The sequence below is a fragment of the Methylophilus sp. TWE2 genome (assembly GCF_001183865.1).
Taxonomy (GTDB): domain Bacteria; phylum Pseudomonadota; class Gammaproteobacteria; order Burkholderiales; family Methylophilaceae; genus Methylophilus.
Window position 1 is genome coordinate 57,672 of record NZ_CP012020.1, and the last position, 57,671, is coordinate 115,342.

The following is a 57,671-nucleotide window of genomic DNA, read 5'->3' on the forward strand; positions in this document are numbered from 1 at the left end:
TGCCTATGGTGCGCGCGCCTTTCTGACCCGCCAATACGAAAAAGACCAGCAGCATGCATTGCATAGTGAGCGTTGGTTGCAATGGTTTCGCGCCAGCACCGGCTTTTGCGGCATTGCCTGGGGCTTGGCAGGCATTTTATTGTTTCCCCAGACCGATACCGCACACCAGGCCTTCCTGATTTTTGCGCTGGTGGGCGTGTCTGGCGCCGCGATTATCATTTATTCGATAGACACCCTCACCAGTAACCTGTTTAGTGGCGGCATTGTGTTGTTCATGATTCCGCGCTTCATTATGCATGGCAGCTCGGTGTCACTGGCGCTAGCGGTGTTGTTTATCGTCTATGTCATTTATGTCAGCATGGCTGGCCGCAGCCTTGCGCTGAGCCTGCGCGAAAATATTTCCTTGCGCATTGCATCCAACCTGGATAATCAGAAAGTCCACCAGCTGGCTTATTATGATTTCCTGACCGGTTTACCCAATCGGCGGCTACTGGCAGACCGCCTGAACCAGGCTTTCGCGCGCTGTGCGCGAAACCAAAGCTACGGCGCGGTGTTGTCACTGGACCTGAATAACTTTAAAGGCCTCAATGACAGCAAAGGCCACCAGGCCGGGGATGAGTTACTGCAGCAGGTAGCCATGCGGCTACAAGAGTGCTTACGAAAAAAAGACACCATTGCGCGTATGGGCGGCGATGAATTTATCGCCGTACTGGATGAGTTATCGACTGACAAGGCTGAGGCGGCTGCGGCGGCACAGGTCGCGGCTGCAAAAATGATGTCGGTGTTCTCGCAGCCGTTTCAGTTGCAAAACACCAGGTACCGCACTGCCCCCAGTATAGGGATCTGCCTGTTCCTGGGCGATCACTGCAGCCAGGCTGACGTGTTAATGCGCGCTGACATTGCCATGTACCAGGCCAAAAAATCCGATAACCTGAATAGCATACAGATGTATGACGAAGCCACACATCCGGCCATAGAAATGCGGGCCACGTTGGAAAATGAGTTGGCATTTGCCTTACAGGCCAACCAGTTCCTGCTGTATTACCAGGTGCAGGTAGATGCCCAGCAACAGCCCATTGGCGCGGAAGTGTTATTGCGCTGGCAACATCCGACGCTAGGCATGATCCCGCCTGACCAGTTTATCCCGATTGCCGAGGCGACCGGTGAAATTGTGGCGATTGGGCAATGGGTGCTGGCCCAGGCCTGCCAGCAACTCAAATACTGGTCACACGCTGCAGCGACAGCGTCATTGCAATTATCGGTCAATGTCAGTGCGATCCAGTTCAGCCAGCCAGATTTTGTGCAGATCGTGACAGAGACCGTGCAGGCCAGTGGCTGTGACCCCAGGCGCTTGTGCCTGGAATTGACCGAGAGCCTGATTGTCAAAAACCTGGATGAGGTGATAGAGAAAATTGATGCCTTAAAAGCACTGGGAATCAGTTTTTCTCTGGATGATTTTGGCATCGGCCAATCTTCGCTGTTGGTATTGAAGCGCCTGCCGCTAGACGAGTTAAAGATAGACCGCAGCTTTATCAAGGATATTGTGTATAACAGCTACGATGCATTTATTGTGCAGACCATTATCAATATGGGTAAGAATCTTGGACACAGCGTGATTGCCGAAGGCGTGGAAATGCAGCAGCAAGTGACACTGTTGCAAGACATGGGCTGCCATTGTTTCCAGGGTTATCTGTTCAGCCGGCCACTCCCTTTGCCAGCGTTTGAAGGCAGCCTGCTCTCCGCCACCCAAGCCCTGTCCAAACCTTCTGCCCTGCAGCAGACCCAGGCATTAACAGGACCTAGTTAATATCTTGGTATTGGGAATGTTCAAACCTTGACCCACTCTTCTGCCTGGCTCAGCCAGCGCTGTAAATGGGCAGCTACCGCCGCAGGGTCGCGTTGCAGTAATTGATCAGCCTTGGTTTTGGCGACTTGCAGCAAGTCGGCATCGCGTTCCAGGTCCGCGATTTTGAGCATGGGCACGCCGCTCTGACGTGTGCCTAGCAGTTCACCCGGGCCGCGGATATGCAAGTCTGCCTGGGCAATCTCGAAGCCATCGTTGCTTTCAAAAATCACCTTCAGGCGCTGGCGGCCAATCTGCGAACATTGCTGTTTGCTGTACAGCAAAATACAAGTGCTTTTGGCCGCGCCGCGGCCGACCCGCCCGCGTAACTGGTGCAACTGGCTGAGGCCCATGCGTTCGGCATGTTCAATGACCATTAAACTCGCATTCGGCACATCGACGCCGACTTCAATCACGGTGGTGGCCACCAGCAAATGCATTTCGTTGGCGGCAAACGCCTGCATCACGGCCTGCTTCTCGGCGGGCTTCATACGGCCATGTACCAACCCCACGCGCAATTCCGGGAACGCCTGTTGCATATAGGCATAGGTGTCATTGGCGGTTTGCAGTTGCAGGGCTTCCGACTCCTCGATCAGCGGGCATACCCAGTAGGCTTGGTGGCCTTGGGCACAGGCATCATGTACACGCTGCAAAATCTCATCCCGTCTGTCATCCGCCACCAGTTTGGTGATGACAGGGGTGCGGCCGGGAGGTAATTGGTCAATGACAGAGACATCAAGGTCGGCGTAATAACTCATGGATAAGGTGCGCGGAATCGGCGTCGCAGACATCATTAACTGGTGCGGTTCCCAACTCGATATGGTGTCTTTTTTTCCAGTCCCTTTTTTGCGCAGTGCCAGGCGTTGCCCCACGCCAAAGCGGTGTTGTTCATCGACAATCGCTAACCCCAGTTGCTTGAACTGCACATCGTCCTGGAACAGGGCGTGGGTGCCTACGGCCAGCATGGCGCTACCATTGGCGATGAGTGTGAGTGATTGCTCACGTTCTTTTTTAGGCTGGCTACCGGTGAGCCAAGCAACCGTGATCCCCAATGGCTGTAACCAGCTGCATAGCTTTTTGTAATGCTGCTCGGCCAGAATTTCTGTGGGAGCCATCATGGCCACTTGCCAGCCATGCTCAATCAGCTGTAAAGCCGCCACGCAGGCGACAATAGTTTTTCCGCTACCGACGTCACCCTGCAGCAAACGCTGCATGGGATGGGGCTGGGCCAGGTCTTGCTGGATTTCATGGACCACTTTTTGTTGTGCTGCTGTCAGGGCAAACGGCAGGCTGGCAAGCAGGCGGGAGACCAGCTGTTGTGAGCCGGGAATGGCGGGCGCCTGAGATTGTTTACGCCGCGCATAATGCTGACGCATGGACAGCTGTTGCGCGAGTAGTTCATCGTAGGCCAGGCGCTGCCAGGCCGGGTGCGTGCGGTCTTCCAGCGTGTTAAGGGCTGTCTCTGGACTCGGTTGGTGCAATAGCTGCAGGCTGCTGGCAAAATCTGGCAGGTGCATGGCTTGGTATACCCAGTCTGGCAGGGTTTCATACAAGTGCTCATTATGTAACACCAGCTTCACCGCTTTGCGGATGGCAGACTGGCTTAAGCCAGCTGTGGTTGGGTAGACCGGAGTCAGCGCACTGTTGACGGGCGTGTCCTCGTTCACTTTGCGCTGGGTGGGGTGCACCATTTCATAACCAAAAAAACCTGGACGGATTTCGCCAAAGGCGCGTAAGCGCTGGCCGGGCTGCATGGCTGAAACCTGGCTGGGGTAAAAATGTAAAAAGCGCAGGTTGATGACGCCGGTGTCGTCCTGTACCCGCACATTGAGCATTTTGCGGGGTTTGTAGCTGACCTCGTGATGGACCACCACGCCTTCAATCTGCGTCTGTTCGCCTAGCCGTAAATCGCGGATGGCAGTAATGCGTGTTTCGTCGAGGTAGCGCAGGGGTAAATGCAGCAGCAGGCTTTCCACACTGCGGATGCCCAGTTTATCCAGCTGGCTGCACAGGGCAGGCGTAAAACCTTTGATGTCGCTCAAGGGACGCATGCGGGCAGGACGGTTACTGGATGCGCTGTTCCAGCTGATTGCCTTTGACCCGGTTGATCCGTACGATTTGCTGGATCTTGCGCAGGTTGCGGATCAGGGTTGCCAGGTGCACACGGTTATGCACCTGCACGGTAAAGTTGACGTTGGAGTACTGGCTGCCATCGCTGGTTTCAACGCTAACGTTATCAATGTTGGCATCCGCATTGGAGATGGTGGCTGCAATCTTGGCCAGCATGCCGCGCTCGTCCACCACTGTGACGCGCAAGTTGACGCTGAACAGTTTCTTCGGATCGGCATCCCATTCCACATCTAGCCATTTTTCCGGATCCAGCTTGAATTTGCGGATGGCCGGGCAATCATGCGTATGAATGACCAGGCCTTTATCTTTATTGATAAAGCCCAGGATAGGATCGCCAGGAATCGGTCGGCAGCATTGGGCAAACTGGACGGCCATGCCTTCCGAACCGCGGATGGTGATGGTATCCAGCACTTTGGCAGATTTATCTTCCGCCTCCGCCGGATGGGCTACCAGCTGGTGCGCCACCATCAGGCTGTTGCGTTTACCCAGGCCAATATCGGTCAAAATAGCTTGCCGCGTTTTGACGCCGTAGTCATTCATGACTTTTTGCCATTGTTTGTCCGTCAGGGCCGCCGGTTCGATATGCATGGCGCGTAATGCCACATTCAGCATGCGCTCGCCCAATTGCGCCGATTCTTCCACCTTCACTGTTTTCAGGTAATGCCGGATATGCGAACGTGCCTTGCCTGTGACCACATAATTGAGCCAGGCCGGATTGGGTTTGGCCAATGGTGCGGTAATGATTTCCACATGGTCACCATTGCGCATTTCGGTACGCAAAGGCGCCAGTTCATTATTGATTTTGACAGCGACGCAGCTATTGCCGACATCTGAGTGCACGGCATAGGCAAAGTCAACCGCCGTTGAGCCCCGCGGTAAAGCCATGATATTGCCTTTGGGCGTGAACACGTAGACCTCATCGGGGAACAGGTCCACCTTGAAGTTTTCAAGGAATTCGTGGCTGTCATCACTTTCGGTCTGGATTTCCACCAGCCGTTGCAACCATTGGTGCGTTTGCTGCTGCAGCTTGGTCAGGTGCGCATCGGTGGTTTTGTATAACCAGTGCGCAGCCACGCCTGCATCGGCAATATTGTGCATTTCCTGGCTACGGATCTGCACTTCAATCGGCGTTCCAAACGGGCCGAACAGGGTCGTGTGCAAGGACTGGTAGCCGTTGGCCTTGGGAATGGCAATATAGTCTTTAAAACGACCAGGAATCGGTTTGTATAACGCGTGCAAGGCACCAAGTGCGAGGTAACATGCAGCAGTATCCTTTACAATCACTCTAAAGCCGTAAATGTCGCCAATTTGCGATAACTTCATCGCTTTTTCAGACATTTTCTTGTAAATGCTATACAAGTGCTTTTCGCGGCCTTCTACGTCATATTCAATCTGGTACTGGGTGAGCTGATTCTGGATGGCTTCCTGAATCTTGCTGACCACTTCCTTGCGGTGGCCGCGTGCCGTGCGGATGGCCTTGTCAATCACGCGGTAGCGGTTAGGGTACAGGTATTTGAAGCTAAGGTCTTCCAGCTCATGGTAAATCGGGTTCAGGCCAAGGCGGTTGGCAATCGGCGCGTAGATGTCCAGTGTTTCACGGGCGATGCGCTTTTGTTTTTCGCTCCGCATCGCATCCAGGGTCTGCATATTATGCAAACGGTCTGCCAGCTTGACCAGGATCACGCGCACGTCCTGGCTCATGGCCAGCAGCATTTTGCGGAAGTTTTCCGCCTGGGCCTGGGTGGCGGTTTGCAGTTCTACCTTGTCCAGTTTGGTCAGGCCGTCGACCAGGTCCGCGACCTGTTTGCCAAAGCGCTCAGTAATCGCTGCACTGTCCACTTCGGTATCTTCCACCACATCGTGCAGCAAGGCTGCCAAGAGGGTGGGTAAATCCAGGTGCAACCTGGCCAGGATGCAGGCTACGGAAATGGGGTGGGTGATATAGGGTTCGCCGGTTTTTCGGGTTTGGCCGGCATGCGCCTGGTCAGCGTAGCGGTACGCTTGCCAAACCAGTTGCACTTCTTCTTCATTAAGATACTTACGGATCAGCTGGGTAAGGGGGGAATCCTCACGGTCGGCTGGCAGCAAATCGACCTCCTCCATGGGAGGCCTGGACTTGCGGTGGGCAGAATCGCCTTGGGTGTGGGGCATAGCTGCTTATGCTTGGCCCTTTTTCTCTAGCAGCTCAACACCGATTTTGCCAGCGGCGATTTCGCGCAAGGCAAGCACGGTGGCTTTATCTTTTTGTGAGTAACCGCTTACCAACGGGTCAGAGCCATTAGCCAGCTGTCGTGCACGGTAAGCCGCGACCAGGGTCAATTGAAAACGGTTAGGGATGTTGTCCAAGCAATCATCGACAGTAATACGTGCCATAAAAACCTCTATCTGTTTGAACCATCAGCATGGCGAGTGCCAGCTTAGGTAAGTGATTGAATCAATGACGCGTGGCAGGCTACCTGGCGGTTTAACTGCAAGCGCTGGGCGCGAACAATCGCCATCAGATCCTGCAAGGCCACGTCAAAATTATCATTAATTGTAACATAATCAAACTCATGCACGTGACGCATCTCCTCGCGTGCAGCTGCCAGGCGTTGCGCGATGACGGCGTCACTGTCCTGGCCGCGGCTGTTCAGGCGGTGCGCCAGCGCCTCAATAGAGGGTGGCAAGATAAATATAGAGGTGACCTGTGGGAACAAGGTGCGAATCTGTTGCGCGCCTTGCCAGTCAATTTCGAGGATCACGTCGCGGCCTTCTGCCAGGGCATTTTCAACCTCACTTTGCGCCGTGCCATAGCGGGCACTATGCACATGCGCGCTTTCAAGAAAACCGCCATTGTCGAGGATGTCGAGAAATGCAGGCTCAGAGACAAAGTGGTAATGAATGCCATCTTCTTCACCGGGGCGGGGTGCCCGTGTGGTGTGTGAAACCGACAGTTTCAGGATCGGGTCTTGTGCCAGCATGGCACGCACCAGGCTGGTTTTGCCTGCGCCAGAGGCAGCAGAGATCACAAACAAATGGCCTTGGCTCATGAGGCACTCCATGCCGGGTTAGGCAGAGAAGAAAAAACGGCTTTCAACCCTTCCCCCCAGCCCTTGCGGATGCTGGCGTAATAAGGGTCATCTTCCATCAGGCGGTGCCGGCAATCGGCGCTTAAACTATCAGTGCGGTATATCATCAAATCAATCGGTAAAGCCACAGAAATATTGCTGCGAATCGTAGAGTCAAACGAAATCAGCACGCATTTTACCGCATCTGTGACACTGGTTTGATGTTTGATGACACGGTCTATGATGGGTTTGCCATATTTGGTCTCGCCAATTTGTAGATAAGGTGTGTCTGGCGTGGCCTCAATAAAGTTACCGGCTGCATAGACATTAAACAGGCGCGGTTTTTCGCCCTTGATTTGCCCCGCCACCAGGATACTGGCGCTAAAGTCTATGCTGTGTTCCTTGAGGGCTTTGCCGTCGCGCTGGTGTACGGTGCGCATGGCGGCGCCGACCACGCTGGCAGCTTCAAATAACGATTGCACATTATGCAGATGCGCATGCGGTTCGGTTGACTTGAGTTGTTCCCGGCAGAGGTTGACCACCGATTGAGTAATCGCCAGATTGCCAGCCGTGAGAAGCACGATCATGCGCTCACCCGGCACTTCAAACACATGCATCTTGGGCGCAATGGCTACCTGATCGACACCAGCATTGGTACGCGTGTCAGACGCCAGGACCAGGCCTTGTTCCAGTAAAATACCTACACAGTAAGTCATCACAATCCGCGGTTAAAAAATGAAATCGGAAAGGCCATCATAGCATGCAGCCGCCAGCTATTGCTGTGCACTTTGTGCCTGTTGCAGCAAGCGCGCCTGCTCTTGTGGATTGGCCTGACGGGCTTGCTGGTTCACACTTACCACACTGGCCATGCCTTCTATGCCGCCGCCTATGCGTGAGCCGGTGACCGGGCTGGCGCTGCGGTAGTCCAGTCCGTGCGCCAGCCGGACATGGGTCTCGTTGACCAATGTCCCATTTGAAACATCCAGGCCTAGCCAATGTCCTTGTTGCCAGATATCCACCCAGGCATGTGTCTGCATGAGGCTACCATCCACGGTAAACAAATAACCACTCACGTAACGCGCAGGCAGCCCCAGGCTACGGCAGCAGCCGATAAAAGCATGGGCATGGTCCTGGCAGACGCCCTTGCCAAGCCGGAAAGCTTGAGCTGCAGGGGTATCCACCTGCGTTGCGCCTTTAATGTATTGCATACGCTCACGCAAAGCGTGCATCAAGTCAGTTAAGGGTGCATTCGCAAACGGTCTGGCAAATTCGGCCATGGCGGCATCTGCTTGCGTCAATGGTGTATCCCGCAGATAAATTTCTGCTGGCAAAGCCTGCTCTGGCGGCTCTGTCTCAACGCCAGTTTCCACGGCGCCAGACACCGTAATCAAAAGGGCTTCATGAGGCTGGTCTATGACCAAAGTGTGGGATAGATTACCAAAGGCATCTTCAAAAGGCGTCAATTGGCCATTGACCTTGATCTGCCAGTGTTTGACCGCTTGCCTATATCCGTTGCGCGGCGTCAGGCGTAACTGCTGTATGGTGTATTGCACCATTTCACTGAAAACATATTGGGTCTGGTGTTCAATGTTGAGCAGCATGATGTGGTCTGGGTTAAAGTAAAAAAGCGCAGCGCTGTTTTATAACAGTCTGCGCACGAGGGGCTCATGGCAATCTATGGCGAAATCATGTGTACGCTTCTCGCATCACGCCGTCGCATTTAAAAAATTACGTTGTATTTCTTCACCCAGTCTGCGGTTGGCAAGAATAAAATCATCTAGAAAATGGTGTACCCCATCCCTGACGATATCCAGCATGCGGCCATAATGCAGTTTGGCGTGCATTTGCCCGGCTAAACGCTCAGCCTCGGTCTGGCGGCTTCCGGCCACCTGGCGCAAAATCGGCATGATTTCGGCATAACAGGCGTGTAGCGAGCGCGGCATGTCCTCGCGCAAGATCAGCAATTCAGACACTTTCATCGGCTCAATCGCATCACGGTATACCTTCTGGTAAGCCTGGAAGGCCGAGACTGAGCGCAACACGGCGCTCCATTCGTAGTAATCGACCGCGCCATCATTGGCTTCCTGCATGGGGATTAAAAATTCATATTTCACATCCAGCAGGCGTGCCGTATTATCGGCGCGCTCCATAAACGTGCCCAGTCGGACAAAACTGAAGGCTTCATCGCGCAACATGGTGCCAAAGCACACGCCGCGGAACAGGTGAGAACGGCTTTTCACCCACTCACAAAACTCACTGAGGCCGGTTTTTGTCAGGTCCTGCTTGATGTACTGGCCGAATTCCAGCCATAAGGTGTTCATGTTCTCCCAGGTTTCGGTGGTCATCGCGACGCGCACGGCGCGTGCATTTTCGCGCGCGCTACGCAGGGAGCTGTAAATGCTGGATGGGTTGTTGCTGTCCATGACCAGATGCTTGATCACATTGGTCGCGTTGAGCTCCTTATAGGTCGCGTCATAAATATCGCGGATACCGGCAATTTCGAGTACCGTATCCCATAGCTCTTCTTCATTGCTGCTGTCAGAAGGCAGCAAAGACATGTTGTAGGTGACATCCAGCACGCGCGCGACGTTTTCAGTGCGCTCGATATAGCGTGCCATCCAGTATAAGTGGTCTGCGGTACGGCTTAACATATGACGGCCTCTTGATTGATTTGTTGTGCAGCCATTTGCGGTTGCAGGGTTTCGGCACAGACATCATCCCGTTCCAGCACCCAGGTATCTTTGGTACCACCCCCTTGTGAGGAGTTGACAACGAGGGAGCCTTCCTTAAGTGCTACGCGTGACAGGCCGCCCGGTACCACACTGACGGTTTTGCCTGACAGTACAAATGGGCGCAGGTCCACATGGCGAGGGGCGATGCCCTGATCGACCAGCGTCGGGCAGGTCGACAGTGCCAACGTCGGCTGTGCAATGTAATTAGAAGGTTTAGAAACAATGCGCAAGCGGAATTCTTCAATTTCCTGCTTGCTGGCAGTGGGGCCAACCAGCATGCCGTAGCCGCCGGAGCCCTGTACTTCTTTCACGACCAGCTCGGGCAGATGATCCAGCACATAGGCCAGATCATCTTCCTTGCTGAGTTGATACGTAGGCACGTTCTGCAGGATAGGAGATTCACCCAGATAGAACTTGATCATCTCCGGCACGTAGATATACGTCGCCTTGTCATCGGCCACGCCGGTGCCTACAGCGTTAGCCAATGTGACGCCACCATTGCGGTAAACGGAGAGCAGACCTGGCACGCCCAACAGGGAATCGGGCTTGAACACCAGAGGGTCAAGGAAGTCGTCGTCGATGCGGCGGTAAATCACATCCACCCTTTGCGGGCCTTGTGTGGTGCGCATGTAGACGGCGTTATTACGAACAAACAAATCCTGGCCTTCCACCAGTTCTATGCCCATTTGCTGGGCGAGGAAGGCATGTTCAAAGTAGGCGCTGTTATAGGCCCCTGGTGAAAGGAGCACGACGGTTGGGTCGGTGACGCCGGTTTGTGCCACCGAGCGCAGGTTATTCAGCAACACATGTGGGTAATGCTCCACGGGCGCAATCGGGTATTTCTTAAACAAATCCGGGAACAATCGCATCATCATCTTGCGGTCTTCCAGCATGTAAGACACGCCGGACGGTGTGCGCAGGTTGTCTTCGAGCACATAAAACTGCGATTCACTGGTGCGGACCAGGTCAATGCCAGCTACATGCGCATACACCTGATTAGGCACATTCACACCCACCATCTCTGGCCGGTATTGCGCATTACTTAAAATGCTATTCGGCACGATACCGGCTTTGATGATTTCCTGATCATGGTAAATATCATGCAGGAACATATTAAGCGCGCGGACGCGTTGAACGGCGCCTTTGGACAGGTGCGCCCATTCACTGGCAGAAATCATGCGCGGAATGACATCAAACGGAATTAAACGCTCGGCGCCATCTTCTTCGCCATACACATTAAAGGTAATCCCCACACGGCGGAACAAAACCTCAGCTTCGGCACGCTTGGCGGCCAGTTGTTGCGTAGGCACATCACTTAACCAATGCTTGTATGCCTGGTAAATGGCCCGTACGTTGCCCCCATAGCCCTGCATTTCATCAAAAAACTGTTTTGCTGATTGCGTCATGATGCTGGACCTTTGCCTTGCTTGTAAAAATCAATTAAATAAGAGCAAGCCGTGTGCCAGCCTATTAAGTGTATTTAAATCAAGTAGTTATTGTCTTGTTGAGGGAGTTTGAAAAACAAAGCGCACCATTTAGGTGCGCTTTTGAATCACGGTTTTGGTGCAAACCGGGTTTTAAACAGGGTTATTCAATATTCTGAATTTGTTCGCGCATTTGCTCAATCAGCACTTTGAGCTGCATGGAAACCTGCGTGGTTTCAATCGCGACTGATTTGGAGCCTAGTGTATTAGCTTCGCGGTTCATTTCCTGCATCAGGAAATCCAGCTTTTTGCCCACGGCACCGCCTGCACTCAGGATGCGGTCCATTTCGGTAATATGGGAATTCAATCGCGCCAATTCTTCATCAACATCAATCCGTTGTGCATACAGTACAATTTCCTGGCGTACGCGGTCGTCATCTGCCTGCATGGCCTCGCGTAATTTGGTGGTCAGTTTTTCCTGATACTGGCTCACCAGCGCTGGCAGTAGCGGTTTGACGATGCTGATCTGCTCACGCACGCCTTGTAGACGGTCCAGCAGTACCTGCTTGAGTTTTTCGCCCTCACGCTGGCGGGCGGCAATCAGTTCGTCTATCGCTTGTGACAAACCACTCTGTACGCTTTGAGCCAAAGTTTCAGCATCGACCGCTTCGCTTTGCAACACCCCTGGCAGCTTGAACACCTCGACCAGGTTAACAGGTTGCGCCTGTGGGAAATGTTGCTGTAATTCGCCAAGCGTTTGCGCAATTTGCGCCACCATGGCCGGGTTTAATGCCAGGTTGGTCGCAGCGCTATCGCTTTTGAGGCTAATCCGGCACTCTACCTTGCCGCGACCAAGCCGGGTTTGCAACTGCTCGCGAATGTGCGCCTCATACTGGCGCAAGCTATCCTCAATTTTCACGTTGAGTTCGAGGTAGCGATGATTCACCGCGCGTAATTCGATGAGCAGCAGGCCGCCGGGGAAGCGTGACTCCGCTGCGGCAAAGCCGGTCATGCTTAAAATAGGTTGATCGTTGGCGGATTTTTTGGCTGTCATGTTCATCGTCTTGGGCTGGGAAGCAAACGGAGGGATTGTATCAAATGCGCTATCGATATGCGAAAATAGCAAAAAGATAAAAGAAAACCCGTGATTCAGGCCACACAATGCGGGCTTTCCCTTAATAAAAGCCATGATGGTGACGTTAAAGCGCTAGTGAAGCTCTCTAATAAATTTGATTTTGCCTTGCCGGTAGGCACTGCGCTGCATGACTACACCATTACCAAGGTGTTGAGTCTGGGCGGGTTCAGTTTCGTCTATCTGGCGCAAGATCCGCAAAAAAATACCGTCGCCATCAAGGAATATATGCCAGTGACGCTGGCTGAGCGCGACGAACATACGCATATCCGATCGAATGGTAAAAACGAGGCCGCCTACAAACATGGCATGAAATGCTTTTTTGAAGAAGGCCTGGCGCTGGCCAATATCGAGCACAAGAATATCGTCCGCGTGAAAAACTTCTTTCGTGCCAACAATACGGTGTATATGGTCATGAAATACGAACGCGGCAAATCGCTGCAAGACTACATCATGGCCTTGTCGCAGCCGGTACCAGAGAGCTTTCTCATCCGCATGTTTATTGAATTGCTCAATGGCTTGCGCGAAGTGCATACGCGCAAGTTGCTGCATCTCGATATCAAACCTGCCAACATTTATATCCGTCTCGATGGTTCGCCTATGCTGCTGGACTTCGGATCAGCGCGCCAGGCTTTGTCTGAAGTGACGCTGGCCCCAACCTACACACCGGGCTTTGCGCCGCCGGAACAGTATATAGACCGCAAGCACTTGGGGCCATGGAGCGATATTTACAGCATAGGCGCTAGTATGTATGCCTGTTTGCAGCGGGCGTCCCCGGTCTCGGCTAACCAGCGCCTGAAAGAAGATACACTGGTGCCGGCGGTCGAGCTCGGCAAACAGATATATTCCGAAAAATTGCTGGCCATCATTGATGAATGTATGCAACTCGACTATTTGTCGCGGCCGCAAAGCGTGTTCTCACTACAGAAAAAAATGATCGGCATCCACGTGGCAGCAGATCCACGGGCATCGCTGGTCGATAAAATCATCAAGGTACTGAACAAACCGCTATGAAATTCACCATTGCACAGGGCAGTCGCCAGGGGCCGCGGCCCTACAACCAGGACAGGCTGGCCTATTCTTACCATAGGCATGCCATCCTCATGGTATTGGCTGATGGCATGGGCGGTCACCAGCACGGTGATGTCGCAGCCGAGGTCGCAGTCAAAACCATGGTAGAAGCGTTTCAGCGCGAATCCAAACCATTAATTTCCCAGCCTGCGGAGTTTTTACGCACGCAGATTGTCCAGGCACATGAAGTGATTGAAAATGTGCGTTTGCAAAAACGCCTGATGGAGTCTCCACGTACCACCATCGTGGTCGCGCTGATTCAACATAACAAACTGTTTTGTGCCCATGTGGGTGATTCCCGCCTCTATCACTACCGTAACGGCCTGGTGGAGCACCAGACGGAAGACCACTCGGTGGTGCAGTCGCTATTGCGTGAAGGAAAAATCACCGCAGCTGAGGTAGATCATCATCCGCACCGCAATAAAATTTATAATTGCCTGGGTGGTGAGCGACCACCCAAGGTCGAGTTGACCCCGCCTATCCCGCTGCGCGAAGGCGATGTGATCATGCTTTGCTCTGATGGTGTATGGAACACAGTGCCTGAAATCCATATGGCACAGCATATGCTGGCTGCGGATATTAATGATGGCGTGAGTCGCCTGCTGGATGATGCCGATGCGGCAAGTATTACGGTGGGCGACAATATGAGCGCCATTGCCTTGCAGTGGGGGCAGCGTGTGGTGAGCCCGTTAACGATTTCAACGCTGGATTTACCGGTCGATGTCACCACTACCATGATGAATGAAATTCCAGCCTCGTCCAGCCCGTATGGACTGGACCTCACTGATGACGAAATTGAAAAAGCGATTGCCGAAATACAAGAAGCGCTGGGCAGAGCCCAGCAACATATTAAATAACGGAAAGTGTTAAACCATGAGCAGACCTAGCCAGCGCGCCAACGATCAGTTGCGTGCCATCGAAATCATCCGTCATTACACCAAGCACGCCGAAGGTTCTGTGCTGGTGAAGTTTGGCGATACTCACGTGATATGCACGGCCAGTGTAGAAGAAAAAGTGCCCGGCTTTTTAAAGGGCAAAGGCCAGGGCTGGGTGACGGCAGAATACGGCATGCTACCGCGTTCTACCGGTTCGCGCATGGACCGCGAAGCAGCTCGCGGCAAGCAAAGCGGGCGCACACAGGAAATCCAGCGCCTGATTGGCCGTAGCCTGCGCGCGGTGATCGACCTCGAAAAACTGGGTGAGCGCACCATCCATTTTGACTGTGACGTGATCCAGGCCGATGGCGGGACCCGCACCGCCAGCATTACAGGTGCCTATGTCGCCATGGTGGATGCAGTGTCTACCTTGCTGCAAAAAGGCCTGCTGACTGAAAGCCCGATCAAGGATTCCGTCGCTGCTATTTCTGTTGGTGTGTATCAAGGTACGCCAGTGTTGGACCTGGATTACATTGAAGACTCAGACTGCGATACCGACATGAACGTGGTCATGACCGGCAAAGGTGGGTTTGTGGAGATTCAGGGCACCGCCGAAGGCGAACCGTTTGCCCGCGAGACGATGGACCAAATGCTGGACCTGGCCGCCAAAGGCATTACTGAACTGGCGCAACTGCAAGCGCAAGCGCTGGCCAAATAATCACAGGGAACATGAGTATAGCCTTGCCGTTTGAAAAACTGGTCATTGCCTCGGGCAACCAGGGCAAAATCCGTGAAATTGCGCATTTGCTGGCACCGCTGAATATTGCTGCTGTGTCGCAATCCGAATTCAATGTGCCCGAATGTCCCGAGCCTTATCACACCTTTATTGAAAACGCTTTAGCCAAGGCACGCCATGCCAGCCAGCATACCGGCTTGCCCGCGCTGGCCGACGATTCAGGGTTGTGTGTTGACGCCTTGCAAGGCGCACCGGGCGTGATTTCGGCGCGTTACAGCGGGCCAAAACCGCCTAACAGCCTGCTCACGCAAGACGAACGCAACAACGATAAATTGCTCACCGCCATGGAACGCATTGCTGACCGCCGTGCCTATTTCTATAGCGTGGTTGTGCTGGTGCGCCATCCGCTAGACCCGCAGCCCTTGATTGCTGATGGCCTGTGGCGCGGCGAAATCCTGCGCGAGTTCCGCGGCACTGAAGGCTTTGGTTACGATCCGCTGTTTCTGGATACGCAGAGCGGCAAAACCGTGGCAGAATTACCGCTTGAGATCAAAAGTCAGCGCAGTCACCGCGGCCAGGCGATGGCCAAACTGCTGCAACAACTGAAAACATTAAGTGAGTAAATAAGTAGATGAGTAACGAATGGCCAAAATGGGTACGCGATGACGGTTCGGTGGTGTCCTGCACCGAAAAGGTCAAAGTCATGGCCGAAAATTTTGACGAACTCAAACAGATCGCCCAGGATGCGCTGGAAGATGGCTTGCTGATGGAAGTCAGCGAAGCGCAGATGCGTGAGGCCCTTCATAAGTTAGTCGACGAACTGATTAACCCCTACAACAAAGTCTAGTTTGCTTTCACATGGCAAACCAATCACCGCAACACATCCTCCAAACCGTCTTCGGCTACAACCAGTTCCGCCACCAGCAACAAGCCATCGTCGAGCATGTCATCAGCGGGCAAGATGCGCTGGTGCTCATGCCCACCGGCGGCGGAAAATCCCTGTGTTACCAGATTCCCGCACTCGCACGCGAAGGCCTGGCGATTGTCGTCTCGCCGCTGATTGCGCTGATGCAAGATCAGGTCGAAGCCTTGCAACAGCTGGGCGTCAACGCGGCCTTTTTAAATTCCAGCCTCAGTGCCGAAGATAACAACCGCATCACGCGGCAAGTGCTCGCTGGCGAAATCAAACTGTTATACGTCGCCCCCGAACGCTTGATGGTCGGCAGCTTTTTAAGCCTGCTCGACGAAGTGCAACAGCATGTCGGCCTCGCTCTGTTTGCTATTGATGAAGCGCATTGCGTGTCGCAATGGGGGCATGATTTCCGGCCTGAGTACCGCCAGCTCACGGTGCTACATAACCGCTTCCCCGAGGTGCCGCGCATCGCACTGACTGCCACCGCCGATGCACCCACTCGCGCCGAAATCATCAGCCAGCTCAACCTCGAAAACGCCCGCCAGTTTGTCTCCAGTTTTGACCGACCCAATATCCGCTACCACGTCGGCATTAAAAATAATGCCCGCCAGCAGCTACAAGCATTTTTAGAGCGCGAGCATCCGAACGACGCTGGCATCATCTATTGTTTATCCCGCAAAAAGGTGGAAGAAACCGCTGCCTGGCTGGTCGAAAAAGGCTGGTCAGCACTACCTTATCACGCCGGTTTATCCGCCCAATTGCGCGAACATCACCAGCGCCGCTTCCTGCGTGAAGAAGGCATCATCATGGTGGCGACCATTGCGTTCGGCATGGGCATAGACAAACCCAACGTGCGCTTTGTCGCGCATTTAGATTTACCCAAAAGCATGGAAGGCTATTACCAGGAAACCGGCCGCGCCGGGCGCGATGGCCTGCAAGCTAACGCCTGGATGTTCTACGGCATGGGCGATGTCGTCTCCATGCGGCAAATGCTAGATAGTGGCGAAGCCTCCGAAGAACGCAAACGGCTAGAGCGCTTAAAGTTAGACGCCTTGCTCGGCTACTGCGAATCCACCGCCTGCCGTCACCAAACCATCTTGCGCTATTTCGGCGAAAGCCATCCCGGTGCCTGCGATCAATGCGACAACTGCCTGCATCCGGTCGAAACCTGGCAAGCCACCCAGGTCGCGCAAATGGCGCTTTCCTGCGTATTCCGTACCGGGCAACGCTTCGGCGTCGGCCATTTAATAGATGTGCTCATGGGCAAAGCCACCCCACAAGTTGAGCGTTTTCATCACGATAAAGTCAGCACCTTTGGCATAGGCAAAGCTCTCAATCAAGCACAATGGAGCGGCGTGTATCGCCAACTGATCGCCGCTGGCATGCTGGAGGCCGACATGGCCGCCTACGGCGGTTTAAAACTCACCGAAGCCGCAAGGCCAGTACTCAAAGGCGAGCAAGAAGTTTGGTTACGCCGCGATGCCGAACCCGAAAAACGCATGAGCAAAGCCGAACGCAGCGCCCGCGCTAAAGAGGCTTTTGAAGGTGCCAATGACGATCCGTTGTGGCAAGCACTTAAAGCTAAACGGCTAGAACTGGCAAGAGAGCAGGGTGTGCCGCCATATGTGATTTTTCATGATAGTACGCTGCTGGAAATTCATAATAGAAAACCACAGACCTTGGATGAAATGGGGCAGATTAGCGGGATAGGGCAGGCGAAATTGCAGAAGTATGGAGATGCGTTTTTGCAGGTGCTGGAAGATATTTAGGCATGTAATTTCACTAAAGCTAGTAATAAGTAATCAGCAAATATAAATTAGAGGTTCATTTCAACGTGTTATCCAATATTTATGCGTAAATCTCTAGCTAATGTTTGTAAGCAATTTTCAAATAAACATACCTTAGTTGGCGAAGATCGCATAACTCGCGCGACTATCTCCGATATTCAGAAATATATGGAGCGTAATGCTCGCAATGTTAAAAAAACAACAAAGCTACATATTCAAGAAATTGCCACTGATATTGACCTGCAAATTATTTGCTTAACTTCATTAGCAATTACTTGTTTAGAGTCTTGGCAAGAGCAGAAAAAACGAAGAAAAATTGTTATGGAAGACTTTCCCGCTAATGATATGAATCTTGGAGGATGTTTACTAAATATCGCTAATACTGCAATGGCAATTAATAAACTTTGCTTAGAAGGGCTGGACACTCAAGCGCGTGTATTAGTTAGGACTTTAGATGAAAGACTGATGCAAACGCCGATTCTTTTTGCTAGTAAAGAAGACTACAAAGAATGGCATAAAGCTGAGTCGCCTGAAGACAGTAAATCTGCTCATTATAGGGTTTTTGCCAGGAAGAAAAGATTATATAAAAGGCATGCTGAGCTAGAGTCTATATGCCTTGGTACTGAAGTTTCTTCGGAGCTACATGCATGGAAACAAGAAAATGAAGACTTTTATTCAATGGCTGTACATGGCGCTTCTTCAGCTGTTCAGATTGGCTCTTGGGCTTTTGATTTTGGATCAGAAGGTATGCGGCCTAATTTATTTGGTACAGCATCGGCAGCATCCATTGGTACTCTAAAGCACACTCGCTTTCAGTTGTTTTGGTTCATGATTTTGTTTCCTGCCGTTTTAGAAAAATTTCATACCTGGAAGCCGGATGTTAAAGATCATTGGCAAAAAATGTATATGGTATCTAAGGAATGCATTTTTGGAAGCGCACATGAGTGGCTCGTCCCAAAAAATAATCTATATTTCCTACCAGAAATATGTACAAAGAGATATTAAATGAATTCTTTCGATGGTGATTTGGTAAGGCCACTAGGTTTGGTGACCTTATATTTTGGCTATGCTGAAGCTCAAGTAAATGTACTTGTTGAAATGTTAAATGAGTGTGGTCTCAATATTGAAATTTCGCCCTCTGCATCGCTAGGGCAAAGGGTGAAGGTCATTAAGACGGCACTAAAAAAGTTAAATTACAATGGCGTAGTAGATACTCTGGAAATCCTAAGTGAAGCGAAAGGATTACTAGAACAGCGCAACTTACTAACTCACGGTTGTGTATATGCTAAAGGGCGTGTTGTTCCAAATGACAAGGCTAAAGGTGAGTTTTATGTCACTCCAGAGTCATTAACACAGCTAGCGGATAAGGTATTTAATTGGAAGGAGAGGTTAAATTCAAAAATTCAACGTGAACTTTTACCTGCACTTCGTGATATTTGAAGAGAACCAAAGATTAATAACTATTTAGAATTTTTGATGAGCAAAGATTTTAAAGTCGGCCAAACATTTTCTAATATCCTCCTCTGCGCATTCACATTAGGATGCAAACCATCTTCAATCACTAAATCAGCATGTCCGCTGATTCCATCCAGAAAAAACGGGACAAAAGGTGTTTTGTATTTTTCCGATAAATCCAGAAAAGCCGCTTTAAAACCGTTGGTATATTTAGGGCCATAATTCGGCGGGATCAGCATGCCAAGCAACACGACCTGCGCATTCGATTGCTTGCTGGCTTGAATCATTTTTTCCAGGTTGTTTTTCATCACATCTACCGGCAAACCGCGAAGACCATCATTTGCGCCTAGTTCCAGGACGACGATACTGGGTTTAAAGTGTTTGAGGGCGGCGGGCAGGCGACTGAGGCCACCAGCGGTGGTTTCGCCGCTGACGCTGGCGTTGGCAACTTCGTAGGGTAATTGGTTGTCTTTTAAACGTTGTGCGACTAAATTGACCCAGCCTTGTTCTTTGGGGATGCCATAGGCGGCGGATAAGCTATCACCAAAGAACAAAATCGTTTGTTTGGGTGCGGCCTCTGCCATCGCTAAGCTGATGAACAATAGAGCAGGTAACACGATCAATAAATGAAGAAATCGGAACATCATTAATGCAAATCCCTTATGCCGTTGAAGCGGTGTCGTTAAGTAAATCGGTTGTCAGCAATGATACAACACTCCCCATTTTGACTGGTTTGAATCTGGCGGTGCCGCCGGGAGAGCGGCTGGCGATTATCGGCAGCTCGGGGTCGGGGAAATCTACATTGCTGGGCTTGTTAGCCGGATTGGACACGGCAACGAGCGGAAAAGTCCTGATTACGGGTGAAGATATCGGCCAGATGGATGAAGATGGCCGTGCCGCCATGCGTGCCAGAACCATGGGCTTTGTGTTTCAGTCGTTTCAATTGCTCGGTTCATTGACGGCGTTTGAAAACGTGATGCTGCCTTTGCAGTTGGCGGGCCGTGCGGATGCGCATGCTATCGCCATGGCGGCACTGGAGAGCGTAGGCCTGGCGACGCGTGCGACGCATTACCCTAAACAGTTATCGGGTGGGGAGCAGCAGCGGGTGGCAATTGCGCGGGCCTTTGCCGCCAAGCCTGCGATTCTGTTTGCCGATGAGCCGACGGGCAATCTCGATGTGACGACGGGTGAGGCCATCATCAAGTTGCTGTTTGATTTAAACGCACAGAGTGGTACGACGCTGGTATTGGTGACGCACGATATGCAGTTGGCAAAACGCTGCCAGCGCGTGTTGAGTTTGCAACATGGCGTCTTACACGAGATCAACCTGGCTGACCAGGCAGCGGGAGCGCATTAATGCTGGTGCTTACCATTGCCTGGCGCCAGTGCCGCAGTTTGTGGTCATCGGGTGAAATACGGGTGTTGCTGTTTGCCTTGATTCTGGCGGTGACGGCGACCACAGCGGTGAGTTTTTTCACCGACCGGCTGCATAGGAGCATGCAAACGCAAGGCAATGTGTTGCTGGGCGCTGACTTGGTGGTGAATGCCGACCATGTGCTCCCCTCTACTTACCGCGCAGAAGCGCAGCGCCTGCAATACCAGACTTCGCAAGCGCTGGAATTCTCCAGCATGGTGGTGAAAGGGGAGCGCAACGAGCTGGCCGAAATCAAGGCGGTGGAGCAGGGCTTTCCGCTACGAGGAAAACTAACGATTCGTGATGCTCAGACACCGCAAGCGCAAAAAACCGCCAATACTATTCCCGCCCGTGGCACAGTTTGGATGGAACCCAGCCTGGCGAAAAAGCTGGACCTCAAGTTAGGCGATGAAGTCAGCGTGGGGAATAGCCAGCTCAAGGTAGCCGCCTTGCTGCTGCAAGAGCCTTCACGTGGCGGTGATATGTTTAATATTGCGCCGCGCTTGTTGATGAATAGCGCGGATGTGGCGGCGACCGGCCTGATTCAGTTTGGTAGTCGGGTCAAATATCAGTTATTGGTGGCAAGTGCTGATACCCCTTCAATCGTCCAGTTTGCTGATTGGCTGAAGCCAAAATTGGCGAGGGGAGAGCGGGTGGATGATATCCGCAGTGCCCGCCCAGAGATGCGCAGTGCGCTGGATAAAGCGCAGCAGTTTCTCGGTATTGCTTCTATGGTCGGCGTGATTCTGGCCATGGTCGCCATGTTGCTGGCGAGTATCCCTTACGTGCAAAAAAGCCTGGATACCTACGCGCTCATGCGTTGTTTTGGCGCGACCAAAGCACTGATCACCAATATCCTGCTATATCAGACTTTGCTGCTGGCGTTGGTGGGCAGCGTGATCGGTTGCGTACTGGGATTTGCGGCACAACATGGCCTGGCAATACTCGCGGCACGACTGTTTTTAGAGACCTTGCCCAGCCCGGGCTGGACGCCGGTTTTGTTAGGCCTGGTCACTGGCTTTGCCACCTTGCTCACGGTGGTGTGGCCGCAACTGATGCGTTTGCGGGCCGTGCCCGCCTTGCGCATTTTGCGCCAGGATCTAGAAGGCAATGTGCGTGGCAGCGGCTTGTTGTTTGTACCTGCATTTCTGGTACTGGCTGGGCTGGTGTTCTGGCATTCCGGTGATGCCAAACTGGCAGCGATTGTATTGGCAGCACTGGCGGCATTGGTGATGGTGGCCGGTGTGCTCGCCTGGCTGGGCATACGGCTGCTACAGTCAACGTTTAAACAAACTGCAACTTTCGGCGTGATCCGGCTGGGGTTAATGGGCTTAAGGCGCCGCCCGGCCCTGACCGTCGCGCAGGTGGTGGGCGTGAGCATGGGCCTGATGGCGGTCTTGCTATTGGCCTTTGTGCGTAACGACCTGCTCAAGACCTGGCAAACCTCCTTGCCTGCCGATGCACCTAACCGGTTTGTGATTAATATCCAGGCCGATCAAATGCCTGGCATCAACGCTTTGCTTACTGCGCAGGGTATAGACCATGCCGAAATTTTGCCTATGGTGCGGGCACGACTGGTATCAGTGAACGGCAAACCGCTGAATGTGGCCGACTATGAAGATGAACGTGCCAAGCGACTGGCAGAACGCGAATTTAATTTATCCTGGGCGGCTGAGATGCAGTCCGACAACGAACTGGTGGCCGGGCAGTGGTGGCGAGCAGATGACGCAGGCAAGCCTTTGTTGTCGCTGGAGCAGGGCCTCGCAGATACTTTAAAACTCAAGCTCGGCGATCAGCTGACTTATGATGTGGCTGGTACACCGCTGACGCTGACCATCTCCAGCCTGCGCAAAGTGGATTGGAGCAGCATGCATGTGAATTTTTTTGCGGTGACACCGCCGAAAGTGCTGGATGGTTACGCGGCCAATTACCTCACCAGTTTCCACCTGCCTGCGGGGAAGGAAGATGCGCTAAACCAGCTCGTCAGAACATTCCCCAATTTAACCATCATCAATGTGGCGGCGGTGCTGGAACAGCTTCAGGGCCTGATCAGCAAAATGAGCTACGCCATTGAGTTTGTATTTGGCTTTAGCCTGCTGGCCGGGGTGGCCGTGTTATATGCTGCCTTGATGGCAACCCGCGAAGAGCGCGTGCGTGAAAGCACCCTGATGCGCGTGCTCGGCGCCTCAAGAAAGCAGGTCGTGCTAGCGATGCTGGTGGAATTTTTATGTGTAGGCCTGCTGGCCAGTGTGGTGGCAATGCTGTTTACCAATATCGCAGCCTATTACCTGGCGACGCTGGTGCTGCATATCGATTACCAGTTCAATCTCTGGTTGAGCGTGCAAGGCTTGCTGGCTGCCATATTGCTAGTGCCGTTTGCGGCGTGGCTGGTGGCGCGGCACCAGTTTAACCGGCCCCCCAGGGCGTTGTTACAAAGTGTTTAACCGCATGTGGTTTGGGCGAGTCAGGTAAAATACGTCCATGATTCCGATTTATCCTGCCAATAGCCTGAAAGATGCGCCCTTGCAAGGCGAGGTGACGCTGAGTGGTCTCACCAATCCACCGCCGCTGTCGCTGTATATCCATATCCCCTGGTGCGTGCGCAAATGCCCGTATTGTGACTTTAACTCGCACGAAGCGCGCCAGGAAATCCCCGAAGCGGCGTATGTGGATGCCTTAATCGCCGACCTTGAGCAAGCCACGCCATTGGTGTGGGGCCGCAAAATCCGTAGTGTATTTTTTGGCGGCGGCACGCCCAGCATTTTTTCTGCCGAAGCGATAGATAAGATACTTAGCCATGTGCGTATGCTGACGCCGCTAGAATACGGCGCTGAAGTGACGCTGGAAGCCAACCCAGGCACGGTGGATATTGCCAACTTCAAGGGCTACAAAGAAGCAGGCGTCAACCGTGTGTCGCTGGGTATTCAAAGTTTTCAGCCGCAATATCTGAAAGCCTTGGGCCGCATTCATGACCGTGACCAGGCCTTGGCCGCAGCCGAGCTGGCCATGAGTACCTTCGACAAGGTCAATCTGGACGTGATTTATGCCTTGCCAGAACAAAGTTTGGAAGATGCCTTAAAGGACGCCGAAACGGCATGCGCCATCAAACCCGCGCATTTATCGTTTTATCACCTGACGCTGGAACCCAACACGCCGTTTCACCGTACACCACCGAGCTTGCCGGATGACGACACCAGCGCCACCATGCAGGAAGAAATCGAGAAGATACTTGCTGCAAATGGTTACCAGCATTATGAAACCTCAGCATTTGCCCAGCATGGTCAGCAGTGTCAGCACAACCTGAATTACTGGACGTTTGGTGACTACTTGGGCATAGGTGCAGGCGCGCATTCCAAGCTGAGTTTTCATGACAAGATTATCCGCCAGAGCCGGCATAAACATCCCAAGCGGTATCTCGAAGCGGTCACTACCGGGCAGGTGGTGGATAGTGAATGGCAGATTGGGCGCGAGGACTTGGCGTTTGAGTTTATGATGAATGCGTTGCGGTTGGTGGATGGCGTTGAGGCTGGGTTGTTTCAGCAGCGGACGGGATTGCCATTAAGGACCATTCAGCCTACCTTGCAGGCTGCAGAGCAACAAGGGTTGTTGGCGGAGCAGAGTGGTGTGATTGCACCGACATTCAAAGGGCAGCGGTTTTTGAATGAGTTATTGGGGATGTTTTTGCCATAGTCAGAATTTTTATTGACTAATAAAGGTTCTTTTTCGCCTCTCGGCGAGTTACTTTCTGTTGCTTGCCCCACAGAAAGTAACCAAAGAAGAGGGCCCCCAGCCATCACGGCCTTACGGCTGCCTTGCGTTGCTCAACAAAGTAAGCGGTCACGAAACTCGCCCTGACAAGCCACACACTTCGTGGCTTGTTGCGGAGCTCAGACAGTCGTTCCCTTCTTCCTTACTTTGTTTCCGCTACTCAGCGTGATGGAATGGGATTTATCTCGTCAAAGTCACACTGTTGAAATTTGAACAGTTGCAATTAAAGACTACACTCCTGTGGCGCTCAGTGGGTTTTCGGGCCCCTATCTGCCGCGCCGAGTAGCGCAGGCAAAATAAGATGAAGCGAGCGGCTGTCCGAATCCCGCGGTGGCCTGAGATTTGTGCAGGCCGCTAGGATGAGTTTCGCGAGCGCTTATTTTGATGAGCAACGCAGGAAATAAGCGGAAGCTAGGGTGTCCTTTGCCTTCTTTCTTATGGACAAGCATTAGAAAGAACGGTCGCCTAAAGGCGAAATAAATAATTCACTAATCTACTGCATTAAGAGTGGCACTAATTTGGTTAGACTACAAAAAACTTACCGCTTATCCCGCCGTTCTTCCAAAATCCCCCAAACCAAACTCAATCCCAGCAATAACACCGCACTCACTACAATCACCAATACCTGAGGTGTTTGATAAAGCCTTTTCACCGGCGTCTTTGCGATTGCCTGCGCATTCGCCTGATAGGTCTCCACTAAATGTGCCTTTACGGCCGCAATACGGTCCACCAAATGCCCCGCAGAAAAAGAATAACCTTTTAAAGAAAGCCCTTCTGGCAAGTGCAGTGCAGGCAGCGTGAGCTTGGGCCAATGCCAGCCTGATTGTTGCGAATCCTGTGAGAGTTGCACGCTCATCACCAGGCCGGGTGTGACAAAGGTTTGCGGATCGACTTCATCGGCTTTTTTAATTCGGTGGGTGATGGTATGCAGGGTTTGCGCATTGGGCACGGCGATGAGTTGCGCGGATTTGGCCGCCTGGTCAGCCTTGAGCAGGATGCCGCGGCTGCGACTCAAGGTAAGTGATTGCTGCACAAAGCGTTGCTGCAGGACCGGGCTTTGCGGGTAGAGTTTGGCGGCGAGGCTGTTGACGCTTTCACCGGGGAGTAGCGGCCAGAGCATGGATTGTTCCTGCTTTGGGTTGGCGATGCCAAACGCGGCTTGTACGGGATGATTAAACAGCCGGATCCCTAAGCCGAGGACTATCATGAGGCCTGCCATCATCACCAAGGATGATCTGAGATTCCATTGGTGAGGATGGCGGGGAGTCATCAGAGCCCTAACTTTGCTCTGGCTTGTGCAATGGCGCGGCGCACTTGTTCGGGGGCGGTGCCGCCGGTGTGGTTGCGGCTGGCGACCGAGCCTTCCAGCGTGAGCACTTCAAATACGTCATCGGTAATGGTTGCGCTAAATGCTTGTAACTCGGCCAAGCTAAATTCGGCCAAGTCACGGCCAGATTCCACGCCTGCTTTCACGGCATGGGCGACGACTTCGTGTGCATCGCGGAACGGCATGCCTTTTTTCACCAGGTAGTCGGCGAGGTCAGTCGCTGTGGCAAAGCCTTCGAGCGCGGCCTGGCGCATATTGTCGGCCTTGACGGTGATGCCGCGCAGCATGTCAGCGTAAATCTGCAAGGTCACCAGCAAGGTGTCGGCCACGTCAAACAGCGGTTCTTTGTCTTCCTGGTTGTCTTTGTTATAGGCCAGTGGCTGGCCTTTCATCAAGGTCAGCAGGCCGATTAAATGGCCATACACGCGGCCGGTTTTGCCGCGCACCAGCTCGGGCACGTCCGGATTTTTCTTTTGCGGCATGATGGAGGAGCCGGTACAGAAACGGTCGGCGATATCAATAAAGCCGAATCTTGGGCTCATCCATAAAATCAGTTCTTCAGAGAAACGTGACAGGTGCATCATCAACAACGAGGCGGCTGCATTAAATTCGATGGCAAAGTCGCGGTCGGAGACGGCATCAAGCGAGTTTTGGCATACGCTGTCAAAACCTAGCAACTCGGCAACCAGTTCACGCTTGATTGGGTAGCTGGTGCCTGCCAGTGCGGCGGCGCCTAAGGGCAGGCGGTTGATACGCTTGCGTGCATCGGCAAAACGCTCTGCATCGCGGTTAAGCATTTCAAAATAGGCCATCAGGTGGTGGCCAAACGTGACGGGCTGAGCCACTTGTAGATGGGTAAAGCCAGGCATGATAGTGGCGGCGTGTTGCTCAGCCAAATCCAGTAGCGAGGTTTGCAGGACGCGGATACCGGCAATGCTGTCATCGACCACGCTACGCAGCCACAGGCGCACATCGGTCGCGACCTGGTCGTTACGTGAGCGGCCAGTATGCAGGCGTTTGCCGGCATCACCGATTTTCTCGGTCAGGCGTTTTTCAATATTCAGGTGTACATCTTCAAGGTCGAGCAGCCATTCAAATTGCCCGGCTTCAATTTCAGCCAGGATTTCACCCAGGCCGCGTTTGATCTCTTCCACATCTTGCGCAGAGATAATGCCCTGCTCACCCAGCATGGTGGCGTGGGCAATCGAACCCTGGATATCGAACTTGGCCAGGCGTTTATCGAAATCCACCGAGGCGGTATAACGCTTGACCAGTTCTGCCACCGGCTCATTAAAGCGGCCGGACCAGGCTTGGTCCTTTTGATGCAAAGAAGACTGGGTTGTCGATTTGGGTGCGGTCAAAACAAAATTCTTTCTGCCAAAAGGCTGGCTTGCGCGACAGGCGCTGAATACTTATCATGCTGGAGCCACATTATAAATGAACATCACGCTGTGCGTAAAACTAGCCGCATTCCCAATTTCCGCAATCTGGGCATACACTTACGTGTACTGTTGCTGCATCTTTGCCTGCTGGCGTTCTTGACGGTGTATGACGGCCAGTCTGGCTGGAATGTGTCTTTATGGCTCAACGACCTGGCTCAGATTGGCAGCCAGTGGGCGCCACCGCTGTTAATAGTGATGGGCGCACTCACGCTGGCTTACCCTTATCTTAGCCGCTGGCCTTACCGATGGGCGCTTGCGGGTATTTTCCTGCTGGCGATCAGCCTGACCGCTTTTTCCGCGTTAGCCTATCATCGCTGGATTACGCCATTAGCCACCTCGCAAGTTTGGCAATTGATGCTGCTATGTGTAGCAGACGTGCTGGTGTGTTTGTATTACCTGGATTTATTGCAACGCGCCTATTCCCCTGCGATTGCCGAGGCCCGGCTACAGGCCTTGCAGGCACGTATCCGACCACATTTCCTGTTTAATAGCCTCAATGCCGCGCTATCACTCATACGCAGCCAGCCACAGCGTGCCGAAAACGCGCTGGAGGATATGGCTGAACTGTTTCGTGTGCTCATGGCCGACAACCGAGACCTGGTGCCGTTGTCGCAGGAAATTGCCTTGTGCCAGCAATACCTAAATATCGAAAAACTGCGGCTGGATGAACGCCTGCAATATGACTGGCAGCTGTATGACGTTCCGACCGAGATGATGATCCCACCCCTGATTTTGCAGCCGTTGCTAGAAAACGCGGTCTATCATGGTATTGAGCCGCAATCACAAGGTGGCCTCATTAATATTGAAATCAGGCCCAGCGGCAAGAGTTTGCTGTTGCGCATCAGCAACCCGCTCTCTCCGCGCAGTGACAAATCTGGCGGCAATAAAATGGCGCTCAAAAATATCCGCGAGCGGTTGCGCCTGCATTACGACCTCGAGGCGCAGTTAAGGCAATATGAAGCCGACCAGCGGTATATTGTCGAAATCCTGATCCCGACACGGCCAATGTCTGAGGTGGTGCATGGCTAAGCAGCGTTTGCTGATTGTAGACGATGAGCCATTGGCCAGGCAGCGTTTGCGTGACCTGGTGAGCGATGTCGGCGGTTATGACGTGGCGGGCGAAGCTGCTAATGGTGTTGAAGCATTGGCGCTATTGCAGCAAGGCACTGTGGATATTGCGCTGGTGGATATCCGCATGCCCGTCATGGATGGCATCGAGTTCGCACAACATTTGCGCCAGTTGGCGCAGCCCCCCAATCTGATTTTTACCACGGCCTATGATCACTATGCTGTGCAGGCATTTGACCTCAATGCCATTGATTATTTGCTCAAACCCATACGCAGTGAGCGGCTGGCAGCGGCGTTAGCCAAAGCACGGCCTTTACAGCTCAAACAGTCACAGGTGTTGCAGTCGTTACAGCAAACGCATGACCATTTGAGCATACAAGAGCGCGGCAAAGTGCTGCTGATCCCGGTGGAGGACGTGCTTTATTTTCGTGCAGAGTTGAAATATGTGACTGTACGCACCCGCGAAAAAAGCTATTTGCTCGAAACCTCACTTACCCAGCTTGAGCACACCCATGCGGATAAATTTGTGCGTATACACCGTAACGCACTGGTGGCGCGTGATGCGATTCGCGGATTTGAAAAGCAAAGGGTTGCGGAAGGCGAGGATGCAGGTGATGCGGTGTGGGTGGTATTGATCAAGGATATCCCGGAGACGCTGGTGGTCAGTCGCCGTCATCAGTATATGATTAAGGCCACCTAGGTGGCCTTTTTTACTATTTACTTTTTCTTTTGCGCTTGATCAATCACCTTGGCTGCCCAGTCGCGCCCCCCGAGTCCAAAAGCAATCGCCAATGCCAAAAACACCGCACCAAACACAATCACAAACAGGGAGTGGATCAGCTGCATGCCTATGCCCAGTTGTTCCAGTGCAATGAAAATCGCCAATATCTGGATACAGTATTCGGCAGAAGTACTGATGATCAATGCCTGTTCAAACTTGATGCTATGCAACCAGGCAAATACTAGGCGGTTGATGAAACGGGCGAACAGGGTACCAAAAATCACTACCAGAATCGCCACAATAATGTGCGGCAGGTAGCTGGCCAGTTCTTTCAAGAGTGCTGCGACTTCGTTAAGGCCCAGGGAATTGGCGCAAGTGATGACGAACAGCAAAATTACCAGCCAATAGAGTACTTCACTGATAATACCGCTCAGTGTCACTTTGTAATTGGCGCTGCGCATAAACGCTTCGAGGCCGGAGCTTTTCGCAAAAGTATCAAAGTGCGTCAGTTCAAGAATACGCTTCACACCTAGCCTGACGGCTTTTGCCACCAGCCAGCCAAAAAACAGGATGACGATGGCAGCGAGTAATTTGGGCACAAAATGGACTAATTCGACCCAGAATTGATTCAGTGAAGAAAGGAAAATGTCGATTTGGTATTGCATGGATAGTTCCTCCATTTTTATCATTGAACAGTGACTTTTCTAGCCACTTCTGGATTGCTGTTTTTTGTCAGCATAACTCAAGATGACTGTTTTGGGGAGCAAAAGGTTCACCTTGGGAATGATCGCGGTGTGGCCATGTAACAGGCGCAGAAGTGGGGCGATGCCGTGTTAAAATGCCGTGCTAAATTCATCAAAGGTAAGACCGTTGTGAGTACATTTAACCCTCCAGCCAAGCTTGTAATTGCCTCTAGAGAAAGTGCGCTTGCCATGTGGCAGGCCAAGCACATCCAGGCACGGTTACAAGCCTTCTATCCACAATGTGACGTCAGCATTTTAGGCATGACGACCACAGGTGACCAGATCCTGGATTCCCCGTTGTCACGCATTGGCGGCAAAGGCCTGTTTGTTAAAGAGCTTGAGAGTGCACTGGCTGACGGCCGCGCCGACTTGGCTGTACACAGCATGAAAGATGTGCCCATGCATTTGCCGGAGGGATTCACGCTGGCCGCGACCGGGGAACGAGAGGATCCACGTGATGCATTTGTCTCCAATAGTTATACCAGCCTCGAAGAACTGCCCGAAGGCAGCGTGGTGGGCACCTCCAGCCTGCGCCGCCAAAGCCAGATTCAGGCCCGTTTTCCGCATTTAAAAATTGAATCCTTGCGCGGCAATGTGCAAACCCGGTTGCGCAAACTGGACGAAGGCCAATATGCGGCCATTATCCTGGCCGCGGCGGGGCTGATCCGTCTGGAGTTAGGTGACCGCATCAAAGGGTTTATCGACCCGGCAGACAGTATTCCAGCGGTGGGTCAGGGTGCGCTGGGCATTGAAATCAATGCCCGCCGCAATGACCTGATTCAGGTGTTGGCACCGCTCAATCATGTGGATACCCAATTGTGCGTGGAAGCTGAACGTGGCTTTAGCCGTGCATTGGCGGGCAGTTGCACGGTGCCGCTGGGGGCTTATGCCACCAAGCAGGGCGACACCATCACCATGCAAGGATTTGTCGCCAGCGTGGATGGCAAGCAGATGCTCAAGGAAACAGTGACTGGCAATGCGGTTGAGGCAGAAAAACTGGGCCAGCAATTGGCGCAGCAGCTTATCTCACGTGGAGCGGATAAGATTCTGGCTGAGCTGGACGGCGTGAAATGACCTCTTCTCCAACGGGGGGCCTGGCTGGCGTGCATATCGCCGTCACACGGCCACCCGAGCAGGCGAGCAGGCTGACAGCTGCTATTACGGCAGAGGGCGGACAAGTCATTTCATTTCCGTTACTGGATATTCAAGGCTTACAGGATTTGTCGGCCTTTCATGCCGCCATCGCGCCACTCAGCCAGTTTGACTGGGTGATCTTTATCAGTAGCAATGCTGTACAGCATGGCATGCCCTTGCTGCAACAAGCAGGCATTCCAGCGCAATTAAAATTTGCAGCCATCGGCCCGACCACTGCAGCCAGCCTGCAAGGATTTGGTGTTACAGAAATATTGACCCCTTCGGAGCGGTTTGACAGCGAGGCGTTGCTGGCGCTGCCAGCATTGCAACAGATGCAAGGCCAGCGTGTGTTGATTGTGCGCGGGGTAGGCGGGCGCGAAGTGCTGGCCGAGACCTTGAAACAACGAGGGGCCGATGTCGTGTTTGGCGAATGTTACCGCCGCGTCAATCCGCAAAGCAGTGCACAAGTGCTGGCGCAGGCTTATGATGAAGGCAAATTGCAGGCCATCGTCGTGACCAGTAGTGAGGCTTTGCGCTTTCTCCTAGATCTGGCTCAGGTTGCTGCATGGCTGAAAGCCACCCCTTTATTTGTCAATCATGCGCGGATTGCCGAGCAGGCCAAAGCCGCAAAGCTGACGGTGTATTGCAGTGGTGTTTCTGGAGATACCGCCATGCTGGAGTTATTAAAAAGCCATCTCCAGGCTTAAAGTGCTTTTCCGCGCTTGTGGATCAATACGTTTTTCGTCTGAAGGCCAGAAACCCCAAGCCTAGTAAAAGCATTGCGCTTGTGTTCGCCTCTGGGACGGATGAAACGCTGATTGAGTTGTTGAGAGTGATAGATCCAGTAGTGGTTAAATTTCCGATGCTAATACTCGCATTCGAAAATACAATCCCGTTAGTATTCATCACATAAATGCTTCCACCCCCTGTTGGAGGGTTCATCGCATTGCTATTGGTGCTCGGTGAGCTGATTTGAATATTACTACCCGGGCTGACGCCAAGGTTAAAACTGCTCCAGATGATATCTCGTTTAACCGGTTGCCAACCAATAAGCAATGGCTCACCCCTATTGGCCTGATTTTGGATAGACTGAATGTTCACAGTGCTCGCGACTTGAATCCCCCCTTGGATCGTCGAAATCGAAATCTCAGGCGCATTCAAATTAAGATTCTCAAGCAGCAAATCCCCGGCTGCGTGAATGAAGATGCTAGCGTCAGAGTCTATCCATCCGCCATTCAAGCTCAGGTTGCCCGCGCAACTGAGGGAAGCGCCCGACAGCGATGAGATAGACATCGCGCCACTGCAAGTGCTGCTGGCAAGGCTGATCATAGTAGTGTTGGCCTGGGCTGCCAAAGGCATGAAGGTCATCCATGAGATGAGCGCGGTGAGTCGTAACATTTGATATCCCTGATGATTTTGTTTGAGTTTTCACACAGTCTAGCGCTCAGTGTCTCCGGCAAAATGATGGTTTAATGAAACCCGGATTATGAATGGACTAAATATTTTTTAATGAATAAGGTGCTTGACAAAATAAACTAAATAACTAATTATTTAGTTATATGAAAACAATCATCCAAATTCCAGAGCCCTGGAGTCAAATTTCCGAGTTGTTCGTCGCGCTAGGTGATGCGCACCGGCAACGGATTCTGCTGTCTTTTGATAAGGACGAGCGGCTCACTATCCTGCAAATTGTTGAAGGTTCGCAGTTGAGCCGTACCGCAGTGACGCATCATTTAAAGGTGTTAGAGCGGGGCGGGGCCTTGCAAAGTGAAAAAATTGGCCGCGAAGTGTATTTTTGGGTGAATAAGCCATTCATGCAGCAGGCGCTACAAAATGTGATCAATTATATTAAAGAAGACATATAAAAAAGAGAGTTGAGACGGAGAGGAAACAATGCTGGTAAGTATATTAAGAGGATTATGCCGTTTACTGTTCCGCGTACGTGTCAGCGGACTGGAGAATGTTCCTGCTGAAGACAGGTTGCTGATTATTGCCAATCACGAGTCATTGCTGGACGGATTGTTGCTGGGGCTGTTTCTGCCCAAGCGAGCCACTTTTGTGGTGCACAATGAGGTGCTGGAAAATTTTTTCTTCCGCTGGATTCTGAAATTGACCCCCCATTTAGGCGTGGATCCGCGTAGTCCGTTGGCAATGAAAAAAGTCATTCAGCATCTTAATGCGGGTGAAAATGTCGTGATATTCCCCGAAGGACGCATCACATTAACCGGGGCCTTGATGAAGGTGTATGACGGACCTGGTTTTGTGGCCGCCAAAACCAATGTGAAAATCCTGCCTGTTCGCGTGGAAGGCGCGGCGCAATCCTATTTTGGCAGATTGTCTGAAGGTCATCCGCGCAAGTTATTGCCGCATGTCACGTTGACCGTGATGCCCACGACGGAAATCAATATTGAAGAGCCAGCAGACAGACCGCTCACTGCGAAGCAGAAGCGTCGTCTGGCGGGTGAAGCCATGCGCAACATCATGCAGCACATGCTGTTTAAAACTCAGCAGGGAAAAACCCTGTTTGAAGCTTTTCTCGATAGCCGCAATAAATTTGGTGCCAGCAGCCCAATCATTGAGGATATGAACGAAGTGGAAGACACTTATCAGGAGGTTTTAAAACGAAGCCTCGCGCTCGGACGTATTGCCTGCAAGGTCAGTCAGTCTGGTGAAGCAGTTGGTGTATTAATGCCGAATGTCACCAATACCCTGGCGTTGATTCTCGGGATGTCGGCGTTCAAACGCATTCCAGCCATGCTCAATTACACGTCGGGTACCGCAGGTATGCAGAATGCCTGTATTGCCGCGAACATTCGTACCGTCATTACCTCTCGCAAATTTCTTGAAACCGCCAAGCTGGTAGAGGTCGTCGCGCAGTTAAAAAACCTGAAGATCGTTTATCTGGAGGACTTGAGACAGCAGTTTGGCGTGGTTGATAAGCTCTGGTTGATGGCTTATGCATTACGCTTTCCGCGGTTGGTCATGAAGCCTGCCCAGTCTGAAGACACGTTGGTGATATTGTTCACCTCCGGATCAGAAGGAAAACCTAAAGGGGTGGTGCACAGCCATAAAAGCATCCTGTCGAATATACATCAGACCATCGCCATGCTGGACTTTAATCCAACAGACAAATTGCTGATGTCCTTGCCGCTGTTCCATGCGTTTGGCTATACCTGTTCCCTGCTCGCATTGCTGAATGGCGTGCATATCCTGCTGTTCCCTTCGCCATTGCAATACAAAGTGATTCCGGAAGTGATTTATGACCATGGTTGTACGATATTGATCTCCACCAGTACTTTCCTGGCCAGTTATGCCAGGTTTGCCCATCCGTATGATTTTTATAAGCTGCGCATGGTGGTGGCCGGTGCTGAAAAGCTGAATGAAGAGGTGCGCAAGGTGTACCAAGAGAAATTTGGCATTCGCATCCTGGAAGGCTATGGCGCTACCGAATGTGCCCCTGTGATTTCTGCCAATACACCGATGGCCAATAAAAACGGGACGGTGGGTCAGTTATTCCCTGGCATCGAATGCAAACTGGAACCCGTGCCGGGCATTGAGAATGGTGGCGTGTTGCATGTGAAAGGCGACAATATCATGCAAGGCTATTATTTATACGACCAGCCAGGCGTATTGGTGCCACCGGAGGGTGGCTGGTACAACACTGGTGATGTGGTCGACATTGATGAGGAAGGCTTTATTCATATTAAAGGCCGCGTAAAGCGTTTTGCCAAAGTGGCTGGAGAAATGGTTTCGTTAGAAACTGTTGAGAAGATTGCTAATACCGCGGCGCCAGACCATCAACATGCGGCGACCACACAAACCGATGCGAACCGTGGTGAAAACATCGTCTTGTTTACAACAGACTCAAAACTGAAACGGGATGATTTACAGGTGGTTGCCAAGAATTTTGGTGCGCCAGAAATTGCTATTGCCAGAAAACTGGTTCATGTGGAAGAAATTCCATTATTGGGGACGGGCAAAACCGATTATGTCACTTTGAAACAAATGGCGGAAAAAGCAGCATGAGCAATCCATTCAATCTTCTTCGCCAGCAAAGGTTTGCCCCTTTTTTCTGGACTCAAGGCCTGGGTGCCTTTAATGACAATGTGTTTAAAACCGCATTGATTACGCAAGTGGCTTTTAATACTGCCAGCCTGACGACGATGGATGGCGCTACCTTGGCGACCCTGCTGCCAGGTCTGTTTATTTTGCCGTTCTTCCTGTTTTCGGCCTCGGCCGGCCAGCTGGCAGATAAATATGAAAAATCGCAAATTATCCGCTTGGTGAAAATACTGGAGATTTGCATCATGCTGTTTGCCAGCATAGGCTTTTTAAGTCGCAGCCTGTTGATGCTGGCACTGGCGCTGTTTTTGATGGGCTTACACTCCACTTTGTTTGGCCCGGTGAAATATTCCTATTTGCCGCAGCACTTACAACCCGGTGAACTCACGGCAGGTAACGGCCTGGTGGAAATGGGCAGCTTTGTTGCCATTCTGCTGGGACAGGTGCTGGGTGCATGGCTAGGCAGTCTGGAGCAGCATGCCTTGTTCACCAGCCTGAGCGTGTTATTGATTGCTGTGTCAGGCTACCACTTGAGTCGAGGGATCCCGTTGTCTCCGGCACCAGTGCCGGAAATCAAGATTAACTGGAACCCCATCACTGAAACGATCAAGAATGTACGCACCTTCTGGGCGCAACAAACCTTGTGGGTAGCGATTGTGGCGATTTCATGGTTCTGGTTTTTTGGAGCTACATTGCTGGCGCAATTCCCTAATCTGGCCAAGCATGTGCTGCAAGGCAGCGAGCGTGACTTTATCAGCCTGCTCTCAATTTTTTCAGTGGGCGTGGGCGTGGGTTCGGTCTGGTGTGAAAAGCTCTCCAAGGGCAAGCAGGAGTTGGGGCTGGTCATGCTGGGAGCACTGGGCATGTCACTCTTCACTTGGGATTTTGCCAGCGTCACCCAAAATATCCAGCAACAGCTGCTTGCCAATCCAGCACTGACTTTACATACACTGGCTGGGCTGGATTATTGGCATATGTTGCTGGATGTGGCATGTCTGGGGATCAGTGGCGGCCTGTATATTGTGCCTCTGTATGTATTGCTGCAAAGCCGTGCTGAAACAGGTTATCAATCCCGTGTCATCGCAGCAAATAACATTATGAATGCCTTGTTTATGGTGCTTTCTGCCGGCTTTTCGGTGATGTTATTTGGCATGGGTGTCACTATCCCGCAATTATTTGCCATCACAGCTGCATCGAATCTGCTGGTGGCGATATATCTATGCTTGCGCCAGCCGGAATATTGGTACAGCGTGCGTGATTATCTGATGGGTTTTAGAGGCTAATGATGCGACGACTGTTTGGGGTTGGCCTCGGCCTGATTTCGTCGTTCGTAGAGGGCCAGCCAGCGGTGGATGCTTTGGGAATGTATCCGCAAGCGCAATTACAGACAGTAGAAGGTGTGTGCCCGCAATGCCAGACCTTGCCACAAACTTTATGGTATTTCCGCCATGAGACGTTTGCCGTGCCTAAACCAGGAGTGCCGGTTTCTAAAATAGAGTCCAGCAAGCGGGGTGCTGAAGATATCCAGGCCCTTAATCCGGAAGCGTTGCCTGAACTGGTATGGACAGGGTCCAGCCAATATTGGCCGCAGGTGACGCTCAATGCGGCAGCCACGGAAGTCACGACTGAGCAAGGTCAGCGTTTTAATCTCAAGCTGGTCCCCAAGATTGCCAGCAACCATGCATACTGGAACGCAGATACCAGCGAATTCCTCAGCCGATCTAAGGTTTCCATTCGCGGTGAATTAGAAGGTACAACCCTGGTTGCACGTACATTCTGGCCACACACCTTCAAGCTAGATTTGACTGATGGTCAGCAACCACTGCAACGCGGTGAAACCTTGCAATCACTGGTACAGTTTTCCAATGGCGGCGCCCGCAGCCCATACCAAAGCAGGTTGTTATGGGAGAGGTCACCCGGTGTGGGGCAACGCTCGGCAGGAAAAACCGCCTTAGGCATTTTGCTCAATGGCGCCCAGGGCGATGATGATGAAGCGCATGGGGGACACTTTGCCCTGGCTACTGGCGTGGTGGGTGCGCAGGGCGAGTACGGAACCTGGCTGGTGAATAATTACTACAACCTGGCCACAAATAGTGAAAAAGGCATTATTGCCGGGGTGACGCCTTTTGATAAATATATGGGGGACCTCAATAGCGGACAGGCTTTTTACCGGCCGTCTTATATGCTGGTGGCCGTGTTCAGCCAGCCTGATATCCCTAGACAAATCCAGGCGCTAAGTAATCGAGTCATGCAACATTTTCATCACAATGACCTGGTATACGACCATGCATTGGAAAATTGTGCCGGTATGAGTATAGACACCCTGCGGCAGCTAGGCTGGCAAGTGCCCGAGCGTGGGGTGGAAAGTGTCCTAAAGGCCAGTGCAGCTTACTGGTATGTGGCGGCTACAGAACGCAGCCTGCAAAAAGGTCGGGCGATCTATGATTACCTGAATACCGAAATGACGCGGTTGTTTCCGGCTGTGGCGTTTGATGCGATAGGCAATGATTTGCTCAATATCGCGAAAACAGGCGAGCAACATACGCTAACGTCAGACGCCATGCAAGCCATGCCCCGGCAATTAGAGGCACTTTATTTTGTCCGTATTCCGCAGATTCCTTCTAGCCGTGCGTTTGGTCTGGCGCCTGTGTACAGTTTTGCCCAATATTTGCAACAGGCCCCGGCCGATAGAAGCCAGTGGAAGGTTATTCCGGTGACGCCAAATCCATTACCTGAACAGCTGAAAAAGAGCTTGGCGCTGCAGCCGCAAGCGCCAGCATTGCTGCCTTTGTCCGCGATTTTTTTCCTCGCCAGTGCGACAAGCATCGTATGGGTTTTATTATTAGCACTCAGGAAAGGGTGGCGTAAGGTGTTCATAAATGCGATCAATCACTGAGGTATGATGATTCCTTACATTAAAAGGGCGACCTGTTTTGGTGTGTTGGTTTAACCACTTATTAAAGCAAACGTTATGAAAAAAACTTTTTTGGCTGTCATGTTAATCAGTCTGTTATTGAATGAGGCACGGGCGCAGGAAAGTGCGGATTTAGAGTCAGAATCCAGAAACGTTGCTTCGGCCTTTATGGGCGCAGCCAATTTTGTGGTGGGCCGCATCGGCATTGAGTGCCTGGGTGTGCTTGGTCGACTGGAGACACCACGAGAGTATGTGCATATCTGGCAGGAGCGCAATGCGAAATACTACGATGCTTCGACCAAATACGTGGCAAAGAAAATGGAGGCTGCGTTTGCATCTGGGGGCAATGTTGCCAGGGATGCCGTGCTCAAAGAATATTCAACCATCGTGCGCAAAGAAGCGGAAGGCACGATTGTCGACTGGATAGGCCGCGGAAATAAAAAGGATGGTTGCCAGCGCGCAGTCATGCTGATCGATAGAGGAATACTGGATGTGAACCCTGAGATGCCCATCTACCAGGATTTACAATCGTTACTCAATTGGTCAGTGATGAATTGAATTGCCGCAAGCCCGCTGAGCGTTTTGGGAATGGTCGGCGAATGCGAGACAGTGGCCTGGCAGTCGCTTCCTACATAAAAATCAGCGCAGTTCTGATAGGGTGATTTTCATAGGCATTATTAAATAAATCAACATACTTTGTTTTTATTTAAGGATGCAACCATGAATAAACTACTGATGACAATATTGGTTTTTATTGTTTCGACCACGACTATCTCTGCGGCTGAAAGCAAAGATGACGCGGCAACGTTAGGCACTTCTAAAAGTCCTCAAGTGGATAGGCAGCAAAGTCGTACAGACAAGGGGCCCATTAGCGGGAGCCAGGATGGTGTTCCTCATGATGCTAGTAACCTTGGTAATGAGAACAGCCCGCAGGTCAAAAACCAACGCCAGCGGATTGAGATGGACTCCGCGGATCGGCCATTTAAAAAACAGAAAAACAAAGTACTGAGAAACAAAGATGAAAAAGCCGGGACCACTCAAGGCAATCCTGTGCAGCCAACGGAATACGAAGCGGCGCCACCAGCGACGACCCATTAATGGTTTAAGCATGTTTACGTTTTGTTCGATCTTAGGGATTGCTTTTGCAGTCCCGTTTTATGCTGATGAGACTCAGCTGATATCCACAAGATGTGATTTTAAACATCTGCCATGTCTCATCCAGCACCTTTAGGATCAAAAGTAGTCTGATGTATTCCTGATAAAAAGAGCGTTCCTATGTCACTTGCCATCCACCGGAAAATGATTTTGGCTGCCATTATCTGCTTGCTTCTGTATCAGGTAGGTACCTGGATCACACTTATTGCAGGTGCCGTATGGGGGGCAGGGGCCGCTGTGATTGTGGCTGTGGTTTCTTACGTTTGCGCCCGCCTGGCCAAACGTGGTGCCACGAGTACGATCTGGTTTCTTATTCCCACCTTGTTATTCACGGTCCTGCCTTTAGTGGCAAAAGCCTGGAGTTTGTTCACCAGCCAGACGGGTATTGCGGATATGCTGATCGATATAGTGCCCTTACTGGTCGGCTTTGTGATCCCGGTTGGTTTGTTATCATCTGTCTATCTTGATTTGCGCAAGAAAGCGCCTTAACTAGAAGCGCATGGTGACAGCGTGCTTTGCAATCACAATCTGCAATAACCGTTATAATGTGAGGCTTGACTCCATCTGATTAAGCAAACATGCAATCAAGTTACTTCGGCAAGCCGCGTTCTACTTCTAAATTGTGGCGTTTAGCCCACTGGTTTGGGCCTTATGCACCGCTGATCGTGATGTTCATCAGTGGTCTCGTCTTTCTGTCACTGACACGCCTGGGGTTGGTGGTATGGAAATGGGAGCGCGTACTGGCCACAGGCGAGTTGAGTCAGATTTTGCTGCAAGGTATACGTGTAGATGTGATCCAGCTGGGGTTGCTGGCACTTATCCCTGTCTTGCTGTCCCCAATTCTCGCAACACGCAAGTTTTTCAATATCTGGCGCAGTTTCACCTTCTGGTGGGTATTGCTTTCACTGGTGTTGCTGGTGTTCCTCGAAGCGGCTACCCCTGGATTTATTCTTGAATATGATGTGCGGCCCAACCGCATTTTTGTCGAATACCTCAAGTATCCGCATGAGGTGTTTGGCATGTTGTGGCAAGGCTTCAAGCTGGAGCTGTTGTTTGGCCTGCTGATGACCGTGATTGCATTTGTACTGGTGGCTAAACTACTTAAGCCCTGGCGGCATGCAGAGGCGAAATGGGCGAGCCCGGCCGTGTGGCTGATATGGCCGCTGATTCTGGTGTTGACGGTATTTGGCATCCGCTCCACGCTTACACATCGCCCTGCCAATCCCGCCTTGTTTGCCATTACTCAAGACAGCATGGTCAACAGCTTGATCCTGAATTCCGCTTATTCGGTGTTCTACGCCGCTTACAGCTTGCAGCATGAAGCGAAGTCCAGCGCGATTTATGGCAAGCTGCCACGCGAGAAAATTTTTGCCTTAACCGGTGCCCATGAGGGTGATATTCCCACCCTGACCACACTGGTGCCGTCCGTTAAACGTGATAAACCACTGAATCTGGTGATCCTGCTGCAAGAAAGTCTGGGCGCAGGATTTGTCGAGTCACTGGGCGGAAAACCAGTGACGCCGAATCTTGAAAAACTCAAAGACGAAGGCATCTGGTTTACCCATTTGTATGCCACGGGGACGCGCTCTGTGCGTGGCATTGAGGCCGTGGTGACCGGGTTCCAGCCTACCCCTGCCGACAGTACGGTCAAGCTGGATTTAAGCCAGAAAAACTTCTTTACGCTGGCGGCATTGTTGTCCAAACGTGGCTATTTAACCGAGTTTATTTATGGCGGTGAATCCCATTTTGACAATATGCGCAGCTTTTTCATGGGCAACGGTTTCCAGCAGATTACAGACCAGCCAGACTTCAAGAACCCGGTTTTTGTCGCCAGCTGGGGCGCCTCTGATGAGGACTTGCTCAATAAAACCCATGACCAGCTCATGGCGCACCATGCGAGCGGCAAGCCATTTTTTACCTTGGCGTTCAGCTCGTCTAATCATGCGCCGTTTGAGTTCCCCGATGGGCGTATCGAGCTCTATGAACAACCCAAGGCGACTGACAACAATGCGGTGAAATATGCCGACTATGCAATCGGTGAATTTATCAAAAAAGCCAAGGCGAGTCCTTACTGGAATGACACGGTCTTTTTAATCGTGGCTGATCATGATATCCGTGTCCGTGGTGATTCCCTGGTGCCCATTGAGCATTTCCATATTCCGGCGCTCATTCTGGGTGGTGCGGTACAGCCCAAAACGGTGGATGCGATTGCCAGCCAGATCGACCTGCCGGTGACGGTATTGTCATTAATGGGCATAGAAACACAGCACCCGATGACCGGACATGATTTGTCTAACGTGAGTGATGACTATCGTGGCCGCGCCATGATGCAGTACAACTATAACTTCGGCTGGATGCAGCAGCTTGGGCGCGATGCCGCTGACAATGAAGTGGTGGTATTACGTGAAGGCAAGCCTCCGGCTTTTGGCCATTACGACCTTGCCAGCAAGAAGTTACAAAATACAGCTGCACCAGCCGATGGTGCCGCCCTGGCTGAACGTGCCCTGGCAAACAGCCTGTTACCGGCGCTGTTGTACAAAGAGCAGCGTTACCGCTTGCCGGAGTAGGGGTGGTTTTGAAGAAGAAACAACCCTCCATGCTCACGCGTCAGGTCATGTTAGATGGCCTGAAATATATACTGTCTGGTCGACTGTGGCTCAAAAACAGTCATTTGCCAGCGCTTAATCATGTGATTCCTGAAGACTTTACCGGCCTGTGCGTGGCCAGCAATTCAGATCCGGCGACCGATCATTACGTGTTGGAGCAACTACAGACCCTCGAGGTCAAGCGTGTACGTCTGGATATCAGCAATGACGAGGCAAGACCTTTCCAGGAACGTTTTTTATGCAATTTGCTCTCAGCCGGGTTTTCGGTGACGCTGCATGCCGTGCAGCCTTATGAAGCGGCTAAGAACATGCGCAGCAGCCAGGCGCAGGCGGAGTGGAAGCAATTTATTGAAGAGCTATGCCAGGCGTATGCGGGCAAGATTGCCGCGCTTGAAATTGGCAATACCGTTAACCGTAAAAAGTGGGCCGGGTATGATATGCCAGGCTTTATGGCTGCCTGGCAGATTGCGTATGATCTCGCCAGGCAATACCAGATCGTTGTGGTCGGACCGAATATCCAGGATTTTGAGCCGCTTTATAACATCAGCCTGCTGAATACATTGGGTAATGAGCGCCGTTTACCGGATATGCATAGTAATAATCTGTTTGTAGAGCGGGTGATTGAGCCAGAGTTATCCGATTTCCGCATTTTCAAGTACAAATGGACACGTATCCTCAAGTTCAACCTGATTAAAAAAGCCAAGCTGCTACAAAAAATAGGTGACGATATGGGCGTACCTGCGCTGGTGTCTCCTGTCGCATTTTGGGCTATTTACCGGATTAAACGTTGTTTACCCGACGGTGCGCAAAAGCAGGCGGATTATGTGGGGCGTTATTTCACTTTGCTGGCGGCTTCAGGTGCATTGCGCCATGCTAACTGGGGCGCATTTATCTGCCAACGTGAAGGCCTGATTGATGATGGCCTCAAGGATAGTGAGTATCCGGCATTGGAAAGGGTGGCCTATTACAAGTCTGCGGATGGTGAATGTGCCAACTATCAGAGAAACCCCAGTTTTTCAGCTTTTAAAACGGTGAGTCACTGGCTGAATGGGGCACGATATTTGGCGCCAGTGAGTACGGGCAATGGCCTGGAAATTCATCATTTGCAACAGCGGGGCCAAGCGGTGCATATTGCCTGGACCATCAATGGCCAATGCAGCTTGCTAGACCAGGTTTATTCGCCACACAGTTTGCAACAGGCGCATCTATTCAACCGCGATGGCGAACCTGTACAAGATGTGCAGATGCTGACTGAGTCACCCCTTTACCTGGTATGGCAACAGCCTGAACAGATCGTCTTGCGTACAACACGGCCAAAGTTAAGCGGAACCATCATTCATGCACACATTGCAGGACAGCAGTATTTCCCTATAGAAGAAGGGGACTGGCGCGGCATGATCCTGGCAGAGAGTGCCGCGCAAGCGCAGCAGATGTGGCAAGCCTGGCACCCGGAGACCCTGTTACCCCCAACCAAGTCAGAGGCTTTGCGCCATGCGCGTAATGCGATCTGGCCATTACCGGATCCACGTGACGAGACTCAACAAATCACCGTCAAAAAGCCAGTACGCATGTACTGGCATAAAACCTGGCTCGACAGGCATAAGCCGAGCAAGGCCAAACGCAGCTGGAATGGGGCCATGGAATTGCTGCGCCGTGGCGTGGGAACTGCCATGCCGCTGGCATATTTTGAGCATGCCAACGATACTACCTTGCGCGGCAATTTTTATATCTCGGCTTATGTGCCGCATGAGTTTGCTATTTCAAAAGCCTTTTTGGCGTTTAAACAAGGTGCAAGCGAATTTGAAGGCATTGCGGCGGACACCTTGTACCATGCGTTTGCCCGTTTCTGTTTGCATATGCATAACTCAGGGATTTATTTCCGTGATTTTTCTGGTGGGAATATTCTGGTGCAGCATCAAGGAGACAATCTGCACTTTGTGCTGATCGATACTGCACGTCTGCAAGCGACAGCGACTGCTACCCTGATTAACAAGCGCCTGGCTGATCTAACGCGGGCGCTGCATAAACTGCATTGGGATGGCCGCAAGCAATTCTTGCAGATATATCTCGGGATGACTGGTCGCCGCTTAGGCTGGCAATTCCTGTGGCCGTTTTATCTGTATGACTTGAAGGTGTGGCTGAAGCGTACGATAGGCCGCAAAGCCATGCGTAATCTTTTGCGCCATATCAAAAGTCGCTTTGGTTAAAGCATGCATCAGGCCACACTCATGAAAATCATGAATGCAAGTTGCGCAGTTTAATCACGACAAGTAAGCCGGGCAGTTTTAATATAGATACACGTTGATAGCAACCGCTAAAACGAATCTAAGGAAAAAGGAGAAATGACTATGTGGACTAAACCAGCTGCTACCGAAATGCGTTTCGGCTTCGAAGTAACTATGTACGTTATGAACAAATAATTTGTTCTTAATGACATGAACGGGCGCCCAGGCGCCCGTTTTCATTTGTCTGTTTTATTTGCCGGGTTCATTTGTCAGTGATGACCTGGCTTCAGCAGAAAACTTTTTTGTCAGGCGTTGCTCAAAAGGCAGGATTATTATTTCGCGGGCGACTATGAAGACATCCTCATGCATGTTTGGGCTAAATACCTACCTCGGCGGCATCTTATTCCTTGCTTGCTCACCGTTGTGGGCATGCCTGGATCAACCCTCTTTACAAGCACTGGCAGACAAGGAAATGCAATATCTGCTACAGCGTATCCCACCGGCATTTGCCGATGCCGTGTCTGATCAGCTGATTCAAGGCCACATGACTGCTAAAGCCTCTGATACTTGCCAGGTGCGCTGGCAATTGACCTTGCCTGAAAGGGATATCGCCGAAGCACGGGCTTTGTTGCAGGCTGAACCGGCTAAACAGATCATGCTGGCGGCGCAAGGCTACCAGATTCCCGAGCAAACCAATGTGGAGGCAGAGTTTACCGTGGATCAGGCGACATTGCAGCCGCTGCACCCGGAGGTTTTGCAAACTGCGCCTTTAGGAAAGTTACGGGCCAGTGTTGAACTGATGTATGCCATGTTGACGCAGGCAAGAACCAACAGTCGACAAGAAGCGCAGTTGCCATGGGCCCAGGCAGAATTAGAGTCGGTCCAAACCAGTTGCCAGCAACAATTCCGGGCTGATGATAGTAAAAAAGCATGTGCATGTTACAGCCAGGGACTGGCAGAGAAATACTCCGCCCGCCAGGTCAAATATAACCGCTACCTGTTGACTAACCCGTATGCATTTGCCACCGGCAATGGTGGAGAATTCAAGCAACTGGACAAAGCATTACAAGCCTCTTGTGGACTCAGCTCGTCGTCTGGCCTGATCAGTAATTGATCTGCCCTGACAAATACCAGCCTGTCTGGTTATCCTTGTTAGCAATTCTGCCAAGGTCGATATAAGCGCCGGTCACCGAGACATTGCGGTGTGGAAACCAGGTCATGAAAATATCGTGAGCATTATTTTCTTCGTACACGGACAAGTTATCCGGTTTGTAGCGTAACTCACTACCCACCAGCCAATTGTCAGACAGCATGACGGCAGCAGATACCGCCGGATATACACGGTAGCTGTCACGCTTGTCCCCCCCAAATCCCAACAGCCCAAACTGGTTGGCCTTGGTGGCATGCAAGTTAGCATTCAACAACAGGTTATAGCCATTGATCGCCCCTAAAAACAGCTTGCTGGTAGCCACATAATAGTCGACGCCACTACGGTCTTTGGCACCCAGTGCCTTAGGCACAAAATCGAAGTCTTCGTTATATTTATATTGTGCACCGATGGAGACTTGTGGCAGCCAACTGTCCTGTTCGTAGATCGCATCCCCCAATACACGTAACTTCACACCTAATGTATTCAGGCGGATATGTTCGCCAGGGACGGTGTCGCCCAAGCCAAAGCGTGCCTGGCTGGCGCTAACTTCCACGCGGTTGAATAACCCTAGAGCAACACCCGTCGTGTTGAGTTTAAAGTCGCCTCTGGTTTCTGCATGCGTATAAAACAGCGAACCGCCAATTTGTTTATCAGTGCCGTACCCGCTGATGACTGCCCAAGGCATTAAGCCGCCGCCTGCCGAGCCTTCAATTTGCGTGACGCCGCCCGTGGCTAACAGCCTGTCACCAGCGTGTGCCAACATAGGTGTGGTAAGCATGGTCAATGTGGCCATGACACGGGGAAAAAGGGATGTGAGTGAGTGCATCAGTATTCTGCTCCAAGTTTGTTATCGTATTATTTCATTTGCGCGATAAGAACAATTGTGTAAGCAGAGGGTAAATAACCAGTTTCATTGATGGTTATATAAATAGCCAATATCGTAATATGTGATAGTCGACCCCAAAAATGGAGTATGTAATGCGTTTTAATACCATGATGGTTATCCCGCTATTTTGCCTGGGATGCATGATGCAGCCTAAGCCGGAAGCCAGTTTGTACCAGCGTATCGGTGGTTTGCCCATGCTGACCAGGATCTCTAACCAGACACTGGATATTGTCAGCAAGGACCCCAAAACCAGCCGTTCGTTTGAAGGGGTCAAAATGAAGACCCTGAAAGAAAGCCTGACCAATTTCCTGTGTGTGAAAACCGGTGGTGATTGTGTTTACGAAGGCGAAACCATGCATAAATCACATGCGGACTTGCATATCACCACCGCTGAGTTTGAGTTGATGGTTGATGTATTGCGTGAACGGCTGGATGTGAATGGGGTAGGCACCAGAGAGAAAAACGAATTGTTAAAAATATTAGCGCCCATGAAGCGAGATATTGTGACGGATTAATCGTTGGTAAAGGAATTTCGATGGCATGGACAACTCTTCAACGACGGTGTTTGGTCGCCCTGTTATTGGCGCTCACAAGCCATGGCATCATGGCCGCCGATGTCACCGTGATGGTGACGGATGCGGGTGGCAAACCTGTCACCGATGCGGTGGTTGCTTTTTATGACAGTAAAACCCCGGCGGTGAATCCGAATGCAGCCGGGAAAATCATTCAAAAAAACAAAATGTTTAACCCGAAGGTCACAGTAGTGCAGACTGGGACCAGCATCAATTTCCCGAATGAAGATTCAGTCCGGCATCATGTCTATTCATTTTCACCCGCCAAAAAGTTTGAATTGAAACTCTATTCTGGTGTGCCGACCAATCCGGTGCCGTTTGATCAGGCCGGTGTGGTGACCTTGGGATGCAACATTCACGATTCTATGGTAGGGTATATCTATGTTGTGGATACGCCATTTTTTGCCAAAACGGATGACAAAGGCAAGGCTATCCTCAAGTTAAATGACGGGCAGTACACTTACCAGGCCTGGTTGCCAGGCCAGAACAAACCAGCCGCAGAACAAAAGATAACCATAGAAGGGGTGACCGAGGTCAAGATCCCCATCCCATAACAATTACACTGCATGATCAAGTTCAAACATATTCGCTCGCGCATCGCTTTCACTTTTCTGACGGTGGTCGTGGCTATTCAATTGGCAGGGCTTATTCCACTTAAATATGCCCTGGTCAAACATGCAAATACACTGGCCGAAGATCAGATTGATGTCGGCCAGCGCGTGTTTGTGAGCTTGCTACAACACAATACACAAAGTCTGAAACAGGCCACCCAGGTACTGGCGGCAGATTTTGCTTTCCGGGAGGCGGTGGCCACCAATGATGCCGAAACCATAGAGTCGGCACTCGAAAGTTATCAGGGCCGCATACGTGCGCAAATCGCGTTTTACATCAGCAATGATGAAAACCTGGTTGTGGGGACCTCGGATGCTAAAGCCATACTGAAGTCCCTTGATGCCAGGCAGGCGATTATTCAATCAAATGCAGGGACACTCCAATTTGATATTGTGGATGACAAGCCTTATCAGCTGATCACGGTACCTGTGAAAGCGCCAGAAACCATAGGCTGGATTGTGATGGGTTTTGCTGTCGATAGCCAGCTTGCCAGCCAGATCAAGCAACTCACGCACCTGGATGTAACCTTTGTGCAAAAAACGAATGTCAAGAATTGGCAATTGGTGAGTAGCACCGCAGACAAAGCCTTGTCAAATTTGCTGCTGAAAACGGTGGCCGACCTTTATCGTCAACGTCTCACCTTGCACAGCGTCGATTTGAACGATGAAACCTATCATCTGAAAATAAGGGCGCTGCATGAAACGCCCGATGAAGCGCTATTGGTTGTCTTGCAAGGGTCGGTGGCACCTTTTACCCAGGATCTGAATATCTTGTTTAAGGTGATGTTAGTACTCACTTTGATTGGGGTGGGCATTTTTGCGGTATTGATCTGGTATGTGTCACGCAAGACCACTGAACCGATTGCCGAATTGGTCAAGGATGCCGATAAAATTGCCATGGGCGATTATGAAACCGAAATTCAGGTCAGCAGCACGGACGAAGTCGGTTATCTGGCGAAGGCCATGAACGGCATGCGCGAGGCTGTTTTGCAACGCTCGTTACGTATCCAGCGCCTGGCATTTAATGATGAGCTCACCGGCCTGTATAACCGGCTGGCGTTTAACCAGGGTGTTCACCAGGCAATTTCCACACATGCCGATAGCCAGCAAAAGTTGAGTGTCATCGTCATCAATATTCATCGGTTCAAACCGATTAACCAGACACTGGGCCGAGATTTTGGCGATGACTTGCTGCGCCATGTCGGGCAGGTATTGAAGCAACATGTCCTCAGCGAAAAGGATATGGTGGCACGGCTAGATGCCGACGAATTTGCCGTCCTGTTGCAGCAGACTGACCAGGCCAAAGCCACGCGCTATGCAGACAAAATCCAGCAGGTATTTGAACAACCGGTCAGCGTCCAGGGGCAGGCGATTGATGTCCGCACAGGCATCGGCATTGCTTTGTACCCCGATCATGGCATGGATGAAGAGGCGTTGCTCAATCATGCAGAAACGGCTTTGCAGGAATCCCGTGCCAAGAAGTCACCGTGGATCGTCTACAACACCGCACTGGAAATTGACCAGTCGGAAACCCTGACCCTGATTTCGGATTTGAAGCAGGCCATACAACATGACCAGCTACTGTTATATATCCAGCCCAAGATTGATATCACCACGCGTCGGGCGGTGGGCGGGGAGGCGCTTATCCGCTGGGTACATCCGGAAAAAGGCATGATTTTCCCCGACCAGTTTATCCCGTTCGCAGAACAAACGGGGGTAATCAGCGATATTACCAACTGGATGTTATTGCGCGCCTGCCAGGTATTGGCTGACTTCCAAAAGCAGGGCCTGCGACTTTCGCTAGCGGTGAATCTGTCTACGCGTGATCTGAATAATATGGAATTACCGGCGCAGATTACACACTTGTTATCATCCCATGGACTGGAACCAAAAGCGCTCAAACTCGAAATCACCGAGGGTAGCCTGATGCAGGACCCTGAACGCGCTGAACTGGTCGTGAAAAAACTGGCGGCCATGGGATTACACCTGGCCATTGACGATTTTGGTACCGGTTATTCATCGCTGGCCTATTTGCGCCAGTTGCCAGTACAAGAGCTTAAAATTGACCGCTCATTCGTCATGTTTATGGACAAGAATAGTGGCGATGCCAGCATCGTAAAATCCACCATAGACCTGGCACATAACCTCGGTTTGATGGTGGTGGCCGAGGGGATAGAAAATGAGTACGTGCTGAACCAGTTAGCCAGGTTAGGATGTAACGAGGGCCAGGGTTATTTTATTGGTAAACCCATGCCAGAAAAAGATTTCTCTATCTGGCTGCAGCGCTGGGAAGGCCAGAACGAAATTGAGATCGATATCGGTGATGATTTGTCTTTTGCGATCAATCCGCTGGAGGCTGACCCGCAGCCATCCGATCCTTTCAAGCTCGACAATATCTAATCATATATAGCACGCGTCGCTAAAGCCTCACCATAGCGTGAGGTTTTTTGTTTTGGTGAATCAATTAATTTCATTGATGGAGATGATAAAAACATTCAACTTTATTTGCTGAGTCAGCAGATTTATGATGGCTACATATTCAAAAGGAGAATGAACATGAGCCAAATACGCATGCATCAAAGAGCAAACTTCATTGTGCATTATGTGATCGAGTTTTTTCGAAAATAATTTATAAATTTGTTGCTATTAAATAGCGTGCTATTTATAATGAGGCCATGAGTGAGTTTAAGAACAGCAAAACACCCGTATTGCAAGAGCAGTTGTGCTTTTCTGTCTATTCACTTTCGCTTGCCATTAACAAGGTTTATCGGCCATTGTTAAAAAAACTGGATCTCACTTATTCACAGTATCTGGTCATGCTGGTGTTGTGGGAAGGTGATCAGCGCACAGTCAGTGAGATTGGTGAGCAGCTGTTTCTGGATTCTGCCACCTTGACGCCATTATTAAAACGTCTGGAGTCAGCAGGGTTTGTGCAGCGGGTGCGTTCCAGTCAGGATGAGCGGCAAGTGATTATTTGCCTGACAGACGAAGGGCGACAGCTGCGCCAGCAGGCGGCTGGCATTATGGATGAAATGTTTTGCGCCATGGGCTGTTCGCTGGAAGAGCTTTCAGCCTTGCGTGAGCGCCTCAATGATTTGCGTAATCATTTGATTCAGCATGTGGCCTAGCCCCGGCTCAAAAAATAGGGGTTTCATTTTTTTGACATTTAAGTAGTGTACGATTTAATTTTGCATTATCAACCAGGGAATACTTTTAACCGTGAAAGGGAATAACATGAAAACAAAAGTAATAGCCAGCGTATTATTTGCCACAGCACTTACCGCCACTCAGCCCGTGCTGGCGGATGACAAGCCGGTCACCGAGCAACTGGTGGATACATTAACCACGCTGTCAGGTGGGCCACATGCCGGCTTCCGTGCCAATCATGCCAAAGGTGTGATGGTAGAAGGGTCATTTACGCCGACCGCCCAGGCAGCAGGGATTAGCAAGGCTGCCCATTTTCAAAAAGCGACGCCGGTGCTGGTACGCTTTTCTGATGCTACCGGCGTACCAAATATTCCAGACGCCGATGGCAATGCATTCCCCAAAGGCATCGCCATCCGCTTTCAGTTACCCGACGGCACGTCCACAGATATCGTGAGTATTTCAGTCAATGGGTTTCCAGCTGCAACGCCTGAAGATTTCCTGGGCTTGTTAAATGCTGTGCGTGATTCTCAAGGCAGTACGGCCAAGCCTAGCCCGGTAGAGCAGTTTTTGGGTTCGCACCCGGCTGCGCTTAAATTTGTGACTACGCCAAAACCTGCACCAGTGAGCCTGGCCACACAGCCATTCTTTGGTGTCAATGCGTTTGAGTTTACCAATTCTTCGGGTAAAAACATATTCGGGCGTTACCAGATTATCCCAGTGGCTGGTGCACAGTATTTAAGCAAGGAAGCCACAGAAAAAGCGGCGCCGGATTACCTGATGAATGATATTGTTGAACGTGTAAAAGGGCAGGGCGTGCAATACAAACTGGTATTACAGTTGGCAGACAGCGGGGATGAAGTGAATAACGCGACTGTGGTTTGGCCAGACAGCCGTAAAACTGTAGAGCTGGGAACGCTTACCTTGAATAAAGCGGTGGCGGATAGCAAGGCTGCAGAAAAGCCTATCATGTTTAACCCGCTGCAACTGACCGACGGCATTGCGCCGAGCAAGGACCCCATCTTGCTGGCAAGACCAACGGCTTATGCAGTCAGCTTTGGTAGAAGACTCGCTCACTAAAAAACTAGCGCATTAAAAACTGAGCCTAGCGCGGCTGTGTCATCACAGTCCGCGCTTTTTACGCCCTAATTGGCCAGAAATTCAATCGCCTTGCCATTAATACAATAACGCAAGCCGCTCTCAGTTTTGCCATCCGGAAACACGTGGCCCAAATGCGCATCGCAAACGTTGCATTTTACTTCTATGCGCTGCATGCCATGACTTTCATCGGAAAAATAAGAAATCGCATTAGGTGTCAGCGGTTGATCAAAAGACGGCCAGCCAGAAGAAGATTCAAACTTTTGCCCAGAATCGAATAATACCTGATCACAACAAACACAGGCATAGCGGCCTGGCGTAAATGCACCACACATTTCCGAAGAAAACGGACGCTCGGTTGCGCTAAGGCGCGTGACCGCGAACACTTCGTCATCCAGGATTTCCCGCCAGGCGCGTACAGATTTTTGTACCTTGTGATCCGGTTCAAGGTTGCCATCGCGGCTCAGTTTGAGAATATCTTTCCACTTCAACATGATGTTTCTTCCATATGCTGCGTAAATAAAGCTAAACCAGCCTTTTCACACGTCTTTTTCTGACATGCATACAAACGACTGGCAGATAGACTACAAACTATCGAGTATATCATTGTCACTATAGTTCGCCAGGGAGGAGAATTCCTTGATCGTCAGGCCCAGACCAAATCTGTTTGAATTGTTTTTTATCATCAAAGGATCTATCGTCCTCAGGATCATGCCTTTGCTGGCCTTTGTGGCGATATTGTCTGCCGCCGTAGTTTCCATATATACCTTTAGGCCAGACTGGTTGCCCAAATTTGATGGCGGACCCTTTGCGTTATTGGGCATTACCTTGTCTATCTTCCTCGCCTTTCGCAACAATGCCTGTTACGAACGCTGGTGGGAGGCGAGGAAAATTTGGGGTGAGTTTGTGCTTACTTGCAGAAATTTAAGCCGCTTGAGTGTGGTGCTCGACGCTCAACAAGGCGAGGCCAGCCCCGTCCGCAAAAGTCTGCTCCAATATTGCATTGCCTACGCACATGCTTTACTGATGCAATTGCGGCCTGCCAGTTCTCGACATGTCCTTGAAGCGATGTTGCCAGAAAAGCTGTTGCAGGCTGTGAATGCTAGCCGTAACCCGCCGGAAATGATTTTGCGTGCTATGCAGGCGCTGCTTGTCAATGCGTTTCGTGAAGCGAAAATCGATGTCATCCAGTTTCAAATGCTGGATGAACAGCTACAAAAACTGGCACAAGCACAAGCATCCTGCGAGCGTATCCAGAATACGCCGATCCCGTTTGGCTACACATTGCTGCTACATAGAACGGCATATACCTTCTGCTTTCTGCTGCCATTCTGCTTTGCCAACACGCTCGGCTGGGCCACACCGTTTATCACAGCACTGGCCGCGTATACCTTGTTTGGTCTGGACGCCCTGGGCAACGAGCTGGAAGAACCTTTTTCACTGGGTGCCAATGCCCTGCCAATCAATGCACTGACGGATGTGATTGAAATCGACCTCAGAGAAGCATTGGGTGAAAAGGAAGTTCCGCCATTGCCGACACCCAGAGAGTTTGTGTTGATGTAATAGAACTGCTGATTTCTCTGCTGAGTAAGTTTACTCAATAGAGAAATATGACGAGCATGGCACCGTTGTTTGAATCAATGCGCTTAAACAAAGCGGGAAAATTGCAGGTCGTGAGTCTCGATGGCTGGTTTATCCTGCGCCATCAAATCAGCCAATACTTGGCCGGAGCCACATGCCATGGTCCAACCCAAGGTACCATGCCCGGTATTGAGCCATACGTTTGGCCATCTCGCAATTGCTTGCCCGATAATAGGCGTACCATCTGGCGTCATCGGACGCAGGCCAGTCCAGAATTGGGCTTGCGAGACATCGCCCGCATTGGGGAATACTCCATTGAATACCATTTCCAGTGTTTTACGACGACGAGGATTAAGGCTTAAATCAAAGCCCGCCAGTTCTGCCATGCCACCAACGCGGATGCGCTGGTCAAAGCGGGTGATGGCGACTTTATAGGTTTCATCCATGACTGTAGAGACAGGGGCGGCATCGCTATTGATGATGGGCACGGTGAGCGAGTAGCCTTTGACAGGATAAACGGGCAAGCTTAATCCCAGTGCCTGCATCAGCTGGCGGGAATAACTGCCCAATGCAACCACATAATGATCAGCAGCCAGGGTTTCGATATTTTCATGCGCGGTTTGAACTTCAATCCCAAGTAGCCGGTTCTGTTGTATAAGCAGTTGCCGGATAGTGGTATTTTGCATGAATTGCACGCCGAGTTTTTTTGCTTCTGCTGCCAGCCGCGTCGTAAAAAGCTGGCAGTCACCGGTTTCATCATCAGGCAAGTGCAACCCACCCAGTAATTGCTCTTTAACGGAGGCCAGGGCTGGTTCTATGCGCGCGCAACCGTCGGGGTCTATATGCTGGAAAGGTACGCCCATACGACTAAGGACAGCGATATCCTTGATTTCGGCATCCAGCTGCTTCTGGGTACGAAACACTTGCAATGTGCCGCGGCTGCGCTGTTCGTACTGAATACCCGTGCTAGCGCGTAGTTCACGCAGGCAGTCACGGCTATATTCGGCCAGGCGTACCATGCGGGATTTATTGAGGGTGTAACGTTCTAAGGAGCAGTTACGCAAAAATTGTGCGATCCACTGCAATTGCCACAGGCTGAAATCAGGCTGTATAGACAGCGGTGCATGGTGTTGAAACAGCCATTTGAGGGCTTTGAGCGGAACATCGGGCCCGGCCCATGGTGCCGAATATCCGGGCGAAATCTGGCCCGCATTGGCGAAACTGGTTTCAAGGCCGACGCCAGGCTGGCGATCAATGACGGTGACAGAAAAGCCTTTTAATGCCAGGTAATAAGCACTCGTGACCCCAATGACACCCGAACCCAGCACCAACACACGCATGAAATACTACTCCCTTGTGAATGATTTAAATCGCATTTTTGATATTTAAGTCTTAAACCGCAAAAATCAAATACTGGTAAACCCTTCTTAACTAGGTTAAATTTTAATCATTGATGAATATGAGATCGCTTGGATGACACCCTTAAAAATACATCACATAGGTTCCTTTCAAGATGAGAAATACCTTCTGACTTCTGAGGAGCCGTTAGAGGAAGTTTGGAATCACATAGGTCGATTTGGAACTTCTTTTATCGCTAGAAATTTTGAACCTGAGAAAAAAAATATTTCGTGGGACGAGCATATAGCTTACGCTAAGGTTAGAGTTAGACAAGCGCTTGAATTTCGATCTGCCGCCAAAAGCGGTAGTCTACTCACAGCACCGCTACCACTATATTACTCTTTTCTAAATCTAACTCGTGCCATGATGGCATTAGGGCCTGAAGTCATTCCAAAGTCAGCGCATGGGCTAAAGTTTTTAGCAGGAGAAGAGTTGCTAAGTTCTTGTGTACAACTGACAAAAGGCACATTTACAGATTATTTAGATGCACAGGGGATCTCTTGGACAAATGAGTCACAAATTTCTCTCTCTGATGCACTTGGTTTCATTATTGAGATGGCATACGACTATCAATTGTTTGATGTTACTAGAGGACACGTACAAGCTATTTCAGTAAGAGCAATAGTCAATGGCCCGATTCAATTACACCTATTAAATTATCCAAATGAATTTGCAACAGACTGGCAGAAAGATTTTCCTGAGTTGGCTCAAATATGTACTGCAGAAGAAACTAATGTGCTCTTAATCAAGGAGGAACATCGTCCAAATGATTATTCTGCAATTGCAAAACTCTTGGAAAGTGTACTTTTTCCAGGATTAACATTGCAAAACCACGCAACATGGTATGGGTTTCGCAAAAGTAAACATACGTCACGTTTGACGAGAGCTTCATATTATTATGTCGCAATATTTATCCTTGGTAGCATAGTACGCTATCAACCAGAATTGCTTCTTGCTGCAACTACTGCGGATTCCGAAATTGGTTGGCTTTTACAACGCTTTATAAAACTCGCAGAACGCTTTTTCCCACAGTTAAAATTGATGGAGGCTTATAAGTCTCAAGTTTATTTTTCGGGAAGTGGTGGTAGTTTCTAGTTAAAACTTAAGTTTTATATCTACCTCTAATGCTTCAATCATTATGGCAGCAGGATCACATGCGAGATTCCAGTCTTTCGATTGCGCCGCAATCTCCACCATCCCAGTCGGACTGGTTACGTTGACTTCAGTCAGGTAGTCACCAATCACGTCCAGCCCAACTAAAAACAGGCCGTGCTGTTTCAATACTTTGCCGACAGTAAGGGCAATCTCTTTGTCACGTGCGCTCAATGGTTGTGCCACGCCTTTGCCACCCGCCGCGAGGTTGCCACGGGTTTCGCCTGTTTTAGGGATACGCGCAAGCGCATAAGGCAAAGGTTCACCGTTGATGACTAAGATTCGTTTGTCGCCTTTGACGATATCCGGAATATAACGCTGGACCATGATGGTTTGTGTTTGAAACTGCGTCAGTGTTTCGAGGATGGCATAAATATTGGGATCCTCTTTGCGTAAGCGGAAAATACCACTGCCGCCCATGCCATCCAGAGGTTTAACGATAATATCACCGTGCTCAGCCAGAAACGCCAAAATCTTGTCTTGCTGGCTGGTGACGATAAAGGGAGGCGCAAATTGCGGAAACCGGGCAACCGACAATTTTTCATTCCAGCCGCGGATAGACGCCGGGTCGTTGATGATGCGTGCGCCTTGCTGTTGTGCCAGTTCGAGCAGATAGGTACTGTATAAGTATTCGTTATCAAACGGCGGGTCTTTGCGCATCAGCACCGCGTCAAAATCTGTCGGGGCCAGCGTGGTTTTGTCGCTGACTTTCCAGCTGCCATCCACATGAAAGATAAAGGTCTGCGCATCAACAGTGACCACTTCGTGCTGCAACTGCCAGTCATGTTGTTCACATACCCACAAGTCATGGCCGCGCGCTTGGGCAATGCGCATGATGGCAAGACTGGTGTCTTTATAGGCTTTAAGTGACGCTAGCGGATCAAGGATAAACAGCAGTTTCATCATGCGTCCCGGGAATACTTAAGCATTTGATGGATCATTTTCCTGCAATTCCATGCCAGCGGCCAGCAGTGCCAGGCGGGCAACCACACCATAGGCATAAAAGCGGTTTGGCGGCGCATCAGGCGCACCGGCACAGTCGGGCAGGGTGCAGGGCTTTTCAAACGCCAATGGCACAAAATGCATGCCAGGCGCATTGAGGTTTTCATCAATGCCACGACTGGTATGCACGCGGTAAAAACCGCCAACGACAAAGTGATCCATCATGTAAACCACTGGTTCGGCCACAGCATCATTGATCGTTTCAAAGGTATAGACGCCTTCCTGGATCATAACCTCGGACACTTCCATACCTTCTTTGATCACCGACATTTTGTTGCGGGTTTTGCGGTTGAGGTCGCGTACTTCGTCGGCAGATTTCACACTCATGATACCCATGCCATAAGTACCGGCATCCGCTTTGACGATGGCAAACGGCTGATGTGTGATGCCGTATTCGTCATATTTGGCCTGGATTTTTTTGAGGATGGCATCGACTTTGTCTGCCAGCACATCTTCCCCCACTCTATTGTGGAAATCGATGCCGCTGGCCGTATCAAAATACGGGTTTAGTAACCAGGGGTCGATATCCAGCAATTTGGAAAACCCGTCCACCACTTTGTCGTAAGCCGTAAAGTGTTGTGATTTACGGCGCGTAAACCAGCCTGCGTGTAAAGGTGGAATCAGCGTCTGCTCCAGATTTTGCAACATGTCAGGAATGCCGCCGGACAAGTCATTATTCAGCAGGATGGCGCAGCTATCAAACGCTGGGTAATCCACGCCTTCAAATGAGGCCGCTTTGAGTTGCAAGCGGTTTTTTACACGCACCAAAGGTTCAAGGATCAAGGGCAGGCCGTCATGCGTTTCCAGCCTGGTGACTTCGGTGATCTCAGGCGAAAGGCTGCCTACGCGGACTTCCATACCTGCCGCCTTGAGTATATTGCAGAGCTCGACCACATTACGCAGGTAATAGGTGTTGCGGGTATGGTTTTCCGGGATCAGTAATAATCTGCGTGCATCAGGACAGATTTTTTCAACCGCGACCTGCGCGGCCTGTACGGATAAGCTCAAAAATTCCGGGTTCAAGTTATTAAACCCACCGGGGAACAGATTGGTATCTACCGGGGCTAATTTAAAACCAGAGTTGCGCAGGTCCACACTGGCATAAAAAGGCGCCGCGACTTCTTGCCATTGCGTACGGAACCAGTGCTCGATATCCGGCATGGCTTGCAGGATGCGCTTTTCCAACGTGACCAACGGGCCGTTAAGTGCGGTGGTTAAATGGGGAACCATGATTGCTCCTGTCATCTTTTTTATCAGGCTGGTCAGGCCAGCGTACTTTCAGTGGAGGCTTGCTCAATGACGGCATGTGCCTGTTGATCGGCATGGTAGCTACTGCGGACCATGGGGCCGCTG

General features: G+C 51.1%; 54 protein-coding genes (2 of these 54 cut by a window edge). 34 read left to right on the top strand and 20 right to left on the bottom strand.

What is annotated here, in order from left to right:
* Positions 1–1,807 carry the 3' portion of a bifunctional diguanylate cyclase/phosphodiesterase gene (locus tag ACJ67_RS00275; protein WP_231587205.1) on the top strand. The gene continues 173 nt to the left of window position 1, outside the view, so 1,807 of the gene's 1,980 nt are visible here — the last part of the coding sequence; its start codon lies beyond the left edge, outside the window; it ends in the stop codon at positions 1,805–1,807.
* 20 nt (positions 1,808–1,827) lie between these two features.
* Here ACJ67_RS00275 and recG read toward each other — a convergent pair whose 3' ends face one another.
* The 9 genes from recG to ACJ67_RS00320 all read right to left on the bottom strand — a co-directional run bounded on the left by recG (position 1,828) and on the right by ACJ67_RS00320 (position 12,236).
* Entirely contained in the window at positions 1,828–3,894 is a 2,067-nt protein-coding gene (gene recG / locus ACJ67_RS00280) for an ATP-dependent DNA helicase RecG (RefSeq protein WP_049637407.1), read from the bottom strand.
* 13 nt (positions 3,895–3,907) lie between these two features.
* Positions 3,908–6,124: a bifunctional (p)ppGpp synthetase/guanosine-3',5'-bis(diphosphate) 3'-pyrophosphohydrolase gene (locus ACJ67_RS00285; protein WP_049637408.1), complete on the bottom strand. Its 2,217-nt coding sequence runs from the start codon at positions 6,122–6,124 to the stop codon at positions 3,908–3,910.
* A gap of 6 nt (positions 6,125–6,130) precedes the next feature.
* Positions 6,131–6,346, bottom strand: a complete 216-nt coding sequence (rpoZ, locus tag ACJ67_RS00290) for a DNA-directed RNA polymerase subunit omega (RefSeq protein WP_018987158.1) — start codon at positions 6,344–6,346, stop codon at positions 6,131–6,133.
* Positions 6,347–6,390: 44 nt separating this feature from the next.
* Positions 6,391–7,002: a guanylate kinase gene (gene gmk, locus ACJ67_RS00295; protein WP_018987157.1), complete on the bottom strand. Its 612-nt coding sequence runs from the start codon at positions 7,000–7,002 to the stop codon at positions 6,391–6,393.
* Positions 6,999–7,736 carry a proteasome-type protease gene (locus ACJ67_RS00300; protein WP_049637409.1) on the bottom strand — a complete coding sequence of 246 codons (738 nt, stop codon included), beginning with the start codon at positions 7,734–7,736 and terminating at the stop codon, positions 6,999–7,001. The genes gmk and ACJ67_RS00300 overlap by 4 nt, the downstream gene beginning before the upstream one ends.
* Before the next feature lie 57 nt (positions 7,737–7,793).
* Positions 7,794–8,621: a transglutaminase family protein gene (locus tag ACJ67_RS00305; protein ID WP_049637410.1), complete on the bottom strand. Its 828-nt coding sequence runs from the start codon at positions 8,619–8,621 to the stop codon at positions 7,794–7,796.
* Between the two features lie 105 nt (positions 8,622–8,726).
* Complete coding sequence (locus ACJ67_RS00310) at positions 8,727–9,671, bottom strand: alpha-E domain-containing protein (RefSeq protein WP_018987154.1); 945 nt, start codon at positions 9,669–9,671, stop codon at positions 8,727–8,729.
* The gene (locus ACJ67_RS00315) at positions 9,665–11,158 is read right to left on the bottom strand and encodes a circularly permuted type 2 ATP-grasp protein (protein ID WP_049637411.1); all 1,494 of its coding nucleotides are present in this window, start codon (positions 11,156–11,158) and stop codon (positions 9,665–9,667) included. The genes ACJ67_RS00310 and ACJ67_RS00315 overlap by 7 nt, the downstream gene beginning before the upstream one ends.
* Positions 11,159–11,339: 181 nt before the next feature.
* Positions 11,340–12,236, bottom strand: coding sequence for a YicC/YloC family endoribonuclease (locus ACJ67_RS00320; RefSeq protein WP_082163874.1), 897 nt, complete (start codon positions 12,234–12,236; stop codon positions 11,340–11,342).
* Positions 12,237–12,386: 150 nt separating this feature from the next.
* Between ACJ67_RS00320 and ACJ67_RS00325 the strand changes: the two genes are divergently transcribed.
* The 8 genes from ACJ67_RS00325 to ACJ67_RS00360 all read left to right on the top strand — a co-directional run bounded on the left by ACJ67_RS00325 (position 12,387) and on the right by ACJ67_RS00360 (position 19,130).
* Positions 12,387–13,322: a serine/threonine-protein kinase gene (locus tag ACJ67_RS00325; RefSeq protein WP_049639683.1), complete on the top strand. Its 936-nt coding sequence runs from the start codon at positions 12,387–12,389 to the stop codon at positions 13,320–13,322.
* Complete coding sequence (locus ACJ67_RS00330) at positions 13,319–14,236, top strand: PP2C family serine/threonine-protein phosphatase (protein WP_049637412.1); 918 nt, start codon at positions 13,319–13,321, stop codon at positions 14,234–14,236. The genes ACJ67_RS00325 and ACJ67_RS00330 overlap by 4 nt, the downstream gene beginning before the upstream one ends.
* 16 nt (positions 14,237–14,252) lie before the next feature.
* On the top strand, positions 14,253–14,972 hold the full coding sequence (rph, locus tag ACJ67_RS00335) for a ribonuclease PH (protein WP_049637413.1): 720 nt from the start codon (positions 14,253–14,255) through the stop codon (positions 14,970–14,972).
* A 17-nt stretch (positions 14,973–14,989) separates the two neighbouring features.
* Positions 14,990–15,613: an RdgB/HAM1 family non-canonical purine NTP pyrophosphatase gene (rdgB, locus tag ACJ67_RS00340; protein WP_049639684.1), complete on the top strand. Its 624-nt coding sequence runs from the start codon at positions 14,990–14,992 to the stop codon at positions 15,611–15,613.
* Positions 15,614–15,621: 8 nt separating this feature from the next.
* Positions 15,622–15,837, top strand: coding sequence for a hypothetical protein (locus ACJ67_RS00345; protein WP_049637414.1), 216 nt, complete (start codon positions 15,622–15,624; stop codon positions 15,835–15,837).
* A gap of 11 nt (positions 15,838–15,848) precedes the next feature.
* Complete coding sequence (gene recQ, locus ACJ67_RS00350; protein WP_049637415.1) at positions 15,849–17,672, top strand: DNA helicase RecQ; 1,824 nt, start codon at positions 15,849–15,851, stop codon at positions 17,670–17,672.
* A gap of 81 nt (positions 17,673–17,753) precedes the next feature.
* On the top strand, positions 17,754–18,695 hold the full coding sequence (locus ACJ67_RS00355) for a hypothetical protein (protein ID WP_049637416.1): 942 nt from the start codon (positions 17,754–17,756) through the stop codon (positions 18,693–18,695).
* Positions 18,696–19,130: a hypothetical protein gene (locus tag ACJ67_RS00360; RefSeq protein WP_049637417.1), complete on the top strand. Its 435-nt coding sequence runs from the start codon at positions 18,696–18,698 to the stop codon at positions 19,128–19,130.
* Positions 19,131–19,150: 20 nt separating this feature from the next.
* Here the strand turns inward: ACJ67_RS00360 and ACJ67_RS00365 are convergent, their stop codons facing one another.
* Complete coding sequence (locus ACJ67_RS00365; RefSeq protein ID WP_049637418.1) at positions 19,151–19,792, bottom strand: arylesterase; 642 nt, start codon at positions 19,790–19,792, stop codon at positions 19,151–19,153.
* 2 nt (positions 19,793–19,794) lie between these two features.
* Here ACJ67_RS00365 and ACJ67_RS00370 point away from each other — a divergent pair, with 2 nt between their 5' ends.
* The 3 genes from ACJ67_RS00370 to hemW are packed head-to-tail and all read left to right on the top strand — an operon-like array spanning position 19,795 to position 24,249.
* Positions 19,795–20,502, top strand: coding sequence for an ABC transporter ATP-binding protein (locus tag ACJ67_RS00370; RefSeq protein ID WP_049637419.1), 708 nt, complete (start codon positions 19,795–19,797; stop codon positions 20,500–20,502).
* Entirely contained in the window at positions 20,502–23,003 is a 2,502-nt protein-coding gene (locus ACJ67_RS00375) for an ABC transporter permease (RefSeq protein ID WP_049637420.1), read from the top strand. Before ACJ67_RS00370 ends, ACJ67_RS00375 begins: the two co-directional genes overlap by 1 nt.
* Positions 23,004–23,040: 37 nt before the next feature.
* On the top strand, positions 23,041–24,249 hold the full coding sequence (gene hemW / locus ACJ67_RS00380) for a radical SAM family heme chaperone HemW (RefSeq protein WP_049637421.1): 1,209 nt from the start codon (positions 23,041–23,043) through the stop codon (positions 24,247–24,249).
* Positions 24,250–24,865: 616 nt separating this feature from the next.
* On the opposite strand, the gene ACJ67_RS00385 is transcribed toward hemW, so the two are convergent.
* Together ACJ67_RS00385 and argH are read right to left on the bottom strand one after the other, a co-directional pair.
* Entirely contained in the window at positions 24,866–25,534 is a 669-nt protein-coding gene (locus tag ACJ67_RS00385; RefSeq protein ID WP_049639685.1) for a hypothetical protein, read from the bottom strand.
* A 62-nt stretch (positions 25,535–25,596) separates the two neighbouring features.
* Positions 25,597–27,015 carry an argininosuccinate lyase gene (argH, locus tag ACJ67_RS00390; protein ID WP_049637422.1) on the bottom strand — a complete coding sequence of 473 codons (1,419 nt, stop codon included), beginning with the start codon at positions 27,013–27,015 and terminating at the stop codon, positions 25,597–25,599.
* Between the two features lie 90 nt (positions 27,016–27,105).
* Here argH and ACJ67_RS00395 point away from each other — a divergent pair, with 90 nt between their 5' ends.
* Both ACJ67_RS00395 and ACJ67_RS00400 read left to right on the top strand, forming a co-directional pair.
* The gene (locus ACJ67_RS00395; protein ID WP_049637423.1) at positions 27,106–28,125 is read left to right on the top strand and encodes a sensor histidine kinase; all 1,020 of its coding nucleotides are present in this window, start codon (positions 27,106–27,108) and stop codon (positions 28,123–28,125) included.
* Complete coding sequence (locus ACJ67_RS00400) at positions 28,118–28,864, top strand: LytTR family DNA-binding domain-containing protein (protein ID WP_049637424.1); 747 nt, start codon at positions 28,118–28,120, stop codon at positions 28,862–28,864. Before ACJ67_RS00395 ends, ACJ67_RS00400 begins: the two co-directional genes overlap by 8 nt.
* Positions 28,865–28,881: 17 nt before the next feature.
* Here ACJ67_RS00400 and ACJ67_RS00405 read toward each other — a convergent pair whose 3' ends face one another.
* Positions 28,882–29,550 carry a hypothetical protein gene (locus ACJ67_RS00405; protein ID WP_049637425.1) on the bottom strand — a complete coding sequence of 223 codons (669 nt, stop codon included), beginning with the start codon at positions 29,548–29,550 and terminating at the stop codon, positions 28,882–28,884.
* A 207-nt stretch (positions 29,551–29,757) separates the two neighbouring features.
* Here ACJ67_RS00405 and hemC point away from each other — a divergent pair, with 207 nt between their 5' ends.
* Positions 29,758–30,702 carry a hydroxymethylbilane synthase gene (gene hemC, locus ACJ67_RS00410; protein ID WP_156171611.1) on the top strand — a complete coding sequence of 315 codons (945 nt, stop codon included), beginning with the start codon at positions 29,758–29,760 and terminating at the stop codon, positions 30,700–30,702.
* Positions 30,699–31,469: a uroporphyrinogen-III synthase gene (locus tag ACJ67_RS00415; protein ID WP_049637426.1), complete on the top strand. Its 771-nt coding sequence runs from the start codon at positions 30,699–30,701 to the stop codon at positions 31,467–31,469. The genes hemC and ACJ67_RS00415 overlap by 4 nt, the downstream gene beginning before the upstream one ends.
* 22 nt (positions 31,470–31,491) lie before the next feature.
* Here ACJ67_RS00415 and ACJ67_RS00420 read toward each other — a convergent pair whose 3' ends face one another.
* Positions 31,492–32,160, bottom strand: a complete 669-nt coding sequence (locus ACJ67_RS00420; RefSeq protein ID WP_049637427.1) for a PEP-CTERM sorting domain-containing protein — start codon at positions 32,158–32,160, stop codon at positions 31,492–31,494.
* A gap of 161 nt (positions 32,161–32,321) precedes the next feature.
* Between ACJ67_RS00420 and ACJ67_RS00425 the strand changes: the two genes are divergently transcribed.
* From ACJ67_RS00425 to ACJ67_RS00470, 11 genes are all read left to right on the top strand, one after another.
* Entirely contained in the window at positions 32,322–32,627 is a 306-nt protein-coding gene (locus ACJ67_RS00425; protein WP_018985347.1) for a helix-turn-helix transcriptional regulator, read from the top strand.
* Between the two features lie 28 nt (positions 32,628–32,655).
* A complete protein-coding gene (aas, locus tag ACJ67_RS00430) occupies positions 32,656–34,788 on the top strand; it encodes a bifunctional acyl-ACP--phospholipid O-acyltransferase/long-chain-fatty-acid--ACP ligase (RefSeq protein WP_049637428.1) in 2,133 nt (710 codons plus the stop codon).
* The gene (locus tag ACJ67_RS00435) at positions 34,785–36,107 is read left to right on the top strand and encodes an MFS transporter (protein WP_049637429.1); all 1,323 of its coding nucleotides are present in this window, start codon (positions 34,785–34,787) and stop codon (positions 36,105–36,107) included. The genes aas and ACJ67_RS00435 overlap by 4 nt, the downstream gene beginning before the upstream one ends.
* On the top strand, positions 36,107–37,720 hold the full coding sequence (locus tag ACJ67_RS00440) for a hypothetical protein (RefSeq protein WP_231587206.1): 1,614 nt from the start codon (positions 36,107–36,109) through the stop codon (positions 37,718–37,720). The genes ACJ67_RS00435 and ACJ67_RS00440 overlap by 1 nt, the downstream gene beginning before the upstream one ends.
* 75 nt (positions 37,721–37,795) lie before the next feature.
* Positions 37,796–38,296, top strand: coding sequence for a hypothetical protein (locus ACJ67_RS00445; RefSeq protein ID WP_049637431.1), 501 nt, complete (start codon positions 37,796–37,798; stop codon positions 38,294–38,296).
* 162 nt (positions 38,297–38,458) lie between these two features.
* Complete coding sequence (locus tag ACJ67_RS00450; RefSeq protein ID WP_049637432.1) at positions 38,459–38,836, top strand: hypothetical protein; 378 nt, start codon at positions 38,459–38,461, stop codon at positions 38,834–38,836.
* A 177-nt stretch (positions 38,837–39,013) separates the two neighbouring features.
* Entirely contained in the window at positions 39,014–39,382 is a 369-nt protein-coding gene (locus ACJ67_RS00455; RefSeq protein ID WP_049637433.1) for a hypothetical protein, read from the top strand.
* A gap of 89 nt (positions 39,383–39,471) precedes the next feature.
* The gene (locus ACJ67_RS00460; protein WP_049637434.1) at positions 39,472–41,460 is read left to right on the top strand and encodes an LTA synthase family protein; all 1,989 of its coding nucleotides are present in this window, start codon (positions 39,472–39,474) and stop codon (positions 41,458–41,460) included.
* An 8-nt stretch (positions 41,461–41,468) separates the two neighbouring features.
* Complete coding sequence (locus tag ACJ67_RS00465) at positions 41,469–43,706, top strand: lipopolysaccharide kinase InaA family protein (RefSeq protein ID WP_369799095.1); 2,238 nt, start codon at positions 41,469–41,471, stop codon at positions 43,704–43,706.
* Positions 43,707–43,847: 141 nt separating this feature from the next.
* Positions 43,848–43,919: a pyrroloquinoline quinone precursor peptide PqqA gene (gene pqqA, locus ACJ67_RS14545; RefSeq protein WP_081624291.1), complete on the top strand. Its 72-nt coding sequence runs from the start codon at positions 43,848–43,850 to the stop codon at positions 43,917–43,919.
* 154 nt (positions 43,920–44,073) lie between these two features.
* A complete protein-coding gene (locus ACJ67_RS00470) occupies positions 44,074–44,838 on the top strand; it encodes a hypothetical protein (protein ID WP_156171612.1) in 765 nt (254 codons plus the stop codon).
* On the opposite strand, the gene ACJ67_RS00475 is transcribed toward ACJ67_RS00470, so the two are convergent.
* Positions 44,828–45,667, bottom strand: a complete 840-nt coding sequence (locus ACJ67_RS00475) for a DUF3034 family protein (RefSeq protein ID WP_049637437.1) — start codon at positions 45,665–45,667, stop codon at positions 44,828–44,830. The two genes, ACJ67_RS00470 and ACJ67_RS00475, sit on opposite strands and share 11 nt — an antisense overlap.
* Before the next feature lie 185 nt (positions 45,668–45,852).
* Between ACJ67_RS00475 and ACJ67_RS00480 the strand changes: the two genes are divergently transcribed.
* From ACJ67_RS00480 to ACJ67_RS00500, 5 genes are all read left to right on the top strand, one after another.
* Positions 45,853–46,275, top strand: coding sequence for a group 1 truncated hemoglobin (locus tag ACJ67_RS00480; protein ID WP_049637438.1), 423 nt, complete (start codon positions 45,853–45,855; stop codon positions 46,273–46,275).
* Between the two features lie 20 nt (positions 46,276–46,295).
* Positions 46,296–46,886 (top strand): methylamine utilization protein, encoded by a 591-nt coding sequence (locus ACJ67_RS00485; protein ID WP_049637439.1) that lies wholly within the window; start codon positions 46,296–46,298, stop codon positions 46,884–46,886.
* A 12-nt stretch (positions 46,887–46,898) separates the two neighbouring features.
* Positions 46,899–49,343: an EAL domain-containing protein gene (locus ACJ67_RS00490; RefSeq protein WP_049637440.1), complete on the top strand. Its 2,445-nt coding sequence runs from the start codon at positions 46,899–46,901 to the stop codon at positions 49,341–49,343.
* 275 nt (positions 49,344–49,618) lie between these two features.
* Positions 49,619–50,071, top strand: a complete 453-nt coding sequence (locus ACJ67_RS00495; RefSeq protein WP_049637441.1) for a MarR family winged helix-turn-helix transcriptional regulator — start codon at positions 49,619–49,621, stop codon at positions 50,069–50,071.
* Between the two features lie 106 nt (positions 50,072–50,177).
* Positions 50,178–51,167 carry a catalase family peroxidase gene (locus ACJ67_RS00500; RefSeq protein ID WP_049637442.1) on the top strand — a complete coding sequence of 330 codons (990 nt, stop codon included), beginning with the start codon at positions 50,178–50,180 and terminating at the stop codon, positions 51,165–51,167.
* Positions 51,168–51,232: 65 nt separating this feature from the next.
* On the opposite strand, the gene msrB is transcribed toward ACJ67_RS00500, so the two are convergent.
* Entirely contained in the window at positions 51,233–51,679 is a 447-nt protein-coding gene (msrB, locus tag ACJ67_RS00505) for a peptide-methionine (R)-S-oxide reductase MsrB (protein ID WP_049637443.1), read from the bottom strand.
* A 145-nt stretch (positions 51,680–51,824) separates the two neighbouring features.
* On the opposite strand from msrB, the gene ACJ67_RS00510 reads away from it, so the two are divergent.
* Positions 51,825–52,748: a bestrophin family protein gene (locus tag ACJ67_RS00510; protein ID WP_049637444.1), complete on the top strand. Its 924-nt coding sequence runs from the start codon at positions 51,825–51,827 to the stop codon at positions 52,746–52,748.
* A gap of 83 nt (positions 52,749–52,831) precedes the next feature.
* Here ACJ67_RS00510 and ACJ67_RS00515 read toward each other — a convergent pair whose 3' ends face one another.
* Entirely contained in the window at positions 52,832–54,106 is a 1,275-nt protein-coding gene (locus ACJ67_RS00515) for a D-amino acid dehydrogenase (RefSeq protein ID WP_049637445.1), read from the bottom strand.
* 133 nt (positions 54,107–54,239) lie between these two features.
* Between ACJ67_RS00515 and ACJ67_RS00520 the strand changes: the two genes are divergently transcribed.
* Positions 54,240–55,259, top strand: a complete 1,020-nt coding sequence (locus tag ACJ67_RS00520) for a YaaC family protein (protein ID WP_049637446.1) — start codon at positions 54,240–54,242, stop codon at positions 55,257–55,259.
* Here the strand turns inward: ACJ67_RS00520 and gshB are convergent, their stop codons facing one another.
* The 3 genes in view from gshB to lipA are tightly spaced (at most 32 nt apart) and all read right to left on the bottom strand, a layout consistent with a single transcriptional unit that may run on beyond the window.
* Complete coding sequence (gene gshB, locus ACJ67_RS00525; protein WP_197080679.1) at positions 55,260–56,219, bottom strand: glutathione synthase; 960 nt, start codon at positions 56,217–56,219, stop codon at positions 55,260–55,262.
* An 18-nt stretch (positions 56,220–56,237) separates the two neighbouring features.
* On the bottom strand, positions 56,238–57,548 hold the full coding sequence (gene gshA / locus ACJ67_RS00530) for a glutamate--cysteine ligase (protein WP_049637448.1): 1,311 nt from the start codon (positions 57,546–57,548) through the stop codon (positions 56,238–56,240).
* Between the two features lie 32 nt (positions 57,549–57,580).
* On the bottom strand, positions 57,581–57,671 hold the end of the coding sequence (lipA, locus tag ACJ67_RS00535) for a lipoyl synthase (RefSeq protein ID WP_049637449.1). The gene runs 920 nt beyond the window's last position; 91 of the gene's 1,011 nt are visible here — the last part of the coding sequence; its start codon lies beyond the right edge, outside the window; its stop codon occupies positions 57,581–57,583.

Bases quoted from the DNA above. Each gene is read 5' to 3' on its own strand.
- recG (WP_049637407.1), bottom strand. From the start codon at position 3,894: ATGCGTCCCTTGAGCGACATCAAAGGTTTTACGCCTGCCCTGTGCAGC.
- ACJ67_RS00285 (WP_049637408.1), bottom strand. From the start codon at position 6,124: ATGCCCCACACCCAAGGCGATTCTGCCCACCGCAAGTCCAGGCCTCCC.
- rpoZ (WP_018987158.1), bottom strand. From the start codon at position 6,346: ATGGCACGTATTACTGTCGATGATTGCTTGGACAACATCCCTAACCGT.
- gmk (WP_018987157.1), bottom strand. From the start codon at position 7,002: ATGAGCCAAGGCCATTTGTTTGTGATCTCTGCTGCCTCTGGCGCAGGC.
- ACJ67_RS00300 (WP_049637409.1), bottom strand. From the start codon at position 7,736: ATGACTTACTGTGTAGGTATTTTACTGGAACAAGGCCTGGTCCTGGCG.
- ACJ67_RS00305 (WP_049637410.1), bottom strand. From the start codon at position 8,621: ATGCTGCTCAACATTGAACACCAGACCCAATATGTTTTCAGTGAAATG.
- ACJ67_RS00310 (WP_018987154.1), bottom strand. From the start codon at position 9,671: ATGTTAAGCCGTACCGCAGACCACTTATACTGGATGGCACGCTATATC.
- ACJ67_RS00315 (WP_049637411.1), bottom strand. From the start codon at position 11,158: ATGACGCAATCAGCAAAACAGTTTTTTGATGAAATGCAGGGCTATGGG.
- ACJ67_RS00320 (WP_082163874.1), bottom strand. From the start codon at position 12,236: ATGAACATGACAGCCAAAAAATCCGCCAACGATCAACCTATTTTAAGC.
- ACJ67_RS00330 (WP_049637412.1), top strand. From the start codon at position 13,319: ATGAAATTCACCATTGCACAGGGCAGTCGCCAGGGGCCGCGGCCCTAC.
- rph (WP_049637413.1), top strand. From the start codon at position 14,253: ATGAGCAGACCTAGCCAGCGCGCCAACGATCAGTTGCGTGCCATCGAA.
- ACJ67_RS00345 (WP_049637414.1), top strand. From the start codon at position 15,622: ATGAGTAACGAATGGCCAAAATGGGTACGCGATGACGGTTCGGTGGTG.
- recQ (WP_049637415.1), top strand. From the start codon at position 15,849: ATGGCAAACCAATCACCGCAACACATCCTCCAAACCGTCTTCGGCTAC.
- ACJ67_RS00355 (WP_049637416.1), top strand. From the start codon at position 17,754: ATGCGTAAATCTCTAGCTAATGTTTGTAAGCAATTTTCAAATAAACAT.
- ACJ67_RS00360 (WP_049637417.1), top strand. From the start codon at position 18,696: ATGAATTCTTTCGATGGTGATTTGGTAAGGCCACTAGGTTTGGTGACC.
- ACJ67_RS00365 (WP_049637418.1), bottom strand. From the start codon at position 19,792: ATGATGTTCCGATTTCTTCATTTATTGATCGTGTTACCTGCTCTATTG.
- ACJ67_RS00370 (WP_049637419.1), top strand. From the start codon at position 19,795: ATGCAAATCCCTTATGCCGTTGAAGCGGTGTCGTTAAGTAAATCGGTT.
- ACJ67_RS00375 (WP_049637420.1), top strand. From the start codon at position 20,502: ATGCTGGTGCTTACCATTGCCTGGCGCCAGTGCCGCAGTTTGTGGTCA.
- hemW (WP_049637421.1), top strand. From the start codon at position 23,041: ATGATTCCGATTTATCCTGCCAATAGCCTGAAAGATGCGCCCTTGCAA.
- ACJ67_RS00385 (WP_049639685.1), bottom strand. From the start codon at position 25,534: ATGATAGTCCTCGGCTTAGGGATCCGGCTGTTTAATCATCCCGTACAA.
- ACJ67_RS00400 (WP_049637424.1), top strand. From the start codon at position 28,118: ATGGCTAAGCAGCGTTTGCTGATTGTAGACGATGAGCCATTGGCCAGG.
- ACJ67_RS00405 (WP_049637425.1), bottom strand. From the start codon at position 29,550: ATGCAATACCAAATCGACATTTTCCTTTCTTCACTGAATCAATTCTGG.
- ACJ67_RS00415 (WP_049637426.1), top strand. From the start codon at position 30,699: ATGACCTCTTCTCCAACGGGGGGCCTGGCTGGCGTGCATATCGCCGTC.
- ACJ67_RS00420 (WP_049637427.1), bottom strand. From the start codon at position 32,160: ATGTTACGACTCACCGCGCTCATCTCATGGATGACCTTCATGCCTTTG.
- ACJ67_RS00425 (WP_018985347.1), top strand. From the start codon at position 32,322: ATGAAAACAATCATCCAAATTCCAGAGCCCTGGAGTCAAATTTCCGAG.
- aas (WP_049637428.1), top strand. From the start codon at position 32,656: ATGCTGGTAAGTATATTAAGAGGATTATGCCGTTTACTGTTCCGCGTA.
- ACJ67_RS00435 (WP_049637429.1), top strand. From the start codon at position 34,785: ATGAGCAATCCATTCAATCTTCTTCGCCAGCAAAGGTTTGCCCCTTTT.
- ACJ67_RS00440 (WP_231587206.1), top strand. From the start codon at position 36,107: ATGATGCGACGACTGTTTGGGGTTGGCCTCGGCCTGATTTCGTCGTTC.
- ACJ67_RS00445 (WP_049637431.1), top strand. From the start codon at position 37,796: ATGAAAAAAACTTTTTTGGCTGTCATGTTAATCAGTCTGTTATTGAAT.
- ACJ67_RS00450 (WP_049637432.1), top strand. From the start codon at position 38,459: ATGAATAAACTACTGATGACAATATTGGTTTTTATTGTTTCGACCACG.
- ACJ67_RS00455 (WP_049637433.1), top strand. From the start codon at position 39,014: ATGTCACTTGCCATCCACCGGAAAATGATTTTGGCTGCCATTATCTGC.
- ACJ67_RS00460 (WP_049637434.1), top strand. From the start codon at position 39,472: ATGCAATCAAGTTACTTCGGCAAGCCGCGTTCTACTTCTAAATTGTGG.
- ACJ67_RS00470 (WP_156171612.1), top strand. From the start codon at position 44,074: ATGAAGACATCCTCATGCATGTTTGGGCTAAATACCTACCTCGGCGGC.
- ACJ67_RS00475 (WP_049637437.1), bottom strand. From the start codon at position 45,667: ATGGCCACATTGACCATGCTTACCACACCTATGTTGGCACACGCTGGT.
- ACJ67_RS00480 (WP_049637438.1), top strand. From the start codon at position 45,853: ATGCGTTTTAATACCATGATGGTTATCCCGCTATTTTGCCTGGGATGC.
- ACJ67_RS00485 (WP_049637439.1), top strand. From the start codon at position 46,296: ATGGCATGGACAACTCTTCAACGACGGTGTTTGGTCGCCCTGTTATTG.
- ACJ67_RS00490 (WP_049637440.1), top strand. From the start codon at position 46,899: ATGATCAAGTTCAAACATATTCGCTCGCGCATCGCTTTCACTTTTCTG.
- ACJ67_RS00495 (WP_049637441.1), top strand. From the start codon at position 49,619: ATGAGTGAGTTTAAGAACAGCAAAACACCCGTATTGCAAGAGCAGTTG.
- ACJ67_RS00500 (WP_049637442.1), top strand. From the start codon at position 50,178: ATGAAAACAAAAGTAATAGCCAGCGTATTATTTGCCACAGCACTTACC.
- msrB (WP_049637443.1), bottom strand. From the start codon at position 51,679: ATGTTGAAGTGGAAAGATATTCTCAAACTGAGCCGCGATGGCAACCTT.
- ACJ67_RS00515 (WP_049637445.1), bottom strand. From the start codon at position 54,106: ATGCGTGTGTTGGTGCTGGGTTCGGGTGTCATTGGGGTCACGAGTGCT.
- ACJ67_RS00520 (WP_049637446.1), top strand. From the start codon at position 54,240: ATGACACCCTTAAAAATACATCACATAGGTTCCTTTCAAGATGAGAAA.
- gshB (WP_197080679.1), bottom strand. From the start codon at position 56,219: ATGAAACTGCTGTTTATCCTTGATCCGCTAGCGTCACTTAAAGCCTAT.
- gshA (WP_049637448.1), bottom strand. From the start codon at position 57,548: ATGGTTCCCCATTTAACCACCGCACTTAACGGCCCGTTGGTCACGTTG.